This is a genomic window from Nocardia sp. NPDC127606 (assembly GCF_042671725.1).
GTDB lineage: Bacteria > Actinomycetota > Actinomycetes > Mycobacteriales > Mycobacteriaceae > Nocardia.
Genome location: NZ_JBHXWQ010000002.1, coordinates 854,244 through 911,467, shown reverse-complemented (window position 1 = coordinate 911,467; position 57,224 = coordinate 854,244). Strand labels below are relative to the sequence as shown.

General features: G+C 68.3%; 51 protein-coding genes and 1 riboswitch (2 of these 52 cut by a window edge). Of the genes, 19 read left to right on the top strand and 32 right to left on the bottom strand.

From position 1 onward, the window contains the following. Positions 1–1,038, bottom strand: partial view of a DHA2 family efflux MFS transporter permease subunit gene (locus ACFVJ5_RS14840; RefSeq protein ID WP_379220434.1) — the 5' portion only. 474 nt of this gene lie to the left of the window's left edge; the window shows 1,038 of its 1,512 coding nt (coding positions 1–1,038); the start codon lies at positions 1,036–1,038; its stop codon lies off the left edge, out of view. Positions 1,039–1,177: 139 nt separating this feature from the next. Between ACFVJ5_RS14840 and ACFVJ5_RS14835 the strand changes: the two genes are divergently transcribed. Then, on the top strand, positions 1,178–2,485 hold the full coding sequence (locus ACFVJ5_RS14835) for a D-alanyl-D-alanine carboxypeptidase family protein (protein ID WP_379220433.1): 1,308 nt from the start codon (positions 1,178–1,180) through the stop codon (positions 2,483–2,485). A 16-nt stretch (positions 2,486–2,501) separates the two neighbouring features. On the opposite strand, the gene yhjD is transcribed toward ACFVJ5_RS14835, so the two are convergent. From yhjD to ACFVJ5_RS14820, 3 genes are read right to left on the bottom strand one after another with little or no spacing between them, the layout of a single operon-like run. After that, on the bottom strand, positions 2,502–3,524 hold the full coding sequence (yhjD, locus tag ACFVJ5_RS14830) for an inner membrane protein YhjD (protein WP_379220432.1): 1,023 nt from the start codon (positions 3,522–3,524) through the stop codon (positions 2,502–2,504). Positions 3,525–3,565: 41 nt separating this feature from the next. Continuing rightward, the gene (trpS, locus tag ACFVJ5_RS14825; RefSeq protein ID WP_378635465.1) at positions 3,566–4,597 is read right to left on the bottom strand and encodes a tryptophan--tRNA ligase; all 1,032 of its coding nucleotides are present in this window, start codon (positions 4,595–4,597) and stop codon (positions 3,566–3,568) included. Between the two features lie 22 nt (positions 4,598–4,619). Continuing rightward, entirely contained in the window at positions 4,620–5,564 is a 945-nt protein-coding gene (locus tag ACFVJ5_RS14820; RefSeq protein WP_379220431.1) for an oxygenase MpaB family protein, read from the bottom strand. A gap of 103 nt (positions 5,565–5,667) precedes the next feature. Between ACFVJ5_RS14820 and ACFVJ5_RS14815 the strand changes: the two genes are divergently transcribed. Then, positions 5,668–6,300: a TetR/AcrR family transcriptional regulator gene (locus tag ACFVJ5_RS14815; protein ID WP_379220430.1), complete on the top strand. Its 633-nt coding sequence runs from the start codon at positions 5,668–5,670 to the stop codon at positions 6,298–6,300. Between the two features lie 7 nt (positions 6,301–6,307). Here ACFVJ5_RS14815 and ACFVJ5_RS14810 read toward each other — a convergent pair whose 3' ends face one another. The 5 genes from ACFVJ5_RS14810 to ACFVJ5_RS14790 form a co-directional block, all read right to left on the bottom strand. After that, entirely contained in the window at positions 6,308–6,682 is a 375-nt protein-coding gene (locus ACFVJ5_RS14810; protein WP_379220429.1) for a hypothetical protein, read from the bottom strand. 117 nt (positions 6,683–6,799) lie between these two features. After that, on the bottom strand, positions 6,800–8,662 hold the full coding sequence (locus tag ACFVJ5_RS14805) for a VWA domain-containing protein (protein ID WP_379220428.1): 1,863 nt from the start codon (positions 8,660–8,662) through the stop codon (positions 6,800–6,802). A gap of 99 nt (positions 8,663–8,761) precedes the next feature. Continuing rightward, complete coding sequence (locus ACFVJ5_RS14800) at positions 8,762–9,241, bottom strand: barstar family protein (protein WP_379220427.1); 480 nt, start codon at positions 9,239–9,241, stop codon at positions 8,762–8,764. After that, entirely contained in the window at positions 9,241–9,735 is a 495-nt protein-coding gene (locus tag ACFVJ5_RS14795) for a ribonuclease domain-containing protein (protein ID WP_379220426.1), read from the bottom strand. Before ACFVJ5_RS14795 ends, ACFVJ5_RS14800 begins: the two co-directional genes overlap by 1 nt. After that, positions 9,732–10,511: an exodeoxyribonuclease III gene (locus ACFVJ5_RS14790; RefSeq protein ID WP_379220425.1), complete on the bottom strand. Its 780-nt coding sequence runs from the start codon at positions 10,509–10,511 to the stop codon at positions 9,732–9,734. Before ACFVJ5_RS14790 ends, ACFVJ5_RS14795 begins: the two co-directional genes overlap by 4 nt. Before the next feature lie 67 nt (positions 10,512–10,578). Between ACFVJ5_RS14790 and ACFVJ5_RS14785 the strand changes: the two genes are divergently transcribed. After that, complete coding sequence (locus tag ACFVJ5_RS14785) at positions 10,579–11,433, top strand: alpha/beta fold hydrolase (protein ID WP_379220424.1); 855 nt, start codon at positions 10,579–10,581, stop codon at positions 11,431–11,433. 43 nt (positions 11,434–11,476) lie between these two features. Here ACFVJ5_RS14785 and ACFVJ5_RS14780 read toward each other — a convergent pair whose 3' ends face one another. Then, on the bottom strand, positions 11,477–12,706 hold the full coding sequence (locus ACFVJ5_RS14780) for an acyl-CoA dehydrogenase family protein (RefSeq protein ID WP_379220423.1): 1,230 nt from the start codon (positions 12,704–12,706) through the stop codon (positions 11,477–11,479). Positions 12,707–12,899: 193 nt separating this feature from the next. On the opposite strand from ACFVJ5_RS14780, the gene ACFVJ5_RS14775 reads away from it, so the two are divergent. Next, positions 12,900–14,522 carry a purine-cytosine permease family protein gene (locus tag ACFVJ5_RS14775; protein WP_379220422.1) on the top strand — a complete coding sequence of 541 codons (1,623 nt, stop codon included), beginning with the start codon at positions 12,900–12,902 and terminating at the stop codon, positions 14,520–14,522. Between the two features lie 166 nt (positions 14,523–14,688). Here the strand turns inward: ACFVJ5_RS14775 and ACFVJ5_RS14770 are convergent, their stop codons facing one another. The 5 genes from ACFVJ5_RS14770 to glpK (ACFVJ5_RS14750) all read right to left on the bottom strand — a co-directional run bounded on the left by ACFVJ5_RS14770 (position 14,689) and on the right by glpK (ACFVJ5_RS14750) (position 19,655). Then, on the bottom strand, positions 14,689–15,438 hold the full coding sequence (locus tag ACFVJ5_RS14770) for an SDR family oxidoreductase (RefSeq protein ID WP_379220421.1): 750 nt from the start codon (positions 15,436–15,438) through the stop codon (positions 14,689–14,691). 98 nt (positions 15,439–15,536) lie between these two features. Further along, positions 15,537–15,962, bottom strand: a complete 426-nt coding sequence (locus ACFVJ5_RS14765) for a type II toxin-antitoxin system VapC family toxin (protein ID WP_379220420.1) — start codon at positions 15,960–15,962, stop codon at positions 15,537–15,539. Continuing rightward, positions 15,959–16,273 (bottom strand): type II toxin-antitoxin system Phd/YefM family antitoxin, encoded by a 315-nt coding sequence (locus ACFVJ5_RS14760; protein ID WP_379220419.1) that lies wholly within the window; start codon positions 16,271–16,273, stop codon positions 15,959–15,961. The genes ACFVJ5_RS14765 and ACFVJ5_RS14760 overlap by 4 nt, the downstream gene beginning before the upstream one ends. 166 nt (positions 16,274–16,439) lie before the next feature. Further along, positions 16,440–18,119 carry a glycerol-3-phosphate dehydrogenase/oxidase gene (locus ACFVJ5_RS14755; RefSeq protein ID WP_379220418.1) on the bottom strand — a complete coding sequence of 560 codons (1,680 nt, stop codon included), beginning with the start codon at positions 18,117–18,119 and terminating at the stop codon, positions 16,440–16,442. A 33-nt stretch (positions 18,120–18,152) separates the two neighbouring features. Further along, positions 18,153–19,655, bottom strand: coding sequence for a glycerol kinase GlpK (gene glpK / locus ACFVJ5_RS14750; protein ID WP_379220651.1), 1,503 nt, complete (start codon positions 19,653–19,655; stop codon positions 18,153–18,155). A 133-nt stretch (positions 19,656–19,788) separates the two neighbouring features. On the opposite strand from glpK (ACFVJ5_RS14750), the gene ACFVJ5_RS14745 reads away from it, so the two are divergent. Together ACFVJ5_RS14745 and glpK (ACFVJ5_RS14740) are read left to right on the top strand one after the other, a co-directional pair. Next, positions 19,789–20,541: an IclR family transcriptional regulator gene (locus ACFVJ5_RS14745; protein ID WP_379220417.1), complete on the top strand. Its 753-nt coding sequence runs from the start codon at positions 19,789–19,791 to the stop codon at positions 20,539–20,541. A gap of 76 nt (positions 20,542–20,617) precedes the next feature. Then, a complete protein-coding gene (glpK, locus tag ACFVJ5_RS14740; protein WP_379220416.1) occupies positions 20,618–22,120 on the top strand; it encodes a glycerol kinase GlpK in 1,503 nt (500 codons plus the stop codon). 27 nt (positions 22,121–22,147) lie between these two features. Here glpK (ACFVJ5_RS14740) and ACFVJ5_RS14735 read toward each other — a convergent pair whose 3' ends face one another. The 3 genes from ACFVJ5_RS14735 to ACFVJ5_RS14725 all read right to left on the bottom strand — a co-directional run bounded on the left by ACFVJ5_RS14735 (position 22,148) and on the right by ACFVJ5_RS14725 (position 26,547). Then, positions 22,148–23,296, bottom strand: coding sequence for an MFS transporter (locus tag ACFVJ5_RS14735; RefSeq protein ID WP_379220649.1), 1,149 nt, complete (start codon positions 23,294–23,296; stop codon positions 22,148–22,150). A 230-nt stretch (positions 23,297–23,526) separates the two neighbouring features. Further along, positions 23,527–24,744, bottom strand: coding sequence for an NADP-dependent isocitrate dehydrogenase (locus ACFVJ5_RS14730; RefSeq protein WP_067447965.1), 1,218 nt, complete (start codon positions 24,742–24,744; stop codon positions 23,527–23,529). A 309-nt stretch (positions 24,745–25,053) separates the two neighbouring features. Beyond that, positions 25,054–26,547, bottom strand: coding sequence for an MFS transporter (locus tag ACFVJ5_RS14725; protein WP_379220415.1), 1,494 nt, complete (start codon positions 26,545–26,547; stop codon positions 25,054–25,056). Positions 26,548–26,681: 134 nt separating this feature from the next. On the opposite strand from ACFVJ5_RS14725, the gene ACFVJ5_RS14720 reads away from it, so the two are divergent. From ACFVJ5_RS14720 to ACFVJ5_RS14710, 3 genes are all read left to right on the top strand, one after another. Continuing rightward, the gene (locus tag ACFVJ5_RS14720; protein ID WP_379220414.1) at positions 26,682–27,404 is read left to right on the top strand and encodes a TetR family transcriptional regulator; all 723 of its coding nucleotides are present in this window, start codon (positions 26,682–26,684) and stop codon (positions 27,402–27,404) included. 64 nt (positions 27,405–27,468) lie between these two features. Then, positions 27,469–27,579, top strand: a riboswitch (SAM riboswitch). Positions 27,580–27,661: 82 nt separating this feature from the next. Further along, entirely contained in the window at positions 27,662–28,978 is a 1,317-nt protein-coding gene (locus ACFVJ5_RS14715) for a bifunctional o-acetylhomoserine/o-acetylserine sulfhydrylase (RefSeq protein WP_379220413.1), read from the top strand. After that, on the top strand, positions 28,975–30,120 hold the full coding sequence (locus ACFVJ5_RS14710) for a homoserine O-acetyltransferase (protein WP_379220412.1): 1,146 nt from the start codon (positions 28,975–28,977) through the stop codon (positions 30,118–30,120). Before ACFVJ5_RS14715 ends, ACFVJ5_RS14710 begins: the two co-directional genes overlap by 4 nt. Before the next feature lie 4 nt (positions 30,121–30,124). On the opposite strand, the gene ACFVJ5_RS14705 is transcribed toward ACFVJ5_RS14710, so the two are convergent. Continuing rightward, on the bottom strand, positions 30,125–30,760 hold the full coding sequence (locus ACFVJ5_RS14705; protein ID WP_379220411.1) for a TetR/AcrR family transcriptional regulator: 636 nt from the start codon (positions 30,758–30,760) through the stop codon (positions 30,125–30,127). A gap of 133 nt (positions 30,761–30,893) precedes the next feature. Here ACFVJ5_RS14705 and ACFVJ5_RS14700 point away from each other — a divergent pair, with 133 nt between their 5' ends. After that, complete coding sequence (locus ACFVJ5_RS14700) at positions 30,894–31,850, top strand: oxygenase MpaB family protein (RefSeq protein WP_379220410.1); 957 nt, start codon at positions 30,894–30,896, stop codon at positions 31,848–31,850. Positions 31,851–31,914: 64 nt separating this feature from the next. On the opposite strand, the gene ACFVJ5_RS14695 is transcribed toward ACFVJ5_RS14700, so the two are convergent. After that, the gene (locus ACFVJ5_RS14695) at positions 31,915–32,241 is read right to left on the bottom strand and encodes a DUF3017 domain-containing protein (protein WP_235569656.1); all 327 of its coding nucleotides are present in this window, start codon (positions 32,239–32,241) and stop codon (positions 31,915–31,917) included. Between the two features lie 46 nt (positions 32,242–32,287). Here ACFVJ5_RS14695 and ACFVJ5_RS14690 point away from each other — a divergent pair, with 46 nt between their 5' ends. Beyond that, the gene (locus tag ACFVJ5_RS14690) at positions 32,288–32,770 is read left to right on the top strand and encodes a tRNA (cytidine(34)-2'-O)-methyltransferase (protein WP_379220409.1); all 483 of its coding nucleotides are present in this window, start codon (positions 32,288–32,290) and stop codon (positions 32,768–32,770) included. 3 nt (positions 32,771–32,773) lie between these two features. Here the strand turns inward: ACFVJ5_RS14690 and ACFVJ5_RS14685 are convergent, their stop codons facing one another. Genes ACFVJ5_RS14685 through ACFVJ5_RS14665 form a run of 5 tightly spaced genes read right to left on the bottom strand, consistent with a single transcriptional unit; the run spans position 32,774 to position 39,083 of the window. Further along, positions 32,774–32,998, bottom strand: coding sequence for a DUF167 domain-containing protein (locus tag ACFVJ5_RS14685; RefSeq protein WP_379220408.1), 225 nt, complete (start codon positions 32,996–32,998; stop codon positions 32,774–32,776). After that, complete coding sequence (locus tag ACFVJ5_RS14680) at positions 32,958–33,968, bottom strand: DUF4349 domain-containing protein (protein WP_379220407.1); 1,011 nt, start codon at positions 33,966–33,968, stop codon at positions 32,958–32,960. Before ACFVJ5_RS14680 ends, ACFVJ5_RS14685 begins: the two co-directional genes overlap by 41 nt. 53 nt (positions 33,969–34,021) lie before the next feature. Next, complete coding sequence (locus ACFVJ5_RS14675; RefSeq protein ID WP_379220406.1) at positions 34,022–35,062, bottom strand: M48 family metalloprotease; 1,041 nt, start codon at positions 35,060–35,062, stop codon at positions 34,022–34,024. A 51-nt stretch (positions 35,063–35,113) separates the two neighbouring features. Continuing rightward, positions 35,114–38,569 carry an error-prone DNA polymerase gene (locus ACFVJ5_RS14670; protein ID WP_379220405.1) on the bottom strand — a complete coding sequence of 1,152 codons (3,456 nt, stop codon included), beginning with the start codon at positions 38,567–38,569 and terminating at the stop codon, positions 35,114–35,116. A gap of 58 nt (positions 38,570–38,627) precedes the next feature. Beyond that, positions 38,628–39,083 carry a hypothetical protein gene (locus ACFVJ5_RS14665; protein ID WP_378635369.1) on the bottom strand — a complete coding sequence of 152 codons (456 nt, stop codon included), beginning with the start codon at positions 39,081–39,083 and terminating at the stop codon, positions 38,628–38,630. Positions 39,084–39,215: 132 nt separating this feature from the next. Between ACFVJ5_RS14665 and ACFVJ5_RS14660 the strand changes: the two genes are divergently transcribed. Beyond that, a complete protein-coding gene (locus tag ACFVJ5_RS14660; RefSeq protein WP_379220404.1) occupies positions 39,216–40,172 on the top strand; it encodes an SDR family NAD(P)-dependent oxidoreductase in 957 nt (318 codons plus the stop codon). A gap of 72 nt (positions 40,173–40,244) precedes the next feature. On the opposite strand, the gene ACFVJ5_RS14655 is transcribed toward ACFVJ5_RS14660, so the two are convergent. From ACFVJ5_RS14655 to ACFVJ5_RS14640, 4 genes are all read right to left on the bottom strand, one after another. Next, the gene (locus ACFVJ5_RS14655; RefSeq protein ID WP_379220403.1) at positions 40,245–40,685 is read right to left on the bottom strand and encodes a GNAT family N-acetyltransferase; all 441 of its coding nucleotides are present in this window, start codon (positions 40,683–40,685) and stop codon (positions 40,245–40,247) included. A 109-nt stretch (positions 40,686–40,794) separates the two neighbouring features. Next, on the bottom strand, positions 40,795–41,721 hold the full coding sequence (locus tag ACFVJ5_RS14650) for a sucrase ferredoxin (protein WP_379220647.1): 927 nt from the start codon (positions 41,719–41,721) through the stop codon (positions 40,795–40,797). 95 nt (positions 41,722–41,816) lie between these two features. Beyond that, on the bottom strand, positions 41,817–43,388 hold the full coding sequence (locus tag ACFVJ5_RS14645) for a DNA polymerase Y family protein (RefSeq protein ID WP_379220402.1): 1,572 nt from the start codon (positions 43,386–43,388) through the stop codon (positions 41,817–41,819). A gap of 16 nt (positions 43,389–43,404) precedes the next feature. Further along, entirely contained in the window at positions 43,405–44,145 is a 741-nt protein-coding gene (locus ACFVJ5_RS14640) for a hypothetical protein (protein WP_379220401.1), read from the bottom strand. 199 nt (positions 44,146–44,344) lie between these two features. Here ACFVJ5_RS14640 and ACFVJ5_RS14635 point away from each other — a divergent pair, with 199 nt between their 5' ends. Then, positions 44,345–45,478, top strand: coding sequence for a serine/threonine-protein kinase (locus tag ACFVJ5_RS14635; RefSeq protein ID WP_379220400.1), 1,134 nt, complete (start codon positions 44,345–44,347; stop codon positions 45,476–45,478). Between the two features lie 20 nt (positions 45,479–45,498). On the opposite strand, the gene ACFVJ5_RS14630 is transcribed toward ACFVJ5_RS14635, so the two are convergent. Together ACFVJ5_RS14630 and ACFVJ5_RS14625 are read right to left on the bottom strand one after the other, a co-directional pair. After that, the gene (locus ACFVJ5_RS14630) at positions 45,499–46,155 is read right to left on the bottom strand and encodes a response regulator (protein WP_379220399.1); all 657 of its coding nucleotides are present in this window, start codon (positions 46,153–46,155) and stop codon (positions 45,499–45,501) included. 85 nt (positions 46,156–46,240) lie between these two features. Further along, the gene (locus ACFVJ5_RS14625; protein WP_379220645.1) at positions 46,241–47,578 is read right to left on the bottom strand and encodes a PspC domain-containing protein; all 1,338 of its coding nucleotides are present in this window, start codon (positions 47,576–47,578) and stop codon (positions 46,241–46,243) included. A 611-nt stretch (positions 47,579–48,189) separates the two neighbouring features. Between ACFVJ5_RS14625 and ACFVJ5_RS14620 the strand changes: the two genes are divergently transcribed. The 5 genes from ACFVJ5_RS14620 to ACFVJ5_RS14600 all read left to right on the top strand — a co-directional run bounded on the left by ACFVJ5_RS14620 (position 48,190) and on the right by ACFVJ5_RS14600 (position 54,936). Next, entirely contained in the window at positions 48,190–48,819 is a 630-nt protein-coding gene (locus ACFVJ5_RS14620; RefSeq protein ID WP_379220398.1) for an MspA family porin, read from the top strand. An 85-nt stretch (positions 48,820–48,904) separates the two neighbouring features. Continuing rightward, entirely contained in the window at positions 48,905–52,723 is a 3,819-nt protein-coding gene (locus tag ACFVJ5_RS14615) for a hypothetical protein (RefSeq protein WP_379220397.1), read from the top strand. Positions 52,724–52,788: 65 nt separating this feature from the next. Beyond that, positions 52,789–54,513 carry a PspC domain-containing protein gene (locus ACFVJ5_RS14610; protein ID WP_379220396.1) on the top strand — a complete coding sequence of 575 codons (1,725 nt, stop codon included), beginning with the start codon at positions 52,789–52,791 and terminating at the stop codon, positions 54,511–54,513. Further along, the gene (locus tag ACFVJ5_RS14605) at positions 54,506–54,718 is read left to right on the top strand and encodes a hypothetical protein (protein ID WP_101464339.1); all 213 of its coding nucleotides are present in this window, start codon (positions 54,506–54,508) and stop codon (positions 54,716–54,718) included. Before ACFVJ5_RS14610 ends, ACFVJ5_RS14605 begins: the two co-directional genes overlap by 8 nt. An 83-nt stretch (positions 54,719–54,801) precedes the next feature. Then, complete coding sequence (locus ACFVJ5_RS14600) at positions 54,802–54,936, top strand: hypothetical protein (protein ID WP_378635347.1); 135 nt, start codon at positions 54,802–54,804, stop codon at positions 54,934–54,936. A 1-nt stretch (position 54,937) separates the two neighbouring features. Here the strand turns inward: ACFVJ5_RS14600 and guaA are convergent, their stop codons facing one another. Beyond that, positions 54,938–56,512, bottom strand: coding sequence for a glutamine-hydrolyzing GMP synthase (guaA, locus tag ACFVJ5_RS14595; RefSeq protein ID WP_379220395.1), 1,575 nt, complete (start codon positions 56,510–56,512; stop codon positions 54,938–54,940). A 132-nt stretch (positions 56,513–56,644) separates the two neighbouring features. On the opposite strand from guaA, the gene ACFVJ5_RS14590 reads away from it, so the two are divergent. After that, positions 56,645–57,224, top strand: partial view of an alpha/beta fold hydrolase gene (locus tag ACFVJ5_RS14590; protein WP_379220394.1) — the 5' portion only. The gene runs 221 nt beyond the window's last position; the window shows 580 of its 801 coding nt (coding positions 1–580); the start codon lies at positions 56,645–56,647; its stop codon lies off the right edge, out of view.

Sequence of the window (57,224 nt, the reverse complement as noted above, 5' to 3'; positions counted from 1 at the left end):
GCCGAGTCCGAGGCCACCCGCGAGCACGAGCAGCCCGGCCGTGATCACCACCCGTACGCCGAGCCGGGGCAGCGCCACGTCGACCAGTCTGCTGCCGATCACGAGTCCACCGATCAACGGCAGCAGCCGCAGTCCGCTGCCGAGCGCGTCGACACCGAGCACGGCCTGGAAGTACTGCGGGACGGTGAAGAACATGCCGAACATGGCGAAGCTGACCAGGATCGAGATCGCGGTACCCCACCGGAAGCCGGGCGCGGCGAACAGTGCGAGGTCGATCAGCGGATGCTCGGTGCGGCGCTGCCACCACAGGAACAGGGCCAGCGTCGCCACTCCGGCCGCGACGACGAGCCAGCCGAGCAGGTCGCCCCAGCCGCGTTCGCCGATCCGGATGAACCCATAGGTCAGCCCGAGCATGCCTGCCGCCGAGAGCAGCGCGCCGAGCAGATCGACGCGAAAGATGCTGTCACTGCGCGATTCCGGTACCAGGGTGGCGACGGCCAGCGCGCCGATGACGACCAGCGGCACATTGATCAGGAACACCGATCCCCACCAGAAGTGCTGCAGCAGCCAGCCGCCGAGGATCGGGCCGAGCGGTAGTCCGATGGCGGTCGAGGTGACCCAGATCGTCAGCGCGCGTTGCCGTTCGGCGGGGTCGGTGAACAGCACCGGCAGCACCGACATCGACAGCGGCACCAGCGCGGCGGCGGCGACGCCGAGCACCACCCGCGCCACGATCAGCTGGCCGGCGGACGCGGCGAACGCGCAGCCCACCGAGGCCACGCCGAACAGCACCAGCGCGGCCAGCAGCACCTTCTTGCGTCCGTACCGGTCGCCGAGCGCGCCCGCGGGCAGCATCAGCGCGGCCAGAGCCAGCGTGTAGGCGCTGCTGAACCATTGCAGCGCAGCGGTATTCGCATCCAGGTCCACCGCGAGCGTCGGGATGGCGACCGTGAGCACGGTGACGTCGAGTCCGATGGTGAGCATCGCCACGGCAAGCGCGCCGAGCGCGAGCCAGCGGCGGGTATCTTCCGTCCGCATATCTCCTCCAAAATGATAGCTACTACTTTTTGATAGTAACTCCCATTTGCTAGTTCATGTCAATACCTTGTTCGCGTCCGGCCGGTCAGCTCCTGGACCGGCGAACGCGCCACGGCAGCGACTACTAGGCTGCGAGGCGATGAGGATTCGTGAAGTCGGCCTGCGCGCCGCATACCTTCTCGGCGCTGCCGTCACCGTCACCGCTCTCGCAGTCGCTCCCGCCTTCGCCGTCCCCGCCACCGACGGGCCACCGGTCGGCGGTTCGAGCACGACCACCACACCCCCGTTCACCACGCCGAACACCGACGACTGCCCCCAGAAGACGCAGCCGCCCGCGCCGATCGACACCTCGGAGGTGCCTGCGCCCGGCGAACCGACACCGACCCAGCTCCCCGTCCCCTCCCCCGCCGTCGGCGGTCAGCGGATGAGCGACTGCGGCGTGATCGTGCCCGACGGCGCGCCCCCGGTGCCCGCCGAGATCTCGGCGACCGCGTGGATGGTCTCCGACCTCGACACCGGTCGCGTGCTCGCCGCCAAGGATCCGCACGGCCGCTACCGCCCCGCCAGCACCATCAAGGTCGCCCTGGCCATCGTCGCGCTGCGCAGCCTGGATCTGGACAAGATCGTCGTCGGCACCCAGGCCGACGCCGATGTCGACGGCACCCGGGTCGGCATCGGACCCGGCGGCCGCTACACCAACCGCCAGCTCATGCAGGCCCTGATCATGTGCTCGGGCAACGACGCCGCGCACGCCATCGCCACCCAGCTCGGCGGCGACAAGGCGGCCGTGGCGAAGATGAACGAGGTGGCGAAGTCGTTGCGCGCGTTGGACACTCGCGCGGCGACGCCGTCCGGCCTCGACGGCCCCGGCATGAGCACCTCGGCCTACGACCTGTCGGTGCTGTTCCGCGAGGCGATGAACATCCCCCTGTTCGCCGAACTGATCCACACCGAGCAGGTGGACTTCCCCGGCTTCCCCGCCGACCCCAAGATCCCCGACGACAAGGACCACCCCGGCTTCCCGATCGCCAACGACAACCAGCTGCTCTACAACTACGCGGGCGCGATCGGCGGCAAGACCGGTTTCACCGACGACGCCCGTCAAACCTTCGTCGCCGCCGCCGAACGCGACGGCCACCGCCTGGTCGTCACCCTGCTCAAGGCCGACGTGCGCCCGATCCGACCCTGGGAGCAGGCCGCGCGGCTGCTGGACTACGGTTTCGCCCTCGACACCGACGCCAGGATCGGCAAGCTGCCCGAATCAGGCAGCGAGGCAGTACAACCCAGCGTTCCGCTGGCCTCACCCCCACCGCGCGCCGACGGTACCCAGGCCGACCCGGTCCGACCGGCACACCAGGGCGCCCGCATCGCCACCCTGATCGGCGGCCCGGTGCTGATCCTCGTGCTGCTGCTCTGGGCGCGCAGGGCTTTCCGGCGCAGGCGCTGACACCGAAAACCGGGCGCTACCGCCGTTTACCGGCCAGCATCAAGGCGAGCGCCGCCACAGCTCCCGCCCCGAAGTAAGCGGCGCCGGCGCCGGTCGACATCCCGTGCTCGACCACCCGAGGCCGGATGACCACCGCGTCCGGCGGCGCGACCGTGGCAGCACGCTCGTTGTCCGACGACGTCGCCGCCCACGCCGTCGCGAACAGCAGGATCCGATAGGACATGTAGCTGAACACCATCAGGCCGATGATCGACCCGAACGTCGCCCCCACCGGGCTGGACAGCACCGCCCGCAGATAGATCGCAGCGATGATCTTGAAGATCTCGAAGGCCACCGCCGCCAGCACCGCCGCCCGCGCCGCGCTGCGCAACGACACCGGCTCGCGCGGCAGCCGCGCGATCATCCACGCGAACACCGCCCACGACGCGAGCAATCCGAGCGCGATCGAAACCAGCCGCAACACCAGACCCGCCCCGGGTAGATGATCCGCCCCCAGCAGCTCGAGCACCCCCTTGCCCAACCCGCTCGCCGAGACCGCCGACAAACCGAGCGACACCACGAAGGCAAAGCCGAGACCGATCAACGCACCGATATCCGACAGTTTGGCCAGCCACCACGGCTTGTCGGGGCTGTGACTGGCCCACTGCTCGGTGAGCGCGGCCCGCAGGTTGGCGATCCAGCCGAGCCCGGTATAGAGCCCGACCAGCAAGCCGATGACGCCGACCGTGCCGCGGGAATTGATCGCCTGTTCGATGAGGTCGTTGATCTGGGTGCCGAAGGAGCTGGGAATCTTCTCGACGACCTTGTCCTGCAACTCGGTCAGCAGGTCGGGGTGTCCGGCCAGAACGAAACCGGCCACCGAGAACGCCACCATCAGCAGCGGAAACAGCGACAGCACAGTGAAATACGTGATGCCCGCCGCGAAGAAGTCACCGCGCTGGCTCTGGAACCGCCCACCGGCCCTGACCAGATGATCCAGCCAGGGCCTGCGCCCGATCTGCTTCTCGACGGCTGTCGAGATGTTGTCGATCAACTGCATGACACGCGCCCCTTCAGCGAAAACCTCAGGTGCGCAACGGGTCAGCGAGCGAGGAAGCCAACCCGGTCGTACACCTGAGCAAGTGTGTTGCCTGCGATCTCACGCGCCCGCTCGGCACCCGCGGCCAGAATCCGGTCCAGTTCTGCCTGATCGGACAGGTATTCCTGCACCTTCTTCTGCACGGGTGTCACGAATTCGACCAGCGCGTCGGCCACCTCGGCCTTGAGATCACCGTAGCCCTTACCCTCGAAATTCACCTCGAGGTCGACGATCGGGGTTTCGCGCAGCGAGCTCAGGATCACCAGCAGGTTGCTCACGCCCGCCTTGTTCTCCGGGTCGTAGCGGATCTCGCGTCCGGTGTCGGTGACCGCCGAACGCACCCGCTTGGCGGTGACCTTCGGGTCGTCGAGCAGGTTGATCAGCCCGGCGTCGCTGGAGGCCGACTTGCTCATCTTCGAGGTCGGGTCCTGCAGATCGAAGATCTTCGCGGTGCCCTTGACGATGTGCGGTTCCGGCACGACGAAGGTCTTCTTGTAGCGAGTGTTGAAGCGCTGGGCCAGGTTCCGCGTCAACTCGAGGTGCTGTCGCTGATCCTCGCCGACCGGCACCTGGTGCGGGCGGTAGAGCAGGATGTCGGCGGCCATCAGCACCGGGTAGGTGAACAGGCCGACGGTCGCGTTCTCGGCGCCCTGCTTGACCGACTTGTCCTTGAACTGGGTCATCCGGCCCGCTTCACCGAAACCGGTGATGCAGCTCAGCACCCACGACAGCTCGGCGTGCTCGGGCACCTGACTCTGCACGAACAGCGTGGACTTGGCGGGGTCGATGCCGAGTGCGAGCAGCTGGGCGGCGGCGGACTTGGTGCGCGCCCGCAGCGCCTTGGGATCCTGGCTGACGGTGATCGCGTGCATATCCGGAATGAAGTACAGCGCGTCGTACTCGTCCTGCATCGTCACCCAGTACTGCAGCGCACCCAGGTAGTTGCCGAGGTGGAAGGAGTCGCTGGTGGGCTGGATGCCCGACAGCACCCGCTGCTTACGTTCGGCCGTCTCGGCCGGGGCAGGACTGGACATGCCCCCGATCTTTCCATGGCGCTCAAGCGGAATTTCGCTGCACCCAGTTGCGTGGATCGACACCGGGCATGCTCGGGTGGCCCGTCTTGACCATGCGCTGTTCGCGACGGGCGAGTAGCTGATAGGACGGGGCGCTCGGCCCGGCGAGCGTGCCCGCCAGTACCCGGGGCGCCAGCGGCGGGGCGACATGGGCGGTGCGGATGCTGCGGCACAGCGCGCGGTGCGCCAGTTCGTCGGAGATCCCCCACTCGATGCCGTACATCTGCCGGATCCGCGGCGGAAGACTGCCCTGGACCAGCAGATACAGCGCGGTACCGACCTGTTCGGCCGGTGGGCGCAGCCGGTACGCCTTGCGGTGGCCCGCGAGATAGGAGCCGACCAGTTCGGCCTCGTCGGTGAGGAACAGTTCGGTCGAGTTCAGATAGCTGTCGAAGTAGCGGCGGAAGGCCGGGTAGTCGGCGGGTGCGGCCGCGCGCGGCATGCCGAACAGTTCGCCCCAGCGGACATAGTCCTGGTAGAGGTCTTCGCGCTCGGTGGCCGTGAGTTCGCGGACCAGGCGGTCGTACATCACCTCGGCCGAATCGAAGGTGAAGGCCATGGTCATGAACATCAGGTGCGGATCGTGGGCCGCGTAGGCGGTGCCGGCCGGATGGTGGGCGCCCGCGTCTTCGGGCAGGGCGCCGACCACCGCGTCGTGCTTGCGCCGGGTGAAGGCGAGCGCGCGATCGGCCTCGGCCTTGCTGCCGAGGAACACCGCTTCGAACAGGGCTCCGGTGATGGCCAGGCGGGTGTAGGGGGTTTCCCGATGCGCGGTGTGTTCGCTGGTGCCGACGAACAGCAGCGGATGCACCGCGCCGATCACCAGCGCTCGCACGCCGTAGGTCAGACCGACCGCACGCTTGCTCATCACCCGCCGGATCATCGAATCGTCGGCGAAATATCCGGGTTCGCCCTGCCGTGTGGCCATGTTGCGCCTCCTCGTCGAGTGCATCTGGCAATAGAATCCCCCAGAATTGATATTCTGGCAAGAGTCTCTACCAAAACACCGCGAGAGGACGGCAACACGCACAATGGACGCTGTGGCAGCACAACGGACATACGGTGGCGTTTCGGCGCAGGAGCGACAGTCCCAGCGGCGGACCGCGCTGTTGGACGCGGCGCTCGACCTGGTCGCCGCCGATGCCAAGCTCACCGTCGCCGGCCTCTGTGCGCGCGCGGGCCTGAACGAGCGCTACTACTACGAGAGTTTCGACAAGCGCGACGACGTCCTGGAAGCCCTGCTCGACCGCATCGCCGACGAACTCACCGCGGCGATCGCGACCGCACTGGCCACCGCGCCCGCCGACAGCCGCGTCCAGGCCCACGCCGCGATCGACGCGGGCATCTCGGTGCTCACCGACGACCCGCGCAAGGCCAGGGCCGCGCTGATCGCCGGGATGGCCACCCCGGAGCTTCGCGCCCGCACCGCCAGGACGGTCCGGGCGTTCGCCCGGCTGGTCGCCGCCGAGGGCACCGGCTTCTACGGCGGCGACGTCCCACAGAACCTGGTCGACTTCCGGGCGATCTACCTGGTCGGCGGCCTGACCCAGACCCTCACGACCTGGCTCGCGGGCGACCTCGATCTCACCCGCGAGGAACTGATCGACCAGATCACCGACGTTTTCGTCCTGCTCGGCGACGACCTCGCCGGTCGCTACCGCTGAACGATCCCTACAGCGGGAAGCACATGCCGGTGCACGGCGCCGACGACCCGTTGCCCAGCCAGCCGATCAGGCGCCAGATCTGGATGTCCACATTCTGAACCGATCCCGTGGCGGAGCCGCTGTCCGCGATCTGCGTCCCGTTCGCCGGTTGGGTGGGAAGGGGCACGCACACATCGAGCATGACGCCGTCGCATTCCGCGGCGGAACCGGTCGACAGTGCGCGCAGCAGGTTGCCGACCAGGTCGCTCGATCCCGGGGACGCCTCGGCGACCAGCCCGACATCGGAGCGCTGGGGTGCGAGATCGCTCTCGGCCGTTGCCATTCCGGCCGATGCCGCCGTGACAGCGGCGAAGATGCCCACGCTGGCCAGTACTCGCTTCATCAAGTTTCTCCTCACAGGCAGCCCCGGATGGCCGCACCGCGAAGACGTTAAACGGACTGATCAGGCGATGACAGCCGTCAATTACGGTGGCATCAGAACATCCGGCGGAGCACCGCGCTACCGACGAGTTCGTCTGCGCAGCAAGGTGATCCCGATGACGCCGCCGATGACGAGGGCGAATGCGACGACGGCGATGCCGGTGCCGAGCAGTGCCGTGGAGTTGTCGTCGTCGGCGGCCTGCGCGGTGTCGGGGAGGTTCTCGGCGGAGCTACCGGTGGCCCCCGGCGCGGCCCGATAGGTGGGGCCCGCCTCCGGTGTTCCGGTCACCACGACGTCCAGCTCGACGGGCACGGGACGAACGGCACCCGGATCATCCTGTGTCGGACTGACTTTCACCGCGATGTAGTACCACCCGGCGAGCGCGTTCTCCGACACTTCCCGGTCCGAGGATTCGCGGTTGCGATAGCGGACCTCGGGGATCGCCACGGCCTGCTTGTTCGAGGGCAGAATGTCGGGCGCACCGTTGTAGCTGGCGAATTCATCGGCGACCTCCTTGCGATACGGCGTGTACAGCGTGGTGGTGACGACCGAGACGTTGTCGAGGCCACGGCCCGGGGTCTCGAGGAACCGCACCCGATAGGCCAGTCCCTGACCCCAGTCGAGTTTCACCTTGTAGAAGACGAATTCGCCGCGCTGCATGGTGTCGCCGTAGACGCCGGAGCCGTCGAGGGCCGTTGCCACGTTGAACGAGCCGCCCCCGGTCACCGGTACGACCGGACCGCTCGGCGCGGTGAACGACACCGGTTCGGGTTCAGCCGGGCGGCCGCCGTCGGTGACGCCCGGTTCGACGGTGACATTCAGTTCCAGTGGCAGTGTCGCCGGTGCGTTGTCGGCGACACCCGACCATTCCACGCTGAAGTAGTACCGGCCGCCGCCCTTGCACTTGTCGGTGCGCGCGGTGCCGTCTTTCGCTTCGGTCGCGCCGGTCCATTGCGAGCTGACCGTGAGCGCGACGCCATCGGTGGATCGGACGGCGTTCTCCTGTTCGGAGGCGTTGCAGTCCTGGCCTTCCCCGCCGGCCACGCGCAAACGCAGGCTGTTGTTGGAGCTCACCGCGTCTTCACCACGGGGGAAGGAGACGGTCCCGCTGAAGTAGGCGGTCGCCCCCTCGGGGACGTCCACCGCGTAGTAGCGGGGCTTCTTGTGCCCGATGGTGTCGAGGTACTGCCCCGGCACTACCGCCGGTGCGTCCTGGTATCCGGCGGTGCCTTCGACGGGTGTGCCCGCCGAGGCGTAGTCGCGCAGTGCCGCGGTGCTCACCCGGGGCAACACCTGCTCGAGCGCCTTGCCGTCGGCGGCGTCGGTGTAGGTGCCGCCGGTGGTGTCGGCGATGCAGGTGAGCTGGGCGCGCGAGGCGTCGTCGACCCCGAAACCGATGGTGTGCACGACGATCGAAGCGCCGTCGGCACCGAGTTCGCGGGCCACTTCGCACGGGTCGGGCGGTGCGCAGGTGTCGAGGCCGTCGGACACCAGCACGATCGAGCGCGGGCCCTCGGTCGGCAGGGCGCCCGCGGCGGTGCGCAGTGCGGCGCCGATCGGGGTGAAACCGCTGGGGGTGATCTTGTCGACGGTTGTTGTCAGCGCGGGTTTGTCGATGGTGTCGGCCGGTACGAGCACCGAGACGTCACGGCAGCCCGCGGGCTTGTCCGCATCGGTGGATCCGGTGCCGGTGCCGTAGACCGACAGTCCGACCTTCGCCGTGGCGGGCGCGGTCGCAACGAAACCGCGCACCGCTGTCTTCGCCGCGTCCATCTTGGTGCCGCCGCCAGGATCGGCGGCCAGCATCGACCCGGAGGCGTCGAGCACCAGCATGGTCGGTGCGTACTGAGTCTGTGTCGGCGCGGCGAACGCGGGAACCGCGAGCGGCAGCAGGCCGATCACTCCCGCCGTCGCCAGACCGATCAACGTCGCGAAACGCACGGCAGAGCTCCGTCCCGATCCGCCGGATCTCGACGCACCAGGGATCGACCCTAGCCGGACAAACCTCGCATAAGGAACCTTACGGACGCGGGCCGGCTGTCAGTCCGTCAGCGCGATCGCGTCGAATTTCTCCGGTTCACCCTGCAAGACGACACGGAACGCGACATCGCGGCGCGCCCAATACGCGGCGCAGTCGCGCATGGCGGAGTCGAACCAGGCGCGTTCGGCGGGTTGCTCGCCGAGCAGGTCGTCAGCGGTGCGGATCACCGCGACGTAGCCCGGGGCGTCGCCGACGAAATCGTCGAGGTCACGCAGACATTCGTCGAAGGCGTCCTTGTTGGCGCCGAAGTAGTACGGGAACTGGAAGGCCGCCGCGAACTCGTCGAACAGCTCCGCCATGGTGCGCATCTTGGCGCCGCGCAGTTCGCGCACGCGGTAGTCGGCGGGGGCGTCGTAGCGGACGCCGCTGAACTGGTTGGCATCCACCGGCAGCGCACCGAGCACCGGCGGCGTGGTCGCGGCCGGTGCTTCGGCGGTGGGGCGAGCAAGGAACTGCGACAGCGTCATTCGCGGAGTCATCAGCGCATCCTGGTGAAGGTTTCGTAGTGGTCGCCGGTGTACCAGGCGGAGCCGTCGCTGCCGGTGACGATGCGTTCGGCGTCACGACCGCGGTTGGGCTGCTTGGGATTCACATCCCACTCCTGGTATTTCACCGCTTTGCCCGCCGAATCCTTGGGCGGCAGTTTGGTTCCGCGGTTCATGAACTGCTCGCCGCCCTTGGTGCCCTGCGCGTTGGCCGAACCGGGCCAGCGACCCGCGTCGATCTCCACGAGGGTGGCATAGGCGCGGTCGGGCACACCCGCGGTCTTGGTGACCGGCGAGGCCGAGGAATTCCCGGCGGGCGGACCAGGTTTCGGCGCGGTCGCGGTGCTGGTGATCCCGGCGACGGCACGCGTGGTCGACGTGACGGTGGTGCTGTCGGTACCGCGACCGCCGAACACAGTGAGGCCGATGGCCGCCAGGACGAGGACGAGTCCACCGAGCAGGCTGAGAGTCTTGCGTGAGAGTTTCATCGGTACTGGACAGTAACGGGCGCGTGGTCGGACCAACGCTGGTCGTAGGCGGGCGCCCGTTCGACGACGGCCTGCTTGGCGCGCCCGGTCAACTCACCGAGGGCGAGCTGGTAGTCGATCCGCCAGCCGGAGTCGTTGTCGAAGGCGCGGCCGCGGTAGGACCACCAGCTGTAAGGGCCCGCGACGTCGGGATGCAGGGCGCGCACCACGTCGACGTAGCCCGCCGCGAGCAGTTCGGCGATCCAGGCGCGTTCCTCGGGCAGGAAGCCCGCCGACTTCTGGTTGCCCTTCCAGTTCTTCAGATCGACCTCGGCGGGGGCGATGTTCCAGTCGCCGCTCACCACGAACTCGCCGGTGCGCGCCTTCAGGTACGCGCCGAGCTCGGCCATGAACCGGTACTTCTCGTCCTGCTTGGGGGTGTTCTCCTCGCCCGAGTGCACGTAGACGCTCGCCGCGGTGACGTCATCGAAATCGGCCTCGATATAGCGGCCCGACGCCGCGAACTCGGTGCTGCCGAACCCGACGCGCACGGCATCGGGTGCGCGCCGCGAAAGAATCCCCACGCCCGCGCGGCCCTTGGATTCGGGCTCGGCATGTGAGAGCACCCAACCCGCGTCGAGTGCGGGGGCCAACGCCGCCGCGGTCTGCGCGTCGGTCGCTCTGGTCTCCTGTAGGCAGACGATGTCGGCTTCGGTCGCCGCCAACCAGGCCAACATGCCCTTGGTCGAAGCGGCACGGACCCCGTTAACGTTCACAGTCGAGAGGATTATCGGCACCGTACGACCGTACAATGCAGGCAGGGATGCTCCCCCGGACACCGTCGTCCAGGAAGGGGTGATGACGATGACGTCACGCACCGCCAAGTCCACCGCCCGCCCCGCGCCCGTCGCGGCGCTGCACATCGGGTCCGGCGACCCGGTGTTGCTGTTGCACGGGTTCCTGCTCTCGCCACATTGCTGGGAGCAGGTCGCGCAGCGAATGTCGGCCCACTGCGAGGTGTACGCACCCGCGTTCGCCGGGCACTGGGGTGGCCCGAAGGTCGAGGGCTGGGCACTGGATGTGTACGCCCTGGCCGATCAGATCGAGGACCAGCTCGACGAGCTGGGCTGGCGAACGTGTCATATCGCGGGCAATTCACTCGGTGGCTGGGTGGGACTCGAGCTGGCGCGACGCGGCCGGGCTCGCACACTCACCACCATCGCCGCGGCGGGTGGCTGGGCATCGCCTTCGCTGAGCCAGGTCAGGATCGGCATCAAATTCGCGTCGATGATCCCCTTCATCGAAATCGGCAAGCGCCTCGGCGGTGTGGCGATCAACAACCCGCTCGTGCAGCAGGTGGCCGCATTGCTGGTCACCAAGCACACCGGCGCCGTCGCCCGCCGCGACCTCGCGACCACGCTCACCGCGGTCCTGCACTGCGACGCGATGATCCCGCTGATCCTCGGCAGCCTGCGCGCGCCGGGCATGGACGACCTGGGTGAGCTGAGCACCCCGGTGCGGATGCTGCTCGCCGAATACGACCGGATCATCCCCAACAGCGTGTACGCCACCCGCTACCTGCGCGAACTGCCCGAGTCGGCGGATCGGATCCTGGTGCACGGAGTGGGGCATGTGCCGATGCTGGAGGCGCCGGACCGGATCGCCACGCTGATCGCCGAGCACATCTACGCCAGCCGCGGACACCTGCGCGCCGTGTGATGAGGCCCCGGCCGCGACAACACTGTTCGCGGCCGGGGCCGATTCACTTCCCGAGCAGACCCTTGGCGATGTGGGTCACCTGGATCTCGTTGCTGCCCGCGTAGATCATCAGCGACTTCGCGTCACGGGCCAGCTGCTCGACGCGGTATTCGCTCATATAGCCGTTGCCGCCGAACAACTGCACCGCCTCCATCGCCACCTCGGTCGCGGCCTCGGAGCAGTACAGCTTCATCGCGGAGGCTTCGGCCAGGCTCGGCGGCTTGCCCGCGCGAGCACGCTCGAGCACGTTGAACACCATGTTCTGCACATTGATTCGCGCCACTTCCATCTTGGCCAGCTTGAGCTGGATCAGCTGGAAGCGACCGATCTCCTGCCCCCACAGCGTGCGGTTGCGCGCGTAATCGACACAGAGCCGGTGGCATTCGTCGATCACGCCCAGCGCCATGAACCCGACGCCGATCCGTTCGGCGGTGAAACTGGCTCTGGCGCTTTCTCTTCCGTCGCCGCCCTTGTGCTCTTCGGTCTCGCCGAGCAACCGATCCTTGCCGAGCCGGACATTGTCGAAGAACAACTCGCCGGTGGGTGAGGAGTGCAGGCCCATCTTCTTGAACGGCTTGCCCTGGGTGAGGCCTTCCATGCCCTTGTCGAGCACGAAGGTGAGCACCTTGCGGTCGCGTTTGTCGGTGCCGTCGCGCTCGTCGAGCTTGGCGTAGACGATCATCACGTCGGCGCACGGGCCGTTGGTGATGAAGGTCTTCTGGCCGTTGAGGATGTAGTCCTCGCCGTCGCGTTCGACGCGAGTCTTCATGCCGCCGAACGCATCCGAGCCGGAATCGGGTTCGGTGATCGCCCAGGACGCCACCTTGCGCAGGGTGACGATGTCGGCCAGCCAGCGCTGCTTCTGCGCGAGGGTGCCCCGCGACATGATGGTGGTGGCGCCGAGTCCGATGCTCACCCCGAGGGCGGACACCAAACCCATACACACACCGGATAATTCACTGATCAGCACCGCCATCATCGACTGCTGATCGCCGAACGGGCTGCCCGGCTTCTTGCCGCCCTCGCTCGGCCCGGCCGCTTCCTTGGCGAGCATTTTCGCGACGGCGTCCTCGCCCATCGCATCGATCCCGAACTGACCGAACAGCTTGCGCAGGATCGGGTACGGCAGCATCTCACCGCTGTCGAGGGCGTCGAGGTTCGGCCGGACCTCCTTGTCGATGAACGCCCGTACGGCATCGCGGATCATCAGATCGGTCTCGGACCATTCGAACACTGTCGTCTCCTGACGCTCGCTCCGCCCAAAAACATACACGCGTGCTTGTTTTTGCGGGGCCGTTTCGGTGACCCCGGTCACCATCGGGCCGCGTAACAGCGGCGTAACTAATCGGAAAATTCGCGTCTACATCCATGCAGGACCGTCTGTGAGTCGCCGGTTACGTGCGGCAGCGGATGAAGGAGAGAGGGAAATGGCCGGAGCAGATACTGCCGCCAAAGAAACACTCGAGGACTACACGCTGCGTTTCGCCCCACGGAGCTACCGCAAATGGAGCCCCGCGGTCGTCGGCATCTCCGCGCTCGGCGGCATCGCCTACCTCGCCGATTTCGCGATCGGCGCGAATATCGGCATCGCCCATGGCACCGGAAACGCCCTGATCGGCATCGGTATCTTCGCCGTGGTCGTGATGCTCACCGGATTTCCGCTCGCCTATTACGCGGCGCGCTACAACATCGATCTCGACCTGATCACGCGCGGAAGCGGATTCGGCTACTACGGCTCCGTGATCACCAATATCGTGTTCGCGTCGTTCACTTTTATCTTCTTCGCGCTCGAAGGTTCGATCATGGCGCAGGGCCTGTTATTAGGCCTCGGAATTCCGTTGTGGATCGGCTATCTCGCCTCCACGATCATCATCTTCCCGCTGGTCATCTACGGGATGAACACCCTGGCCAAACTCCAGGTGTGGACCACTCCCCTGTGGCTGCTGCTGATGGTGGCGCCGTTCGGGTTCCTGCTGGTGCGCCACCCCGATTCGGTGGGTTCGTTCTTCGCCTACGGCGGGGAGAACGGTGAGGGCGTGAGCGTTTCGGGCGCGCTGCTGGCCGCCGGCGTGTGCCTGTCGCTGATCGCCCAGATCGCCGAGCAGATCGACTACCTGCGCTTCATGCCGCCGCGCACGCCGGAGAACCGGGCCAAGTGGTGGGGCTGGATGCTGCTCGCCGGTCCCGGCTGGGTGCTGTTCGGTGCGGCCAAGCAGGTCGTCGGCCTGTTCCTCGCGGTGTACCTGATCGCGAATCTGCCCGCCGCGCAGGGCATCGCCAACCAGCCGGTGCACCAGTTCCTGGAGATCTACAAGGACATGGTGCCGGGGTGGCTGGCCATGACGCTGGCCGTGGTGCTGGTGGTCATCAGCCAGGTCAAGATCAACGTGACCAACGCCTACTCGGGCTCGCTGGCCTGGACCAACTCCTACACCCGCGTCACCAAGACCTACCCTGGCCGCCTGGTGTTCCTGGTGGTCAACCTCGGTGTCGCGCTGGTGCTGATGGAAGCGAACATGTTCGACTTCCTCAACAACATCCTCGGCTTCTACGCCAACTGCGGCATCGCCTGGATCGTCACCGTGGCCACCGATATCGCGGTGAACAAGTACCTGCTGAAGATCTCGCCGAAGGTGCCGGAGTTCCGGCGCGGCATGCTCTACGACTTCAACCCGGTGGGTCTGGTCGGTTTCGGGCTGTCGGCGGTGCTGTCGATCATGACCTTCTTCGGCCTGTTCGGTGAGCTACTGAAGCCGTACTCGCCGCTGGTCGCGGTGCTGGTCGCCTTCATCGCGACTCCGCTCACCGCGATCGCCACGAAGGGCAAGTACTACCTGCGACGCGCCGACGACGGCATCGAGGCGCCGATGTTCGACGAACACGGCAACCCCTCGGGCGACCTGCTCACCTGCCACGTCACCGGCATGGACTTCGAGCGCCCGGACATGATCGCCTCGGCGGTGCCGGGCCCCGAAGGCGAGATCCAGTACATCAGCTCGCTGGCGCTGTCCACGGACAAGGACGGCAAGCACCTACTGCCCAGGCAGTAATTTTGGAGCGCTGGCGCGCTCGAGTTCGCGGCCCCTTCGGTCCCGTCGATCAGGCACCGTTGCTTGCTCCTTCGTCGCCTACGCAAGGGCACCTGATCGACGGGACGGCCGCGAAACGCCGCTGCGCGGCGGCCCCTCCTCGAAGTCGGGGCGTGCGGGGCTGGTTTCAGATCAATCTTCGGACAACCGGTAGCGGCAGGACGCGCAGCGCGAAGCCCAGTGGCACCCATGGCCAGCCGGGCACATAGGCGTTGGCGCGGCGCTTCTCGATCGCGGCGACCATCGCGTGGACGCCGGTTTCGGTGTCCACCATGAACTTCGGCTGATGCTTGACGCGGTCGTTCATCTCCGAGCGGATGTAGCCGGGGTAGATCACCGAGACATCGACGCCCGGAATCGCCTCCGCGCGAACGCCTTCGGCCAACGCGGCGACGCCCGCTTTGGTCGCCGCGTAAGTGGTGAGTGTCTTGGGCATGCCGCGCAGACCGGAGATCGAGGAGATCATCACCAGGTGGCCGCGCCCCTGGGCGCGAAAGATCTTCAACGCCGCCTCGCTCTGCGCCAGGGCAGCAAGGAAATTCACCACCGCGGTCTCACGATTGGCCTTGTGGTGGCCGGTGCCGAGCGCTGCGCCCTTCCCGAGGCCCGCGTTGACGATCACGCGGTCGACGGTGCCGAATTCCTCGGCGAACTCGTCGAAAACGGTGAACACCGCCGTGTCATCGGTGACATCGAGCTGCTTCACCGAGACGACGCGTTCGGGGTGGTCGGCGAGGATCTGCGTACGCAGTTCGTCGAGACGCTCGGTCCGGCGAGCACACAGGCCCAGGTCGTACCCGAGTGCGGCGAACTGGCGCGCCATCTCGGCGCCGAGCCCGGAGCTGGCGCCGGTGATCAGGATGGTGCCCCGGCTCACGACAGCGCGTCCGCGACAGGTAGTCGGTAGTCGATCAGCGATTTCATGCCCTCACGCTAACCACCCGACGCGTGCCATGGAACCAATCGTGGGCAGATCTACTTATCGCTGTTCGGGTGCGTCACGGGTACCACTGTCAGCAGTTCGCTCAGACCCGCGAAGTCCTGGGGATTGACAGTGAACAACGGAAGCCGATTGGCGGAAGCGATCGACGCGATCATCAGGTCGATCCGGCGAGGTCGCGGGTTGCGGCCGCTTGCCAGCACCGCCGCTACGACGTGCCCGAATCGGCGTGCGGCCCTGGTATCGAAAGGGATCGGCTCGAACAACGCCTCGGCGTTCTGAACACGTTCGATTCGACGAGCCCGTTCACCCGGCGCTGCGGCGTAATGCGGACCAGCGGCGAGTTCTGCCATCGTCACCGCGCTGATCATGAGCTCGTCCGGCAACTCGGCCGGGTCGAGTTCATCGAGAAGGATCACCACATTCGTATCGACGATGCCTCTGGTCGTAGTGGCGGTCACTCGGGGCCGTCTTCGGCGAATTCACCGCGACGGTAGGCCCGGTCGTACGGGTCGTAGAGCGAGTCGTCGACCAAATCATCAACCTCCAGCCGCGTGCCGGGAGCCGACAAGCCGGCAAAAGCGGCGATCACCTCCGCGCGCGGCACTGCTGCTCGACGATGCGCGTTTCGATGTGGAACGAGGTCCGCGACAGGCGTCCCATCGACGGTGATCGTGTAGGACTGCCCGGAGCGAACCTCGCGCAGCACCCGGCTCGCGTCGTTACGAAGTTCGCGCTGCGGAATCTCGGGCAGCTCCGCGGGGACGGCCATGTTGCCAGGTTACGCCCTGAGCTACGGGGGCGCTACGGTATTCCTACGCTGCGTTGCGAGGTCCCACCGTGCCGGAATCCGCCCGAGCTCGTTCTCCGAACCGATGCGCAGGCAGCACCGCGGTTGCACCTCGCTCAGGCACATCCGCGGTGCCGTTCGGTGGAGGTCAGCGGGCCGCGAGCAGCCTGGCGGCGTTGGCGGCGGCGTCGTCGCCCGCTTCGTTGGCGGCCAGCTCCGCGTGGACCCGGTCGTAGTAGCGGTTGATCTCGGCGTTGGTGCTCTCCTCGTTCCAACCGAGCAGCGGTGCGATCAGTCGGGCGATTTCCGGCGCGGCGGCGAGGCCGCGATCGGGGACCTCGATCGAGATACGGGTGCGGCGGGTGAGGATGTCGTCGAGATGCAGGGCGCCCTCGTGGGTGACGGCGTAGACGATCTCGGCGGCGATGTAGTCCGAGGCACCCGGAATCGGGTGGCGCAGTGCGGGGTCGGCGGCGATGAGGCCGAAGATGTCGGTGCTCAGCGAGCCGTACCGGCCGAGCAGGTGTTCGACCACGTCGACGGGCAGTCGCTGTGACACCGACAGGTCGGTCACCTCGGCGAGCATGTCGAAGTAGCCCGCCGCGCCGACGATGGGCAACTGCGCGGTCGACGAGGCGGGGATATCCCCACCCAGGCGCGCGGCGGCGGCATCGACGACATCGGCGGCCATCACCCGGTAGGTCGTGTACTTGCCGCCCGCGATCACGAACAGGCCAGGCGCGGGCTCGGCGACGGCGTGTTCGCGCGAGAGCTTCGCGGTCTCCTTCGTGGCGCCGGTCATCAGCGGGCGAAGGCCCGCGTAGGTGCCGACGATGTCGGCCCTGGTCAGCGGCTCACGCAGCAGCGCGTTGACGTGGTCGAGGATGTATTGCACGTCGGCGGCGGTGGCCGTGGGGTGGTTCTTGTCCAGCGCCCATTCGGTGTCGGTGGTGCCGATGATCCAGTGTTCGGCCCACGGGATCACGAACAGGACCGACTTCTCGGTGCGCATGATCATGCCGGTGAGCAGGTTCAGCCGGTCGCGCGGCACGAGGATGTGCACGCCCTTCGACATCTGGACGTGGAACGGGAAGTCCACGCCGGTCATCTTGATCATGTCGTCGGTCCAGACGCCGGTCGCGCTGATCACGGTGCGGGCCCGAATGGTGTGTGTCAGACCGGTTTCCAGGTCTTCGACACGCGCACCGACGACCTTCTCCCCGTCGCGTTCCAGCCCGATCACCTTGGTGCGGGTCAGCACCGTGGCGCCGTTCTCGGCGGCGGTCCTGGCGATCATCATCGTGTGGCGGGCGTCGTCGACCTGGGCGTCGTAGTAGCGGATGGCGCCGGTCAGCGCGTCGTCACGCAGCGCGGGCGCGAGTTCCAGTGCGCCGGAACGGGTCAGGTGCTTGTGCATCGGGACGGTACGCGCGCCACCGAGCGTGTCGTAGAGGGCGATGCCGGCGCCGATGTAGGCGCGCTCCCACACCCGGTGCTGGAGCGGGAACAGGAACGGCACCGGGTGCACCAGATGTGGCGCGAGCGTATTCAGCAGCAGCCCACGCTCTTTGAGCGCCTCGCGCACCAACGCGAAGTCCATCTGCTCCAGGTAGCGCAGGCCGCCGTGGATGAGCTTGGACGAACGGCTCGAGGTGCCCGCCGCGAAATCGCGTGCCTCGACCAGGGTTACGGACAGGCCGCGCGAGGCGGCGTCGAGCGCGGCGCCGGCGCCGGTCACGCCACCACCGATGACCAGGACATCGACCTCGGCGGTGTCGAGCGTGCCGACAGCCTGCTCACGGTAGGTGGGGTCCAGTTGCACAGACACGATGATCTCCTTCTCGAAAGTATCGGGGGTGACTCAGATTTCGGCCCAGTCGAGGGTGCGTTCGACGGCTTTGAGCCAGCGGCGGTAGCCGTGTTCGCGTTGCTCCTCGGACCAGGTGGGGTACCAGCGGACGTCTTCGGACCAGTTGTCGAGCAGTTCGTCGGTGCCGCTCCAGAAGCCGACGGCCAGTCCGGCGGCGTAGGCGGCACCGAGCGCGGTGGTCTCGGCGACGACCGGGCGCGAGACCGGGACGCCGAGCAGGTCGGCCTGGATCTGCATGGCCAGCTGGTTCACGGTGACGCCGCCGTCCACCCGCAGCGTCGCCAGTCGCACACCGGCGTCGCGCTGCATGGCCTCGACCACGTCGCGGGTCTGGTAGGCGATGGATTCCAGGGTGGCCCTGGCCAAGTGGGCGTTGTTGCTGTAGCGCGACAGGCCGACGACCGCGCCCCGCGCATCGGGTCGCCAGTACGGCGCGAAAAGTCCGGAGAAGGCGGGCACGAAGTACACGCCGCCGGAATCGGCCACCTGTCCGGCGAGGTCTTCGATCTGCGCGGCGCCCGCGATGATGCCCATCTGGTCGCGTAACCACTGCACCGCCGACCCGGTGACGGCGATCGACCCCTCCAGCGCGTAGGCGGGCTTGTCGTCGCCGAACTGATACGCGACGGTGGTGATCAAGCCGTGGTTCGAGCGCACGATCTCCGTGCCGGTGTTGAGCATCAGGAAATTGCCGGTGCCATAGGTGTTCTTGGCCTCGCCGGGCTGGAAACACACCTGCCCGACGCCCGCGGCCTGCTGGTCGCCGAGCACGCCCGCGATGGGCACCGAGCCTTTGAACGGGCCGTCGGGCTTCGTCGTCCCGAACAGTCGCGGGTTCGCCGACGGCGCGATGGTGGGCAGCATGGCGCGCGGGATGCCGAAGATCGCGAGGAGTTCGTCGTCCCAGTCGAGGGTTTCGAGATCCATCAGCATGGTGCGCGAGGCATTGGTGGGGTCGGTGACGTGCACACCGCCGGTGAGATTCCAGATCAGCCAGCTGTCGAGGGTGCCGAACAGGGCGTCACCGCGCTCGGCATCGGCGCGCACGCCCGCGACGTTGTCCAGGATCCACTTCAGCTTGCCGCCGGAGAAGTACGGCGCGGGCGGCAGACCGGTCTTCTGGCGGATGAGCGCGCTGTGCCCGGCGGCATCGAGGTCGGCGATGATGCGGTCGGTGCGGGTGTCCTGCCAGACGATGGCGTTGCCGTAGGGGCGGCCGGTGCGGCGGTTCCACACCACGGTGGTCTCGCGCTGGTTGGTGACGCCGATGGCGGCGAGGTCGTCGGCCGTGAGGTCGGCCAGCGAGAGGGCGGTCTTGACGACGGTGCGGGTGCGTTCCCAGATCTCGTCCGGATTGTGTTCGACCCAGCCCGGGCGCGGCATGATCTGGGAGTGTTCGAGCTGATGGCGGGCCACCACGGTGCCTTTGTGGTCGAAGACCATGAATCGCGTCGACGTCGTGCCCTGGTCGATCGCGCCCACGTACCGGTTCATCTTCTCGCCCTTTCCGGACCTCACCTTTGAGTCCGTCGATCGGGCCCCCAGGCCCGAGACCCACGCTAGGAACGCGCGGGCGCGGGCACCACCAGCACCGTTCGACAATGCTGAACGGTGGTAGGTTCGGCCCATGCCTGGCCCGATCCAGTCGATCGAACGCGCCGCCGCCGTGCTGCGGCTGCTGGCGCGTGGACCGGGGCCACTGGGTGTCGGCGAGATCGCGACCGCGCTCGACCTGGCCAAACCCACCGCGCACGGCATCCTGCGGACGCTGCTCGGCGTCGGATTCGTCGGCCAGGACGCGCTCACCGGCAAGTACCTGCTCGGCCCCGCGATCGGCGAACTCGGAACCGATCGGCTCGATGTGAACGAGTTGCGCTCGCGGGCGATCCACCGGGCCGACGCGCTCGCCTCGCGTTCCGGGGAATCGGTCCGCATCGCCGTGGCGCGGGATACCGGAATCACGGTGATCCACCACGTCTTTCGGCCCGACAACAGCGAGCAGGCCCTGGCCGTCGGCGAAGTGCTGCCCGCCCACGCCACCGCGCTCGGCAAGGTACTGCTCGCTTACGACGCCGCAGCGCAAGCCGGTGCGCTCCCAGGGTTCACCCAGCGAACGATCACCGAACGCGACGGGCTCGACCGGGCGATCGCCGAGGTTCGCCGACGGGGCTGGGCGGACGAAGTCGAGGAGCACCGCTCCGGCGAAGCGGGGATCGCCGCGCCCATTCGGGCCAGAGGCGGGCTCGTCGTCGCGGCCATCGGCATCACCGGACCGACGGATCAGCTGTGCGACAACCGGTTACAGGTGCGCGCGGCCGCGATCGAGCAGGTTCGCGCCGCCGCTCTCGCCGTACACCGCGACCTGACGGCAGCGCGATGAGCTGGGCCGGTACACCTTTCGCGAGCGCCACGTCCACCGACCGACACTCCGCGGCCGACAACGAGAGCAGACGACGATGACCCCACGCTTCGTGCTCGCCATCGATCAGGGCACCACCTCGAGCCGGTGCATCGTCTTCGATCAGCACGCCCGGCTGGCCGGCATGGCGCAGCGGACCCATCGCCAGCACTATCCCAAGTCGGGGTGGGTGGAGCAGGACGCGCTCGAGATCTGGCGGACGGTGGAGCGGATCGTGCCCGCGGCGCTGCGCGATGCCGGGATCACTGTCGAGCAGGTGGCCGCGATCGGCATCGCCAATCAGCGCGAGACCACCGTGGTGTGGGATCGCCGCACCGGACTGCCGGTGCGGCTGGCCATCGTCTGGCAGGACGTGCGCACCGAAGAGCTGGTCGATCAGATGAAGGAATTGCCGGGAGCACAGCGCATTCCCGAGTTGAGCGGGCTGCCCTTGGCCACGTACTTCGCCGCACCACGCCTGCGCTGGCTACTCGACAATGTCGACGGCCTTCGCGAAAGGGCCGAACGCGGCGACGTTCTCTTCGGCACCATGGAATCCTGGCTCATCTGGAACCTGACCGGCGGCGCCGAGCACGTCACCGACGTGACCAACGCGGGCCGCACCCTGCTGATGAACCTCGCCACCCGTCAGTGGGACGCGGAACTGCTGCGGTTCTTCGACATTCCGCCCGCCATGCTCCCCCGCATCGAACCGTCGACCGGCGATTTCGGCACCGCCCGCACCGTGGTCCCCGGCGTGCGGATCGGGGCCGCCCTCGGCGACCAGCACGCGGCCCTGTTCGGCCAGACCTGCTTCGCCCCGGGCGAAACCGAATGCACCTACGGCACCGGCGGTTTCCTCATGATGAACACCGGCACCGAACTGATCCGCTCCCGGCACGGCCTGCTCACCACCATCGGCTACCAGGTCGGGCCCGAACCGGTCTACGCGCTCGAAGGGCCCATCGCGGTCACCGGTTCTCTCGTCCAGTGGCTGCGCGACATCGTCGGCCTGATCGCCACCGCACCCGAGATCGAAACTCTCGCGGGCACAGTCGACGACAACGGCGGCTGCTACCTGGTCCCCGCCTTCTCCGGCCTCTACGCCCCGCACTGGCGCAGCGATGCCCGAGGCCTGCTCATCGGCCTGACCTCCTACGTGACCAAAGGCCATCTGGCCCGCGCCGTCCTGGAGGCCACCGCCTGGCAGACCCGCGACGTGGTCGAAGCCATGAACGCCGACGCGGGTCTCCAGGCGAAGTCCCTGCGAGTAGCAGGCGGTATGGCCTCCAACAACCTGCTCATGCAGATCATCGCCGACGTCCTCGACACACCGGTCATGCGACCCCTCGTCACCGAAACCGTTTCCCTCGGCGCCGCCTACGCGGCAGGCCTGGCCGTCGGCTACTGGCCCGATCTCCAAGGCCTACGCCGCAATTGGAAGGTCGCCGCCCAGTGGACCCCCTCGCCCGACCGTGGAATCCGCGAAGAGGAATACGAACGCTGGCAACGCGCCGTCCAGCTCAGCGTCGGCTGGGCCAGGCCCGCCGCGACCGGCTAGATCCCCTCGACGTGCGAGCTCGCGCGGTTACGGCGCGTCGTGCACGGAACGGCGCTGCAGGAAGACGGTCAGGGTGAACAGCAGGACACCGGCGACCGCGAGGAGCGCGCCGACCATGGCGGGGGCGGTGTAGCCCAGGCCCGCGGCGATGACGAGGCCGCCGAGCCAGGCGCCCGCGGCGTTGGCGATGTTCAAGGCGGCGTGGTTGAGGGCGGCGGCGAGGGTTTGGGCGTCGGCGGCCACATCCATGAGGCGGGTTTGCAGGCCGGGGGCCAGGGCCGCGCCGGAGGCGCCGACGAGGAAGGCGCCGATCGCGGCGGTGATGGGGTTGTGCGCCGCCAGGACGAATCCGGCCAGGATCACGACCATCGCGATCATGGCGACGAAGATCGAGCGGTCGACGCCACGGTCGGCGAGGATGCCGCCGCCGATATTGCCCACGATCATGCCGAGACCGAACAGCGCCAGCACGATCGGCACCGCGCCGATGGGCATGCCGGCGACATCGGTCATGGTGGTGGCGATGTAGGTGTACACGGCGAACATGCCGCCGAAGCCGATCGCACCGACTGCCAGGGTGAGCAGCACCTGCGGGCGTCGCAGCGCACCGAGTTCGGTCATCGGGTTGGTGATCTTCATGCTGGTCAGGGCGGGGACATAGCGCCACAGGGCGGCCACCGTCGCCACGCCGATCACGGCGACGACCACATACGCGTCACGCCAGCCCAGGTGCTGACCGAGCCAGGTCGCGCCGGGCACCCCGATCACATTCGCCACGCTGAGCCCGAGCATCACCGCGGCCACGGCCTTGGCCCGCTGTCCGACGGGCGCGAGGGTCGCGGCGGCCAGCGAGGCGACGCCGAAGTACGCGCCGTGCGGCAGACCGGACACGAAGCGGGCGAGCACGAGCGTGCCGAAGGTCGGCGCGAGCACGGTCCCGATATTGCCGATGGTGAACGCGACCATCAACACGATCAACAGTTTCTTGCGCGCCACCCGCGCGCACAACGCCGCGATCAGCGGCGCACCGACAACAACACCCAACGCGTACGCCGACACCGCGTGCCCGGCCGACGGCTCGGAGATATCGAAGGCCCGCGCGATATCGGGCAGCAACCCCATGGTCACGAACTCGGTGGTGCCGATCCCGAATCCACCCAGCGCCAACGCGAGCATCGCCGGGACATGCCAGCTGGTGCGTGGCGCGTCGAGGCGATCGGGGGCTGCAATGGAAGAAGTCACGCTTCCATGCAACGGGCACAGGTACCCGTTCGCTACCCGAGCAGAGCGTGAGTTAGCCCACCGTGGGAACAACCGCCCGGTACAGACGCAGAAAGCGCCCGCACCGGATTCGGTGCGGGCGCCTTCACAGCCGTGCGGGTTCGCGGTCGCGAACCGGGGCTACATCACTTCAGAGCACGAGCCAGGTTGACGTCCAGCGCGCCGAGGAATTCCTCGGTGCTCAGGTAACCCTGGTCGCCGCCGACGAGCGCGGCGAGGTCCTTCGTCATCTGACCGCCCTCGACGGTCTTGATGACCACGTCCTCGAGCGCCTGCGCGAAGCCGATCACCTCAGGGGTGTTGTCCAGCTTGCCGCGGTGTTCGAGGCCACGGGTCCAGGCGAAGATCGACGCGATCGGGTTGGTCGAGGTCGGCTTGCCCTGCTGGTGCTGGCGGTAGTGCCGGGTGACCGTGCCGTGCGCGGCCTCGGCCTCACAGGTCTTGCCGTCCGGGGTGAGCAGCACCGAGGTCATCAGGCCGAGCGAGCCGAAGCCCTGGGCCACGGTGTCGGACTGCACGTCGCCGTCGTAGTTCTTGCAGGCCCAGACGTAGCCGCCCTCCCATTTCATGGAGGAGGCGACCATGTCGTCGATCAGGCGGTGCTCGTAGGTGAGGCCCGCCGCGTCGAACTCGGCCTTGAACTCGGCGTCGAAGACTTCCTGGAAGGTGTCCTTGAACATGCCGTCGTAGGCCTTGAGAATGGTGTTCTTCGTGGAGAGGTACACCGGGTAGTTCTGCTGCAGGCCGTAGTTGAACGAGGCCCGCGCGAAGTCCTCGATGGACTTCTTGAAGTTGTACATACCCATGACGACGCCGCCGTCTTCGGGCATCTTCACGACCTCGTGGATGATCGGCTCGCTGCCGTCTTCCGGGGTGAAGGTCAGCGTGACGGTGCCCGCCTCGTAGACCTTGAAGTCGGTGGCGCGGTACTGGTCGCCGAAGGCGTGACGGCCGATGATGATCGGCTTGGTCCAGCCGGGCACCAGCCGGGGCACGTTGGAGATGATGATCGGCGCGCGGAAGATGGTGCCACCCAGAATGTTTCGGATGGTGCCGTTGGGCGAGCGCCACATCTTCTTGAGGCCGAACTCTTTCACCCGCGCTTCGTCAGGGGTGATGGTGGCGCATTTCACGCCGACGCCGTACTTCTTGATGGCATTGGCCGCGTCGACGGTGACCTGGTCGTCTGTCTTGTCGCGGTACTCGATGCCGAGGTCGTAGTACTCGAGATTCACGTCGAGATAGGGATGGATCAGCTTGTCCTTGATGAACTGCCAGATGATCCGGGTCATCTCGTCGCCGTCGAGTTCTACAACGGTGCCTTCAACCTTGATCTTGGACATGGATCTTCGTGTCCTCCTCGGTGGGTGCCCTTATTGCACGGCTAGGCGAACACGCTTGTGAGCGGACCCCAGCAGTTCCAACAGACAACGTATATGCCCCGCGTTGTCTGCGGGACGTGTGGTGCAAACAAGACGAGCGTACTGCTGTCCCCCACCTCACCGCGATGGGAGGGCCCGCTGTGCGGGACTCCTCGAAGCTACTCCGCCCCGACCGCACGTCGGCACGCGATCGGGCCTTGACCGGCTACTGAGTAGTAACACGGCGGGGCCCGCGCACCGAGAACGGTGGCGCGGGCCCGGTCGAGCAGGTCAGACCGCGATCGGTACGGCGGCCGCGTGCTCGTCGCCTTCGATCAGGTTCTCCGGCTTGTCGCGGATCATCACCGCGATCACCACGGCGGCGGCGAGGAAGAAGCCGGCGCCGATATAGAACGCGACGTCATAGCTGTAGATCGAGGCGCGTTCGATCAGGTGGTCGACAGTCGGGTTGTCGGTGACGTAGTTCTCGGCGGCCTGGACCGACAGCGTGGTCAGCAGGGCGGTGCCGACGGCGCCGCCGACCTGCTGGGCGGCATTGAGCAGGGCGCTGGCGACGCCGGAGTCCTCGGCGTCGACCTGATGCAGCGCGACGGCCTGCATCCCGACGAACAGTGGGCCCATCCCGAGCGCCATCAACAGCTGCGCGGGCAGCACGCTCAGCGCGTACCCGTCGCCGTAGCTCAGTTGCGCCAGCCACAGCAGTCCGACGACGCCGAGCAGCGCGCCGACCACCATGAGCGGACGCGGCCCGAACTTGGGCATCAACGAACTGGTGATGCCCGCCGCGATCCCGATGCCCACCGGGAACGGCAGGAACGCGATGCCTGCCTTCAGCGGCGAATAGCCCAGGGTGTTCTGGTAGTAGAAGCTCAGGAACAAGAACATGGCGAACATCGCGATCGGGATCAGCAGCGCGGCCAGCAGGGCGCCGCCTCGATTGATCTCACCCGGAATGCGCAAGGGCAGCAGTGGATTCGCCGAGCGCGCCTCGATGAAGACGAACGCGATGAGCAAGGCGAAGCCCGCCCCGAGCAGGCCGAGGGTGCTGCCCGCCAGCCACCCGTGTTCGGCGGCGCGACTGAATCCGTAGACGATCGACACCAAGCCGAATGTCACGGTGACGGCGCCGGGCAGGTCGTAGCCGCCGGTCCTCGGCACCGGGATATCGCGCGCGATCACCGCCACCGCACCGGCTACCGCGATGAGCGCGATCGGCGTGTTCATCAACAGGGTCCACCGCCACGACGCGAACTCGGTGAGCGCACCACCGACGATCAGCCCGAACGCGATGCCACCCGCGGTGATACCGGCGAACACCGCGAACGCGCGGGCCCGCTCCTGCACGTCGGTGAAGATCACCGACAGCAGTGACAGGGCCGCGGGGGCGAGCAGCGCGGCGAACGCACCCTGCAGACCTCGGCCGATGAACAACTGCGGGCCGGTCTGCGCGAGGCCCGCCAGCGCCGACGCGGCGGCGAAGCCCACCAGGCCGACCAGGAAGATCCGGCGTCGGCCCAGATAGTCGGCCATCCGTCCGCCGAGCAGCAGTAGCCCGCCGAAGATGAGCGTGTACGCGGTGAGCGCCCACTGTTTGTCGCCGTCGCTGATCCCCAGGTCACGCTGGGCATAGGGCAGGGCGATCGTGATCACGGTGGCATCGAGCACCACCATCAGCTGAGCGGCGGAGAGCACGACCAGCGCCCACCACCGCATCGAACTCTGTTGGGAATCAACATGTTTCGTTTCTAGCTCGGTGCTGGTCACCAGGACTCCTCGTCACTCGATCAGTGTGGACCAATCCTGGCACCTCAAGACAATTGGCGTCAAGAGAAAAATGTCTGGCTGCGCCAATTGGCCTAGTTGGACAGATAAAGCGGCCGACACGGTAAGCTGATGGAATGCTGGACTCGACCACTCCGATCAGCGCCGACCGGACGACCGAACCGGCTGCCGACGCGCCGCTGGGCCTGCGCGAGCGCAAGAAGCTCCAGACCAAAGCCGCGATCGTGGCGGTCGGACTCGACCTGTGCGACAGCCAAGGGTTCGACGCGACGACGGTCGAGCAGATCGCCGCGGGCGCCGATGTGTCCCCACGCACCGTCAACCGGTACTTCGCACTCAAGGAAGACATCGTGCTGGCCCCGATCGACGACTTCGGGGTCTCCGTCGCCGTCGCGCTGCGCTCCCAACCGAACACCGGCAACGAACTCCAGGCACTGTGTGGCGCCTACCTGACGGTGGTCCAGGCCGAGGCGGACGCGGACGGTATCCGGTTCATCCGCCAGTTCCTGCAGATGCAGCGAATCATGCGCACCAGCCAGTCGGTCAACGCGCGGGCGCTGGAATACGCGGAGAAGAAGAACGTCGCGGTGTGCACCGAGCTCGCGCAGCGGATGGGCACGTCGCCGGACGACTTCACGGTGAAGCTGGTGGCCGGGATCTGGCAGATGCTGTGCCACATCTCCGTCGCCGACACCGAACAAGCCTTGCTGAGCGGGTCACCGACGGTAGCTGTCCGGGTCACTCGCGACGCCGTGCTGCGCGCCTACCACGGCTTGCGACAGGTCTGTGGCGCACCGGTAGACGACACGCCAGGCTTCGGCACACCGTCCGACGAGTGATCTTCGGCGGGAAATGCGGGGGAAGTTTCCGCGCGCGGCAGATGTCCGGTTAACATGACGGCAAGGTCATGAGTACCAGCGCCAAGCCCCGGCTCGCTGGTCGGCAACCCTCCAGCTGCGGTGGGGTGCTCCGGGTGATGACCGGGCTCTCGAAAGTCGAGAGCAAGCGCGCACTGCAGGAGGCCCCCATGTGTTGTTGCCAGTCGATCCGACCCAGTTGACGAGATCCCCCGGCTGACACCCATTTGGAGCACGACATGACTGACTCTTCCCTGCCCGAGAACTGGTCCTTCGAGACCAAGCAGATCCACGCGGGCCAGGCACCCGACGCCGCCACCGGCGCGCGGGCATTGCCGATCTACCAGACCACCTCGTACGCCTTCCGCGACACCGATCACGCCGCCGCGCTGTTCGGTCTCGCCGAGCCGGGCAACATCTACACCCGGATCATGAACCCCACCCAGGACGCGGTGGAGCAGCGTGTGGCCGCGCTCGAGGGCGGCGTCGCGGCGCTGCTGCTGGCCTCGGGCCAGGCCGCGGAGACCTACGCGATCCTGAACCTGGCGAGCGCGGGCGACCACATCGTGTCCAGCCCGCACCTCTACGGCGGCACCTACAACCTGTTCCACTACTCGCTGCCCAAGCTGGGGATCACGGTCTCGTTCGTCGAGGACCCCGATGACCTGGAGCAGTGGCAGGCCGCGATCCAGCCGAACACCAAGGCGTTCTACGGCGAGACCATCGCCAACCCGAGCAGCGCGGTCTTCGACATTCCCGGCATCGCCGGTGTCGCGCACGCGAACGGCCTTCCGCTGATCGTCGACAACACCGTCGCCACCCCCTACCTGATCCAGCCGCTGGCCCACGGCGCCGACATCGTCGTGCATTCGGCGACGAAGTACCTGGGTGGGCACGGTGCGGCCGTGGCGGGCGTGATCGTCGACGGCGGCACCTTCGACTGGACCGTGCGCGACGCCGACGGCAACGTGCGCTTCCCCGGTTTCACCGAGCCCGATCCGAGCTACCACGGCGCGGTGTTCGCCGATCTGGGCGCGCCCGCGTTCGCGCTCAAGGCGCGGGTGCAGTTGCTGCGCGATCTGGGTGCGGCGGTCTCGCCGTTCAACGCGTTCCTCATCGCGCAGGGCATCGAGACCTTGAGCCTGCGGGTCGAGCGGCATGTCAGCAATGCCGAGGCGGTCGCGAAGTTCGTCGCCGAGCAGCCGGGCGTCGACGCGGTGTTCTACGCGGGCCTCGAGTCCTCGCCGTGGCACGCGCGGGCCAAGGAGCTGGCGCCCAAGGGCGCGGGCGCGATCGTGGCCTTCGAGCTGGCAGGCGGCGTCGACGCGGGCAAGAAGTTCGTGGACGCGCTCAGCCTGCACAGCCATGTAGCTAACATCGGTGATGTGCGTTCACTCGTGATTCACCCGGCGTCGACCACGCACTCGCAGTTGACGCCCGAAGAGCAGCTGGCGGCCGGCGTCACTCCCGGCCTGGTCAGGCTCGCGGTGGGCATCGAGGGAATCGACGACATTCTGGCCGATCTGCGGGCCGGGTTCGCGGCGGCGACGACGTGACTGTGAGCACCGAATCGCCGATCGCCCGACCAGGAACCGGGGTGGCCCTGCTGCCACCGCCGGACGGGCGCGTCGGCCTGGTCGCCATCGGGGATGTGGCGCTGGAGAACGGCGCCGTCGTCCCCGATGTGCGGCTGGCGGTGCAACGCTGGGGCGAGCTCTCGCCCACCCTGGACAATGTGGTGCTCGTCGAACACGCGCTCACCGGCGACTCCCATGTCGTCGGTGGGCCCGACGGGGCGCCCGGCTGGTGGGAGGGCATGGTCGGGCCCGGCGCGCCGATCGACACCGACGAGTGGTGTGTGATCGCGACCAACGTGCTGGGCGGCTGCAAGGGCAGCACCGGCCCGTCCTCGCTCGCCTCCGACGGAAAGCCTTGGGGCGCACGGTTTCCCGAGCTGAACATCCGCGACCAGGTGAAGGCCGAAGCGCAGTTGTTCGAGGTGCTCGGGATCGAGCGGCTCGGCGCTGTCGTCGGCGGCTCGATGGGCGGCATGCGGGTGCTCGAGTGGATCATCGGCCTGCCCGAGCGGGTCAGCGCCGCGCTCGTGCTGGCCGTGGGCGCCCGCGCCACCGCCGATCAGATCGGTACCCAGACCACCCAGATGGCCGTCATCGCGGCCGATCCCGACTGGCAGGGCGGCGACTATCACGGCACCGGTCGCGCGCCGATGACCGGCATGGGACTGGCCCGGCGCATCGCGCACCTGACCTACCGCACCGAGGGCGAACTCGACCACCGGTTCGCCAACAAGGCCCAGGGCGACGAAGACCCGTGGACCGGTGGGCGCTACGCGGTGCAGAGCTATCTCGAGCACCAGGCCGACAAGCTGGTCCAGCGGTTCGATCCGGCCACCTACGTGCTGCTCAGCGAGGCCATGAACCGCCACGATGTGGGTCGCGGACGCGGCGGTATCGCTGCCGCGCTGGCCTCGACATCGGTGCCGTGCGTGGTCGGCGGAGTCGACTCGGATCGCCTGTACCCCTTGCACACCCAGGCCGAGCTGGCCGAAGGACTGCCGGGCTGCGCGGGTCTCGAGATCGTGCATTCACGCGACGGGCACGACGGGTTCCTCACCGAGGCGGCCGCCGTGTCGAAGCTGCTCACCGAGACGATGCGCTTGGCGCGGGAGAACCGCTGAGCCGTCAGGGCCCGGTCAGCAGGGTGACGATCGAGCGAACGTAGGCCTGAAGTCGTTCGCGCGGATACTCTTCCGGCTCGCTGACGGCCAGCCTGCCGAGCATTTCGGCGACGGTCAGGGTCGAGTTCGCGAGCAGTTCGGCATCCATCCCCGACCAGCGCGGTGACAGCGAAATGCCGATGCGGACAAGAGATTCCGCGCGCGCCAGGATATCGGCCCGCGACGTGCGAAGAGCCGCGCGGTATTCGCCGGGGGCGCTCGCAGGCGTGGCGAGGATCAGCCGCCAGCGCGTCGGATTCGCCAGTGCCACACCGACGAACGCTTCCACGGTCGACGAAGCGACGGCGACCGGATCGGCGCCGAGCAGGTCGTCGGGCAGCGTATCCGCGATCTGTTCCAGTCCGCGTTCACTTTCGCGTTCCAGCAGCGCTTCGACCAGCTCGGCGCGGGTCTTGAACACGGTGTAGAGCACCGGTTTTCCGACCCCGGCCTCCTGCGCGACGGCCTCCATGCTCAACTCGTGCAGTTCCACCCGGCCCAGCACGGCGAACGCGGCGTCGAGCAGTTGCGCACGGCGCTCCTGCGGCGGCAGCCGCGGGGCATAGCGGCGCCGCGGTCGTCGATCCTGCGTCGCGGTCACGCGCCCACCTGCCTTTCTCCCTGTGGACGATACCCCGCGGCCGACTTGTCGACGCAAATCCTACGCAACCGTTGTATTCATCACACGCCATTGCTACGGTGGTGTTGTATTCACTTGCAAAGGAGCACGTGCAATGGCCTTCGACCCCACCTCCCTGCGCCGCGACGACTACGGCTTCTTCGGACCCGGCTCCCCCAGCTGGAAGGTCTGGGCGTCGCCGACCGCCTTGATCGGATTCCAGCGCGCGGTCGCCCTGGAACACTTCGATCCGTTCCTCACCGCCGCCGTCGCCGATTCGCAGGGGATCTACAGCAACCCGCGCACGCGGCTCGACCACACCCTGCTGTACTTCGTGCTCGTCGCGGTCGGCGACGGCCGCACCGCCGTCCAGGCCGCCGAGCACCTGATGAAAGTGCACGCGCCGATGACGGGCATCGAACCGATCAGCGGCAAGCGCTACAGCGCCAACAGCCCGGAAACCCAGCTGTGGATCCACATCACCGGCTGGCACTCGGTGCTCAAGGCCTATGAGATGTATGGACCCGGCCCGCTGAGCCCCGAGGAGGAGCGGCGCTTCTGGGCCGAATGCGCGATCGCCGCCGAACTGCAGACCTGCAAGCCCGCGGACGTCCCGCGCTCGCGCGAGGAGGTGCGTGCCTACTACGAGCGAGTCCGGCCGCAACTGTGCGTCACCGAGCGCGCCATCGAAGGCATGCACTACCTGATGTGGACGCCGCCGAGCAAGGGCTGGGGCTACGCGATCGGGAGCAGGCTGCTCTCGCTGGCCAGCATCCCGACGCTGCCGATGTGGATGCGCAAGCTCGGCCGGTACCGGGTGCCCCGCGTGGTCGATCTCGCGGTGCGGATTCCCGCGAAGGTGATCGCCTGGGTCGCCGCCCGGCGCGACAACTGGGTGATCGTCAAGGCCGCCCCGTTCATCGCGCCGATGACCGGGCAGGTCTTCGCCGCACACGCCGCCGCGCCGGTGCCGGTCGACCCGGTGACGATCACGCCGGACCGGGCGCGCGCCCTGTACGGCAGCCAGGGGCATCGCAGCCTCTGGGAGCCGAAAGTCCCCGAAACCGCCTGAACGACACCACATCCGCGGGTGTCGAGGCCGGCCACGTCAACGACGCCGTGGTCGGCCTTTCGCGTCAGCTGACGCCGAGGGTGTTGATCGTGGCGGCCAGGAAGACGATGGCGCTGCCGAGCGCGGTGAGCGCCGCCACGTCGAACGGGCGGCTGCGCACGGCGAGCAACCCCACCTGCACGGTCGGCAGGCACAGCCGGAACGCGGCGGCCACCAGGGCGGCGCTGCCGAAGATCAGCGCGCCGCGGCGCCACCGATCCCAGGCGACGAAGCCGACCGCGATCACGATCAGCGCGGTCACCACGGTCATCGGCAGATGACTGCGCAGGTACTGCTCCCCCGCGCTCAACCGCGCGACCCGGTGCTTGCCGGTCGTCTCCGCCTCGTTCACGAGCCCGATTGTTCCAGATACCGCCTGCGCGCGGACGGGGTGGCGCATGACAGAGTGGTCCGCTGTGCTGCACCTGATCTTTCACGAGCCCGTGATTCCGCCCAATACCGGCAACGCGATCCGGTTGGCCGCGGGGACCGGCTGCGCGCTACACCTGATCGAACCGCTCGGCTTCGACCTCTCGGAGTCCAAGCTGCGCCGGGCCGGACTGGACTACCACGACCTCGCGGTGGTGACCGTGCATCCCGACCTGGCAATGGCGTTCGCGGCGATCCGGCCCGGCCGCGTGTTCGCCTTCACCACCCAGGCCACCACCCGTTTCACCGATATCGCCTATCGCGACAACGACGCGCTGCTGTTCGGTACCGAGCCCACCGGTCTGCCCGCGGAAGTACTGGCCGATCCGCAGATCACCGAGCAGGTGCGCATTCCGATGCTGCCGGGTCGACGGTCGATGAATCTGTCGAACGCGGCGGCGGTGTCGGTGTACGAGGCCTGGCGGCAGCTCGGATTTCCGGGCGCGGTCTGACTCTCAGTCGATGTCGAACCGCTTGAACCGTGAGGTGGCGCCGGCGGTCAGCCGGACGGCGGACTTGGCGACGCCGAAATGATCGGCGAGTAGTTCGATTGCGGCCTTGTTGGCCTTGCCCTCGACGGCCGGAGCGCGGACGTAGAGGGTGAGGGTGCCGTCTTCGGCGGTTTCGACGAGTGGGCCTTTACGGCTGTTCGGTTTGATCGTCGCCCGCACCGTGGACACCGGGGGTCTCCTTCCCGGACGCTGCCGATGCGGATGCGCCGGATGCGGTGACCTCGGATGCGGTGGCCGCCGGTGCGGTGGGCCCGGCAGCGGAGGGCACATGCGCTCCGGTGCGACGGCGCCTGCGCAGCAATCGCAGTGCGGCATACAGCAATCCGCCGATCACGGCGAGGAAGCCCAGCCACGGCACGGCCTTGCCGACGAAGACGATCGCGTCCTGCAACCAGTCGATCAGCGAGTGCCAGCCCGAGACGATGCCGTCCCAGAAGTTGTCCGGGTCGCCGGGTGCGTTCTTGTCGTCGGCGGTGAGGGTGATGGTGAGCGTCGACAGCGCGACCTGATCGTCGAGGCTGCGTTTCTGCGCGGTGAGACTGTCGAGCTCGCCCTGCCTGCTCGACAGCGCCTCCTCCGCGGCGATCAGGTCGGCGGTGTTGGTGGCGCTCGTGATCAGCGCTTTGAGCCGGTCGACGGAGGCCTGCAGGGCGCGGATGCGGGCGTCGAGATCCTGCCACTGCATGGTGACATCGTCGCGATTGGTGCTGACCCGGGTCACCGTGCCGACCCCACCGAGCCCGGTGATGAAGGCATCGGTCTTGTCGGCGGGCACCCGCACACTGAGCACCGCCCGAGCGGCACGCTCGTCGGTACCGGGCTGTTCGGTGCGGCTGTCGATCCGGCCGTCGACGGCGCGGACCTGCTCGGTGACGGTCGCGGCGGCGGCGATCGGATCCCCCGAGGTGACATCCACCGATCCGGTGATCACCTCTTTCCGGTTCGACTGATCCGTCGGCGCCGGACTGTCCTGCTGCGGGGCGCCCTCGCGGAACCCGGGCGCCACCGCGGGAGCGGGCCCGCCCATGACGGTGGGCGAGGACGCCTTACCGGCATGGTCCTCGCTCTCGTCATCGCCGCACCCGACCAGGAACACGAGTCCGAGCAACGCGATCATCACCACGGCAAGCTTGCGCATGATCGCAGCGTAGTGCGTGGGAGAGCCGGAGCGGGCGCGCTCGCGCGACCTGGTCATGACGGCTGATCGTCGGCCGTTGCCCTGTGCCGTTGAGGTTCGAGCGCTTCGACCGCGCGGCGGCGGCTGTCGGGCGGCGGGTGGGTATGAATCAAGCGAGCCAGCAGTCGCTGCTCGGCCGGGATAGCGTCCCAGTCCGCCTGCAGTCGTCGTAGTACACCGCGAAGATCCTGGCCGTAGCCGAGTTCCACCGCTACTCGGTCGGCACCGTACTCCTGCCACTGGGACAGCCTGGCTCGCGCGAAGGGCTGCGCGACGAGGACCACCACCACGACCAGGGCGGTCGGCAGCCCGAGAAACCGGGTCGACACGGCGAGAATCGCCCAACCCGAGCCGAGGACGGCTGCGGTCGGCACGATGACGACCACCAGCACGCCGAGGAGGATGACCGGCCGAGGCCCCCGAAACAGTCGGTGGGCGATCCACCGAGGCCCGATTTGCAGCGACCACGCGACCTTGGACACCACGCCCACAGCGAGCCCGAGGAGCAGGTCGGCGGGACCTCGATACCACTTGATCAGCCACCGTAACCACATTCGTCCCAGCAACTGATGGCCCAACTCGTGCGCGAGTACCGCCTGCAGTTCTCCTCGCGTGAACACGTCGACGGCATGCCGGGTCACGACGACGTGCCGGCCCAGAGTCGCGTATCCGTACACCTCTCCGTTCACCGTTGCGACGTCGTTAACCCATGGCGTATAGCGAGACCCGTCGATCCGGGCAACGGCGGCGACCGCCGCCCACGCGGCGACCACTTCCGCGTGCTCGGGCGACGCGGACCGGCTGGCCTGCGCTGCCGCACCGGAGATCAGGACACCGACGAGCAGAACGCACGCGCCCGATACCGGCCACACCAGCGCGGCGACGACCACGAGCCAGTCCCCGACCAGCGCCGACAATCTCCAGATGAGCCATCCGCTGAGCACGATCGACGGCAGCGAGACAACCAGATCCCCGATCAGCACGAAGAACTTGGTCCGTCGTGCGACCAGCACCGGTCCCGCGGATTCCGATTCCTGCCGAGCCTGCGCGTTCATGCTGTACCCCCAATTCCCAAGATACCCAACGGATACCGGGTGACCGCGAGATCAGCGGAAGTCGCGGGATCGGGCGACGATCCGCAGGTCGAGATGTTCGAGGTGGTCGGCGACGACGCTGGCTGCGCCCTCCGCGTTTTGGATGCGGCCACGGATGAGCAGGGCGGTGGCGTTCTGGGCGAGGCGGCGGTAGCGGGTCCACAGGCCGACCGAGCAGACGACGTTGACCATGCCGGTCTCGTCTTCGAGGTTGAGAAAGGTGACGCCCGCGGCGGTGGCGGGGCGCTGACGGTGGGTGACGGCGCCCGCCACCAGGATTCGCGCGCCGTCCTCGACGAGCAGGAGATCGCAGGCGGGGACGACACCGAGCGAATTCAGATGGGCGCGAAGGAATTCGGTGGGATAGGAGTCGGGCGAGATACCAGTGGCCCAGACGTCGGCGGCGGCGAGTTCGAGTGCGCTCATGCCGGGCAGAGCGGGCGCCGCGACGGCGGGGCCGGTGCCGGGCAGGAGATTCGCGCGTTCCTGGGCCGCCGCTCCCGCCGCCCACAGCGCCGCCCGCCGAGAGCTTGTCACCGAGTGCTCGGTCGGGGTGTCGACCAAGGTGCTCAACGCGCCCGCGGTGGCGAGGGATTCGGTTTGGGGGATGGTCAGTTCGATGCGACCGGTGAGGTCGAGCATCGAGGTGAAGGGGCCGTGTTCGGCACGGGTGGCGACGATGCGCTCGGCGAGGTCGGTGCCGATGTGCCGCACGCCCGACAGGCCGAGCCGGATCTCGGTGCCCGCGTTCTCGAGGGTGGGCTCGGCACGGCTGGCATTGATGTCGGGGCCGTGTACGCGCACCCCGTGCCGGCGGGCGTCGGCGACCAGCGACTGCGGCGAGTAGAAACCCATCGGCTGCGCACGCAACAGCCCGGCGCAGAACGCCGCCGGATGGTGCAGCTTGAACCACGACGAATAGAACACGATCGAGGCGAAACTCTGGGAATGGCTTTCGGGGAAACCGAAATTGGCGAAGGCGTAGAGCTTCTCGTAGATGCGGTCGGCGACCTCGTCGGTGATGCCGTGCAGCTCACGCATGCCCTGGTAGAGCCTGGCCTTCAACATGGCCATCTTCTCGGGCGACCGCTTCGACCCCATCGCCCGCCGCAACTGGTCCGCCTCGGCCGCGCTGAAACCGGCGACATCGACCGCCATCTGCATCAGCTGTTCCTGGAACAGGGGGATGCCGAGCGTGCGGGTGAGCGAGCGCTCCAGCGAGGGATGGTCGAACACCACCGGTTCCTTGCCATTGCGCCTGCGGATATACGGGTGCACCGAGCCACCCTGAATCGGCCCCGGCCGGATCAGCGCCACCTCGACGACCAGATCGTAGAAATTGCGTGGCTTGAGCCGGGGCAGCGTCGCCATCTGCGCGCGCGACTCCACCTGGAACACCCCGATCGAGTCCGCGCGTTGGAGCATCTCGTAGACGCCCGCTTCGGTGAGATCGAGCGCGTGCAGCTCCACCGTCTCGCCCTTGTGCTCGCGCACCAGGTCGATCATGTAGTGCAGCGCCGAGAGCATGCCCAGCCCGAGTAGGTCGAACTTCACCAAACCGACCGCGGCGCAATCGTCTTTGTCCCACTGCAGCACGCTGCGCCCGGCCATCCGCGCCCACTCCACCGGGCATACGTCGGCGATCGGGCGATCACAGATCACCATGCCGCCGGAGTGGATCCCCAAATGCCGTGGCAGACCATCGAGTTCGCCCGCGAGTTCGAGCACCGCGTCCGGAATATCGGTGTCCGTCTCGGCAGCGACCCCGGACCAGCGGCTCACCTGCTTACTCCACGCGTCCTGCTGCCCCGGCGAAAAGCCGAGTGCCCGTGCGGCATCGCGCACCGAGGACTTGCCTCGGTAGGTGATCACGTTCGCCACCTGCGCGGCGTAGTCACGGCCGTACTTGGCGTAGACGTGCTGGATGGCCTCCTCGCGGCGGTCGGATTCGATATCGACATCGATGTCGGGCGGCCCGTCCCGCTCGGGTGAGAGGAACCGTTCGAAGAGGAGTTGATTGCCGACGGGGTCGACATTGGTGATGCCGATGGCGTAACAGACCGCGGAGTTGGCGGCCGAACCCCGGCCCTGGCACAGGATGTCGCTCTCCTTGCAGAACTGGACGATGTCGTGCACCACCAGGAAATAGCCGGGAAAGTCCAGGTTCGAGATCACCGCCAGCTCGTGGTCGATCTGCCCGTACGCCTTGGGGTTTCGCTCCCTCGGCCCGTAGCGTCGCGCCGCGCCCGCGTAGGCGAGGTGGCGCAGCCAGGAGTTCTCGTCGTGGCCGGGCGGCACCTCGAACGGGGGCAGATTCGGCGCGATCAACCCCAGGTCGAACGCGCATTCGCGAGCCAGCACCGCCGCGTTCGCCACCGCGTGCGGGTGGTCGGCGAACAGATGCGCCATCTCCACACCCGAACGCAGGTGCGCGCCGCCGGTGGGCGCGAGCCAGCCCGCCATCTCGTCGAGACTGCTCCTGGCGCGGATCGCGGCCAGTGCCATCGCCCGGCGACGCTGCGCCGGCGAGGCGAAATGCGCTCCGGTGGTGGCGAGTACGGGAACATCGAGCCGGTCGGCCAGCGCGATCAGCAGGGCGTTGCGCTCGTCATCGGTGGCGATGCCGTGATGGGTGAGCTCCACGCTCACCCGATCGGCGCCGAATCGTTCGATCAGATCCCGCAGGGCCGCTTCGGCTTTCGGTAGCCGGATATCGCCACCGCGCAGATCGTGTTCGAGCGCGGTGCGCAGGTGGCCTTTTCGGCAGCCGGTGAGGATATGCCAGTGCCCGCCCGCCGCCGCGGCGAGCGTGTCGAGGTCATAGCGCAGCACGCCCTTCTCCCCCGCGGCCATGTGCGCTGTCGCCATCTCCCGGGAGAGCCGCCGGTACCCCTCCTGCCCCCTGGCGAGAACCAGCAGATGCGGACCGAGCGGATCGGGAGATCCGGTGCGCGGCACCGAGTCCGGCGCGTTCACGTGCCCGTGTTCGACCGCATCCGCGACGGGAGTTCGCAACCCGCCCCGAGGGACAGAACGGCGCCGGACCGCATCCCCTCGGCCCGGCGCCGCCTCCGCATCGGTTCCCAGTGACAGTTCGGCACCGAAAACCGTTGGCATTCCCCATTCCCTGGCCGCCTCGGCGAACCGGACGGTCCCATAGAACCCGTTGTGGTCGGTGAGCGCGAGCGCTTCCAGACCGAGCCGCACCGCCTCCTCCACCAGCTCCTCCGGCTGACTCGCCCCGTCGAGGAAGCTGTAGGCGGAGTGGGCGTGTAACTCCGCGTAGGGCACCGTCGGGCCGGTCGGCCGGTCGAGCTCGGCGGCGTGGTACTCGCCGCGTTTGCGTGACCAGGCCGGACTGTCGCCGCCGTCGCCCGGGTGCATGTCTTCCGCCGGCCTGCCACTCGGCTTGCCCGAGAGCACCCGCTCCAGTTCCGACCAGGTCGGCGGACCGTTGCTCCAGCCCATGCACCCACTCCTCTCACGACCCCCGCATCACCGCACCCCTTTCCTGGTGGAGGACAACTCAATTCGCGGGCAAGCGCTCCATCGAGCGCGATTCCAGCGCCGCCTCCACATGGCTCAGACCGGTGCGGATCACCGCGCCGTAGGCATCGTTGGCGAGCACGTCCAGGTGCCCGCGCGCGATGGCCAATTGCATCCGCGCCATCTCGAAGTCACCGACGCGGCGATGACTGTCGGCCAGGTTCAGATACAGCGAGGGCAGGAACCCGCGCAGCCCCTCATCGAGCGGGATACCCGGCCCGAACACCGCGGCCAGCGCCCGCTGGTCCCACAGCAACGCACCCTCCGGCAACTCCTGCACATCCGCCAGGTGATGCGCCACCACGCAGCGATGCAACGGGTCGCCGCCTTCCCCTATCTCACTCCACAGCCTGGTCAGCGCCGCGCGCGCCGCATCAGGGTCGCCACCGCCGAGCCGCACCGCGGCATAGATGTCCGCCATCCGATCGTCCGCCATGTGCATCAGTATCGCACATACGTTCGAATATTGGCGAGCGGCATTCGAACATATTTTCGAGTTTCTCGAGGATCCTGGCCCTCGAACTTACTTTGGAGTAAGTTCGAGGGAACGAGCTGCAAAGGAGCAGTGATGTCTCAGGTTTCTCCAGGTGAACGGGGCCGCAAGCGGCGCGATCTCACCGACAGGCATGTCGTGATCACCGGTGCGTCGTCCGGGATCGGACGGGCCGCCGCACTCTCGGTCGCCGACAAGGGCGGTGTCGTGTTCCTGCTCGCGCGCCGCGCCGACGAACTGGCCGCGGTGGTCGCCGAGATCGTCGACGCGGGCGGGCAGGCCTACGGCTACCCGTGCGATGTCACCGACTCCGAATCCGTGGACTCGGCCGTCAAGGCGATCCTCGACCAGCACGGCCACGTCGACATGCTGGTCAACAACGCGGGCCGGTCCATACGCCGCGCCATCCACCGCTCCACCGATCGCCTGCACGACTTCGAACGCACCATGGCGGTCAACTACTTCGGTGCGCTGCGGATGACGTTGGCACTCCTGCCGCAGATGCGCGAACGCGGCTTCGGCCACATCGTCAACATCTCCAGCGCCGGCGTGCAGGTGGCCACCCCCCGCTTCGCCGCCTACCTCGCCAGCAAGGCGGCCCTGGACAAGTTCACCGAGGTCGCCTCGGTCGAAACTCTCGCCGACGGAGTCACTTTCACCACCATCCACATGCCGTTGGTGCGCACCCCGATGATCGCCCCCAGCGGCGACCAGGGGCCGTCCGAATCCCCCGAGTGGGCTGCGGGCACGATCGTGCGCGCCCTCACCGAACGTCCCAAACGTATCGATGTCCCCCTCGGTACCCTCGCCGAATACGGCGGCATCATCACCCCCAAACTCCGCGACCGCATCCTGCACCGCTACTACCGCGCGCTGCCGGATTCCCCTGCGGCCAAGGGTGAATCGGCCGAAGACACCCCGGCCCCCGCCCCGGTCCCCCGGGCAGATCCGAAAACCCCTTCCGCCGCCCGAAAAGCCACCGGCACCGCCCTGCGCCGCGCGGCCCGCTGGGTACCCGGCACACACTGGTGACCCGCGCGTAGTCACTCAGTTCGCCTCGTGCCCCCATGGATTCGGGGCACGGCTCCCGGGTCCGCCCGCGATTCACCGCAGGTCGAGGGTGAAGTGGTGGGCGGTGATGGCCAGATGACGGCGCATGTAGAGACGATGGGCGGCGGCTCGGGTAGGGCCGACGCCGGAGTCCAGGTGGATCCCCGTGCAGCGCAGACGCCGAGCCTCGGCGGTGAGCCGGTCGAGCAGACGATCGGCGTGGCCTCGACCGCGTGCCGCGGGAAGGGTGGAGACATCGTCGATGTAGAGGTGGTGGCCCCAGGCGGTGGAGTGGGATTCACGGAACCCTGCCACCGATAGCGCCGCGGGGGAACCCGTTTCGAAGACCCCGATGAGACGGTAGCCCGCGGGGCGGAGTTCGTTGTCGATGAACTCGGTCAGGCGCGATGACGTCTCCCACTGTGGGCGAAGCTCCAGTAGCGCCGGGCCTGCCAGCTCGGTTTCGTCCTTGCCGATTTCCCGGATGTCGATCATGGAGTCGACGTTAGGCCCGCCGGGTGACGTGTGGGAGGGCCACCGCGCCGTAGTTCCAGTAGTCCACCGTGGAGCTTGCCGGGAAGCCGAGTCGTCCGCAGTCGATGAGTCAGCGATCCGTGGGTTGTTCGGACTGAGCGAAGGACAGCGCGGGGAGTTGTTCTACCGCAGCGGGTTCCAAGTAGGTGGCCGGTTTGGGGGCAGCGCCGCAGCTGGCTTGGCGCGGGGCGGCGGGGACGGTGCGGGCGGTGACGCGCCAGCGGCGGCCGTCGCGGTGGGTGACGATGGCGGCGCCCGCCACGGTCGGGTCGTGGGTGGGGACCGGGTCGGGCTGGACGGTGAGGGCGGTGGCATCAGCCGGGACCTGCTCGCGCACAGCCACTTCGGCGAGCTGGGAGATCGGGGGGTAGCAGCTGCGGCCGCGGAGACCGGTCAGGGAGACCTCGTCGACGTCGGCCGCTTCGAGCATCGCCTTGGCGGCAGTGGCGTCGACACGGCCGTAGGTGAGGCCGGAGGGAAGCAGGACGACCGCGGGGGCGAAACGGTGACCACCGGTGTGCGAGGCCTCCCAGACCCGGCCCGGGTAGTCCGCGGCAAGGGCGGCGGCGATCGGGCGGCCCAACAGGGCACAGCACTGGTCGCGTTTGCCGTGGGCGCAGACCAGGACCACCGGATCATCCACCCGCGCACCGATTCCCGGCGCGGGTCCGTCGACGAGATGCAGGTCGATGTCGAAGAGCTGACGCAAGTCGGTGATCTCGAACCGCTCACACCAGGAGCCCTCCGGCCGCGAACTGACCAGCAGCACAGTGCGGGTACCGGTGAACTCGTTGCGGCCGGGGCGGCGGATCAGCGTCGGCCGGACCTGCGCCGCTGACGTACGCGCCGCCAGTTCGGCGGTGATCTCCGGACCGAGCACTTCATCACCGATCACATCACCGCCCCACGCACCGGGATGCTCGATACACAACCATCCGGTGAAGTGCCCCGCGGTACCGAGCAGCGGAAGGTCGGCCGCGGCCGCCGTACACAACATGCCCTCGAATGGGTTCACAGCGCTCCTCCCGCGACCGCGCCTTCCCGGGGCTGTCCCGGACAAGCGTCGTTTCACTCTAGAACCGGGGCGGCGGGCTACTCGTAGACACCCTCGGCATGCCATCGCGTCGCGTCGTAGACGAGGAGGACGGCGCGGATCTCGGTGGGGTCGGCATCGAGCTGGACCTGGACGCGCACGGCCAGGGAGGTGGGTTCGGCGGTGGACCACCAGCGTTCGGTGATCGGCCAAGGGCCCGCCCAGCCCAGCAGCGCCCACTGTTTGCTGCCCCAGCGCAGACGGGTGGGGACGGCGGTGAACAGGCCACGATCGGTGACCAGGACGGGGGCGCCGTCGGCGGCGGTCAGGTGCACGACCGGGCGGTGTAGCAGCAGCAGGGTGGGAGCGGGTTCGGGGAGGCGCCCCGGCCAGGGCTGGGTGGGGTCGGCGGCGGGGGTCAGCTCGTCACCGAGGGCGATCATGGTGATGCGTTCGGCGGGCCCGCGCCCGCCGCTGAGCACACCGATGCGGACCGCTTCGCCACCGAGCAGCCCCTGCACGCGCACCAGGGCGCGGCGGGCGCGCTCGGTTTCCTCGCCCTCACCACCCCACAGACCGAGTTGCAGCGCACCGGCGGCGACCACCTCGACCGGTTCCAGCGTGAGCGCGACGATCGGGCCGGTGGGGCGGGCGCGGTGGGTGAGCCAGCCGTCGAGTTGCCAGCGGACGCGGTCGGCGGTGTCGGCGGGGGTGAGCGGGCGGGCACAGCGCCAGATCCTGGTGAGCTCCTCGCCCGTCTCGGTGCGCGCGGTCACGGCGAGCCGGGTGCACGCCACACCCGCCGCCGACAGCACCGTGTGCAGCCGGGTGGACAGCTGCCTGCCCGCGAAGGCGGCCGCGTCGACCCGGTCGATGGGTGGGTCGCAGGCCAGCTCGACGGTCAGTTCCGGAGCGGGGCGGCGCGCCGACGGCGGCCGTTCCGGCAGGGCGCGGGCGGTGCGATGGGCGAGCACGGCGTCGGCGCCGAACCGGGAGGCCACTTCGGCGGGAGACAGACGCGCGAAGTCACCGATGCGGCGTAATCCCAAGCGGCGCAGCAGGTCGACCAGCTCCGCGCGCTGCGGTGCGGCCAGGCTCGGCTCCATCGCGAGCTCCGAGACCGGGAGCCCAGCGAGGTACTTCGCGCCCTCCCCCGGCGCCACGATCGCCCCGCGCTTTGCCGCGATCACCGCCGTCGACATGGCATCGGCGATCCCGATCTGCGCCTCGGCTCCCGCCACGGCGACCGCGTCGATCAACCGCACCACCGCGGCCTCCTCGGAGCCGAAATATCGTGCGGCACCGCGTGCCCCGAGCACGATGAGACCGGGCCGCAACACCTCGACGCCCGGCACCGTCTCGTCGACAGCGCCGACCACCGGCTCGAACAATCGCGCGTCCCGATCCGGATCATCCTGCACGACGACAAGCCCGGGACAACATCCCTGCGCATCCCGTCGCCGCATGCCCCGCCGCACACCCTCGGCCCGCGCGATCGCCGAACACGCCACCACCGAACTCCCCCGCAACACCGCGATCGGTCGCTCCGCCGACACCCCCTCCACCGCGGCCGCCGCCACCGCGGGCCAGTCCAGGCACCACACCGCCAGCACCCGATCAACACGCGTCACGACGACAGGTCGGCGGTCATGAGACGGCCTCGTGTAGCGCGGTGACTTCCGTTGCACCGCTGACGGTTTCGCGTGGCAGCCATTCGGTGCGGCCGACCTGGGCGCACAGGTCCATGCGGCCGTGGCGGGTCTGGCCCGCCTTGGCGCTGACGCGCACGTCGAGGCAGACCGAGCGCAGACGCCCGCGACCGGAGCCGAGGCCGCGGTAACCGGTGACGCGGGAGTCCAGGCGCAGAGTCGGGTTGGCCCATTCGCCCGCGACCACCAGGGTGGCGCCACGATTGCGGGCGCGGGCGGCGAGGACGCGGCAGCGCGACGGGGGAACAGCAAGGCCACCGAGTCCGAGGACTACCAGGTCGAGGCCGTCGAGCAGGACCGCAGCCACTTCGGCGGGGTCGGGGCCGGGGTCGGTGATCACCGCCAACCGGGACAGCTCGGCACCCATCTCGGCAGCGGCCAGCAAACCGAGCCGAGGCAGGCCGACCACTGCCGCGTGACCACCGTTTCCGGTGACCGCGGCGAGCAGTCCGGTCAGCAGGGAGTGCGCGCCGCTGTAGGCGACCACCGCGCCCTTGGGAAGTCCACCGTCGGGCAGCAGGTCGGCCAGCGGCGGCGGAACCGGCAACATATCGCGGCGTAATTGCTGCTCACGTGGTATGCGCCCGGTCGCGGACTCACCACGTCCCGGCACTGCGGCCATGCGCCTGCGCAGCTCGTCGAGCATGCCCCGATCGGGCGACAACGCTTCCGAACCCATCAACACCACCTACTTCCACGATGGACCCGCGAGCGGAAAACCGCCCCGCGCCGAAACGGCAGCACCGTTACAGCTATCGATCGTATTCGAATATACGTTCGATAGCGACCAGCGTGACACCCACCCCCACCCCGTGTCCACCGCGCAGCACCCCGGAGATCCCGGCCAGTCAGCGCCATATTCGGCTACCCTCGCACCCGTGACCGAACGTGCTCGCCCCCATATCGGCCCCGACTACCTGGTCGCGGGTCGCTACCGCCTGCAGTCCAAGCTGGGCGGGGGTGGCATGGGTGCGGTCTGGCTCGCGACCGATCGGTTGCTGAACCGGGAAGTCGCGATCAAGCAGGTGCTGTCCACCGCCGGACTGAGCGCGGCCGAGGCCGAGCGGATCCGCAGCGCCATCGTGCACGAGGGCCGGGTGGCCGCCAAGCTGTCGCACATCCACGCCGTCGCCGTGCACGACGTGGTGATCGAGGCGGGCGAGCCGTGGCTCGTCATGGAGTACTTACCCTCGCGCAGCGTGGCCAAGGCGCTCGCGCTGGTCGACACGCTGCCCGCGGTCGAGGTCGCCCAGATCGGCGCGCAGGTGGCCGACGCGCTCGCCGCCGCACATGCCGCGGGCATCGTGCACCGCGATATCAAGCCGGGCAACATCCTCGTCGCCGACCGCGGCAACAGTGTGGGCCTGGCCAAACTCAGCGACTTCGGCATCTCGCGCGGCGCAGGCGACACCCAGGGTGACGAACCCGACGGTGTGATCACCGGCACCCCCGCCTACCTCCCGCCCGAGGTCGCGCGCGGCGCCCGGCCCACCGAGGCCAGCGACGTGTTCTCCCTCGGCGCCACCCTCTACACCGCACTCGAAGGCCAGCCGCCGTTCGGTTTCGACTCCGACGAGCACGACGTCGTCGCCGCGGCCGCGATGGGCCGGATCATCCCGCCCACCCGCAGCGGCATCCTCACCCAGCCGCTGCTGCACATGCTCGAGCCCGCACCTCAGCGCCGTCCCACGATGGCCGAGGCCCGCGACGAAATCCTCACCGCCGCCTTCGGGCCCGGCACCGGCGCCTACATCCTCGGTGTGCCGCTGCGCACCGAAGACGGCACCATCCCGGCCTGGTCCACCCGTAACTCCGCCAGCGGCCTGCGTAGCCCCAATTCCTCCCCCCTCCCGCGCCCGCACCGCGCGCCGTCGGGCGCCACCGCCGCCGCACCCCAGCAGCGCACCGGCAGCTTCGTCGACAACCTCCCCAACGGCGCACCCCTCGCCATCGGCGCGGGCGTGCTGATCGGCCTGATCATCCTGATCGCGATCATCATCGCCGTGATGTAGAGCCGCGGCTCTACCGAGCCTCACTCGATGCGGCGCCGATGCGCCCATCGAGTCAGCGCGTTCCGGTTCGACTGTTGTGTCTTACGAAGCACATTCGACGCGTGCGTCTCCACGGTCTTCACCGAGATGAACAAGGATTCGGCGATCTCCCGATAGGTGTAACCACGCGCCAGCAAGCGCAGCACCTCCAGCTCGCGCGGGGTGAGTGAATCCAATTCGGGATCGAGCGGCGGCTCGGGGACCGGTGAGCGCCCGGTGAACGAGTCGAGCACGAACCCGGCCAACCGCGGACTGAACACCGCGTCGCCACCCGCGACCCGGCGGATACCGTCGGCCAGCTCGGCGCCGGAAATCGTCTTGGTGACGTACCCGCGCGCCCCCGCCCGGATCACCGCGATCACATCCTCGGCCGCGTCGGACACGCTCAACGCCAAACACACCGGCCCCGTGGCGATCCCGCTCAGCACCGCCACCCCACCGCCGTCGGGCATGTGCACGTCGAGCAGCACCACGTCCGGCTTCGCGGCATCGATCCCGGCGATCGCCTCGGCCACCGCCCCGGCCTCACCGACGACCTCCATATCGGTCTCCCGGCTCAGCTCGGCCCGCACCCCCGACCGGAAAACCGCGTGATCGTCGACCAGGAACACCCGCACACTCACTACAAGACTCCTCATTCGAACCGCTCGATCGACCTGCTGTCATCGGTACCACACCGCGGCGCCCGGCCATCGAGATCGGCCCGGGTCGGTGCGATCGCGCTCAGTGATCGGCCGGATGGTCCCGCGTCGACGCGTGATCATCCCGGCCGGCGGTGGACGGCGCGTCGTCGCTCTCGACCTCATCCGGCTCGGAGGTCCCGGAATCGGTGCGCGGCATGACAATCCGTACCTCGGTGCCACGCCCGAGGGTCGAGTCGATCACGGCGGTACCGCCGCGGCGCTCGATTCTGGCACAGATCGACTTGGCCACCCCGCGCCGATCGGCAGGCACCGCCGACACGTCGAAACCGGCGCCACGGTCGCGCACGAAGATGCTCACCTGGTGGGGTTCGGTTTCGGCGAACAGGTCGATCTCGGGGACCTCGGCGTGCTTGGCGGCGTTGACCAGCGCCTCACGGGTGGCGCCGAGCAGAGCGGTGAAATGTTCCTTGGGCAGGCCCGCGCCGGTGTCGCCGGGGTCCATCGCCACATCGCCGACGGTGACCGGGGTGACCTTCACACCGTGCTGGTCCTCCACCTCGCCCGCGATGGTGCGCAGCGCGGTGGCCAGGCTCGACTGGGCGGGCGCGGTGTCGTCGAAGAGCCACTTGCGCAGTTCGCGCTCCTGACTGCGGGCCAGGCGAAGCACCTCTTGCGGATCTTCGGCCTGGCGCTGGATCAGCGCGAGCGTCTGCAGTACCGAATCGTGCAGGTGCGAGGCGATCTCCTCGCGTTCCTCGTTGCGGATGCGGGCGCCGCGCTCGGCATTGAGCGCGCGAACCATGCGCAGCCACAGCGGCACCGTGAGCAGACCCGCGCCGACCAGGGTGACCGCCACCGCGATCAGCGCCGACCCGAGCGAACTGAGATCGATCCTGGCCAGCACCACCACACCGAGCCCGACCACGATCAGCGTCGCCCCGGCCACGATGCGCGACCAGGTGACCACCGAGGGTCGCGCGGGCAGCCCGAACAGGGCCCGTGGCCCCGGCGCGGCGACATCGTATTCGCGCCACACCAGCGCGGCGCCGACCGCGACCACCACGATCGGCGCGATCACCTTCGCCGCGGTCCCCTGGAACAGCCACCCCACCGTTACCGCGAGTCCGAGCCCGAGCAGGGCGAGCCCGATCGCCTGCCTGCGCTCGTCACCGGTCGGCTTCGCCGCGTCCGCACCACCGGGAGTGAAGATCCACAGCAGCCCGTACGCCACCAGTCCCGCACCGACCAGCGCGGACAGCAACACGAACGCCAGCCGCACCTTGATCACGTCGACACCGAGATGGTCGGCCAGACCACCCGCTACTCCACCCACCACCCGCCCACCGCTGCGGCGGACCAGGCGCGGGGTCTCGGGTAGCGGCGCACCCACCGGTTCGGGGCCGGGGACGGGCAGCATGGGCCGATAGCCGCGCGGCACGCCATAACCCTGCGGATACTGGGCGTAACCCGGCGCGGCCCGATACTGCGGCGGCGGCGCGTAGTGCTGCGGCGTCCCATAGACCACCGGCTCACCCCCGAACGCGCGCTCCACGAAACCACGCGGCCGTTGCCAACCGAACCGCGGATTCGCCGCGGCCCCCGGCCCGTCGGATCGCCCTGGGTGGGTGGCGTTGTTCCCGGCGGCGGCGCCGGGCCCGGACGGGGTCGCAGACCCCTGGGCGGCAGTGCGGGCGGGAACAGACGGATCCATGCTCTCGATACTGGCACGCGCGACGCGGTGCCGACATCAGGAAAGTCCCTGATCTCGTCCCCGATGTCGCAGATCCGACGCCGACCTGCGCGGCGAGCTGTCCGGTCCGGACAGAAATCACGTTCTACCTGGGTGTATGTCCGATCCGGTGACGGACCGCGACGACCGCGCCGGACCGCCGGACCGGAAACCCCGCCCCAGGGTCTTCAGCAGGCCTTTCAAGCCGATCCGCGGTCACTCCGAACGCCCGACCACAAAGGCTCTTCCTACGTTGATGGCAGGCCGGAACTGCGGCCGCCGCTTCAGGGGAGGAACAAGTGAACATCATCACCACCGTGCTGGGCGCCGCCACGATCGGACTGAGCACCCTCGGGATGACGCCGATCGCGTCGGCGACGCCGATGGCACCGCACGAAACGACCTATCACGGACCCGCCGGCTTCGAACTCACCCTCGGCCATGCCGAGGAGTCCTACCGGCTGGTGCCCCCGCTCAACGCGATGCCGACCAATCGCGAGGTGTTCCTCGACAACACCGCCTACGTCACCGCACCGCTCGACGCGACCGGCAAGATCACCTCCGGCTATCTCGTCGCCTGCGCGGTGGACCTGACCCTGTCGGTCGGGCTCGACGGCGGCATCTCGGTCGGTGCGGGGGCCACTATCGGGTTCGGCTCGTCCGGTCCGGATGTGTCCGCCGATCTCGGCCCGTCGATCTCGGCCGGTCTCGATCTGAGCCTGTCGCTGGCGCCGGGCGAGATCAAGAAGATCGAGGTGGGATCCATGTCGCTCGGTTCGGGCACCACCTATCTGGTGAACCGTGACTTCCATCTGATGGTGGGCAACTGCGGTGGACCGCTCAACATCTACTCGTGGGCGACGGTCACCGCGAGCACCGGACAGGTGAGCGCGACGAACTCGATCTTCGGCGACACCATGTTCCTGTGATCCGAACCGGGGCCCGGCGAGTCGCCGGGCCCCGGCCTATCCGAATACCATGACCCTCGGTCGTTTTCATCGAACGGGGGGTTCATTGACCAACAGTGATGCGCAGAGTTCTTCGCCGCGTGCGCTTTTCGCCCAGCGATTCGCCGAACTCTATGCCGCGGCCGGCAATCCGACCTTGCGCCGGGTCGCCGCGGCCACCGAGCGTCGCATGCGCGGCACCCAGGCGGGCACGCCGTCGGCGCAGCGGATCAGCGACTGGAAGGCCGGGCGCAATGTGCCCGCTCGCTTCGAATCGCTGCTGCCGGTGGTCCTCACGCTCGTCGAGCTGACCGAGAAGGCTCAACGCGACCTGCCGCGCACACTGGCCGATCCGCACGAATGGCGACGGCTGTGGCAGGAGTCGGTCACCTGGACGGCAGCCGCGGGCGACGGCGAAACCTGCCCCTACCCCGGCCTGCGCGCCTATCTACCCGAGGAGCACAGCTTGTTCTTCGGACGTGAGCAGGCCACCACCGAATTCGTCGATCTGGTGCGCGCCACCACCGGCATCGTCGTCCTGATCGGCGCGTCGGGGGCGGGCAAATCCTCGCTGCTCGCGGCAGGTCTGCGTCCCACGATCGACCTACCCGCCGCGACCATGACACCGGGAACGACGCCGACCGCCGGACTCGCGGCGACGCTGACCGACGACCTACGGGTCCTGATCGTCGACCAGTTCGAGGAACTGTTCACCCTGTGCCAGGACGAAGCCGAACGCACGGCCTTCCTGTCCGCGCTCGCCGACCTACCCGATTCCGTGACGGTCGTCCTGGCGCTGCGTGCCGACTTCTACGAACAATGCCTGCACCATCCGATATTGCGGAACAGCTTGCAGCGCAACAACTACCTCCTCGGCGCGATGTCCATGGACGAGGTCTCGCACGCGATCACCGGACCAGCGGCCGCCGCCGGACTCACCCTCGAACCAGGCCTGGAAGAGCTGGTACTCACCGAACTGCGCGGGCTCGGCGGACACCTCAGCGCCGACGGCTACGATCCCGGCGCGCTGCCACTGCTGTCCCACGTGATGGCCGCGACCTGGCAGCAGCGCGACGGTCGCAAACTCACCGTCGCCGGCTACCGCAAGGCGGGCGGTGTCGCGGGCTCGGTCGCCGAGACCGCCGAACTCGCCTGGAGCGAACTGACGCCGGGGCAGCGGACTGCCGCTCAGGAGTTGCTCGGCTCGCTCGTCACCGTCGGACAGGACGGGCGTGACACCAGGCGCACGGTCGACCGTGCCGAATTGCTCGGCCGCAGCGATGATCCCGACGCCTCAGCGGAAGCGCTCGAAGTCCTCGCGGCCAGCAGGCTGATCGCCCTCGACGCGGACTCGGTGCAGTTCTCCCACGAGATCGTGCTGACCGCGTGGCCTCGGCTGCGCGGCTGGATCGACACCGACCGGGTCGGGCACCTCGTTCGCCAACGGCTCGAGCACGATGCTTCCGAATGGGCGGCGGCGGGCCATGATTCAGCGCTGCTGTATCGAGGCACCCGGCTCGACAATGCGAGCGAGCACACCGGCCGGGCACCGATAAGTCCGCGCGTGCGGACCTTCCTCCAAGCCTCTCGGCGGTCGGCACGCAACAGTGGGCGCCGGCGGATCGTAGCGGTCATGGTTGTGTTCGCACTGCTCGCCACCGGGGTCATCGCCGTCGACCGCAGCAGGCTCGCCGATCAGCGCGCGCTGGATCGCGACTACGCCGAATTGGTGGCCGCTGCCCACCGGACCAGAAGCAGCGACCCGTCGATATCAGCGCAATTCCTGTTGGCCGCGTATCGAATCCGGCCCGATGATGCGACGCGCACCCAGCTGTTGAACAGCCAGGACTCACCGCTGGCCGTCACCGTGGCCGCCCACGAGCACGGTGTCTCCACGCTGGCTTATCGCGCGGCCGACGCACTACTGGTTTCGATCGACTACGCGGGCGATACCGCCTTCTGGGATCTGCGCGATCCCGCGCGACCACGCCGACTCACCACCTCGCTCGGCACGAGGACCGACCATCTCGAATTCATCCCCGGGAGCACCGACGCGGTCACCCTCGGCAATTCCGGTACCCAGCTGTGGGATCTCGCTCGCCCCGAGGCTCCCCGCCTGATCCACACCTTCGACACCCTTCGAAGCGACACGCTCGCCGTCGATCCGAGCGGAACGCGACTCGCCGAAATCGACGCCTCGACGCTCACCCTCTGGGACATCCGCGATCGGTCACGACCCATGCGCACCTTCACCCGTCAACTCTCCGGTGACAACCATTCCGTCGAATTCGGCCCCGGCGGCACGCTACTCGCCGTCGGGTCCGCCACCTTCGACGCCGGCGTCCCCGATACCGTGCAGTTGTGGGACACCGCCGCCGCGCGTCCCTTCGGGCCACCGATCGCCACGACCGGCAACGACCTCCTCCGAGAAGTCGCCCTCAGCCCGGACGGCACCCGCCTGGCCATCGGCACGCACGGCGTGAAGGACACCAGCAGCGCACCGTCGAGTCAGTTCGAACTCTGGGACATCGCCGATCCGCGCCACCCCCGTACCTTCGGTGCTTCGACTCGCGTCGACAACGACGTGCTGGCCTCGATCACTTTCCACCAGGACGGAAACCTCCTCGCCACGGGCTCCGACGAGGCCGCGCGGCTGTGGAACATCACCGACCCGGCCCAACCCGTGCAAGCGGGCCCCGCCCTGTCGGTGACCCCGGCCGCCTGCCCACAGGCCCGGGTCTCCCTGTGCAGCGGCGGACCGACGTCGATGTTCTTCCTCCCCGGCGAACCGGTACTCATCAGTGCGGGGCACGACGGCCTGCTGCGTACCTGGATACTGCCTCGATCGACGATCGACGTGATTCCCAGGATGCCGTCGGGTCCGGTGTTCGATCGAACCGGAGATCGGATGGCCATGGTGACCCGGACCGGCGACGTGGCGGTCTGGGACACCACCGATCCGCGTCGTCCGACCCGGCTGACCACGATCCCGAACGCACTGGCGCTGTCGAACCCCGTCCTGAGCCCGGACGGACGCACGCTGAGCCTGCACGAATCGGGCGGCAAGCGGCGGATCGTCTTCGACCTCGACGATCCACGTCATCCACAACCACTGCCCAGCTGGCCGATCGGCGAGGCCGAGAGCTCGACTGTCAACGGCAACCGGATGCTGCTGACCTTCACCGACTCGGTCCAGATGTGGGACGTCACCGACCGCATCACGCCGAAGCCCCTCGGGTCGCCGATCACCGCGAGTTTCGGAAAGCTCGTCGGTGACGCCTTCAGCCTCGACGGCAGCCTGGTCGAAGTGATGCTCGTCGACCACCGCAGCGACTGGCAGCATTACACCCGCCAGATCTGGAATCTGGACGACCCGGCGCACCCACATCTGATCGCCGAAACCGACGTGGAACTCAACACCGTCCTCCAGACATCCCAATTCCTGCCCGACAACCGAACCCTCGCCGTCACCAAAGACGGTCGCTTCGGTCTGTGGGACACCGACGCACCCGAGACCTTCACCCCGCTCGTCGACGCGGTCCACACAGAAATCGGGCCGATCAGCTGGATATCCACGTCGGCGGATGGCGCCGAGCTCGCCGTATCGAGCGACGACGGCACGACCGGCCTGTGGAATCTCGACGACCCCCACGCACCGCGCAAGTACCTCGGCCCGCTCGGTCCCGCCGACGGTCGTGACCGACAGGTGGCCATGCACCCACGTGGCGAACAGCTCATGATCGTCACCGACAACGGCCAGCTCGGCGTCTGGGACCTCGACGCCGAGAGCGTCGCCGCCCGGATCTGCGCGTCGACCGGCCGACTCACCCAAGCCGTCTGGCGCGGGCAGGTCGCGAATGTCGCCTACCGCTCCCCCTGCCCCTGAACCCGGGAAATTATCAGGGTTACCCCCGATGTGCGGAAGGGGTGGCTCGGCACACCATGGATGGCATGAGCAGAACGAGCTTCGCCGACCAGGTTCACCAGATGTGGCAGACGCGGCCCGTCCGGCTGCCTCGGCAGGGGCCGATCGCCGGCGTGGCGGCGGGGTTCGGGTTGCGGTACGGGGTGGATCCGGTGCTCGTGCGGGTGGCCTTCGTGGTGTCGACGATCTTCGGTGGCGCCGGGATCGTGCTGTACCTGCTGGCCTGGCTGGTGCTGGGGTCGGCGGGCAACGAGGTGTCGGCGGCGCAGGCCTTGTCGGCCCACGATCGGGGGTCGCATTCGCAGACCAAGACGATCGTGTTGATCGTCGCGCTGGCTATCGCCGTGTCGACCATGGGGCCGATCGGGCTGGGAATGGGCGGGTCCGGGGTGGTCAGCATGGGGCTGATGCTCGCGGGCTGGTGGATGCTGTATCTGCGTCATCCCGAGCTGCCCGCGGGGTTCGACGCCTACCGCGCTCCGCTCGGCACGACGGGCTACCCGGGTGCGGGCTATCCGACCGGGGTCCCGGTGCGCGGCTACCCGTACAACCCGGAGGTACCGCCGACGGGGATGTACACGCCCTACACCAAACTCCCCGACGCCTACGTTCCCGATCCGGCACTCGCCCGCGAGGAAACCCGCATGGCCACAGCCGAATCCACGCCGCTTCTGCGGGTCGACGCGACCGATACGGTCGTTCTGCGCAAGGACATCGACGAAACGGGCGGCGCCGCTGTGGATGCCGTCGAAACCACTCGGATCGCGGTCACACCGGTGGCCCCCGTCGAACCCGGACACGAAGATCCGGACAACCGCGAAGTCGCCTCGGACGCATCCGCTCCGGACGCCGTTTCGGATACGAGCGAGCAAGCGGCGGATACGGCTCCCGTCGATCTCGACAAGCGGGCGGACAGCTCGAAAACCGAGGTCACCGAGTCGGCCGAGGACGACAAGAGCACGCAGCCCGCCGCGGAACCGCAGGCTGACGAAGTCGGCGCCACTGCGGTTCTGCGCAAAGACGTCCCCGGAACCATCTCTCCCGCACCGGAACCCCCGCGGATCAACGCGCAGGTGCCCAACGGCTGGGACCCGCTCGCCGTCGCCCCACTCGCCTGGGAACTTCCGGAAGCGGCACCCCGCTACGCACCTGTCGCGCCACCGGCACCGAAACGTCCACGCTCCCGGCTGACCCCGGTCACCATCGGCCTGGCGATCCTGGCCGCGGCGCTGGCAGGCGCCGCAGCGGCATCGGGCGTCGAATGGATGACCCCCGCGCGCATCGCGGCCTTCGCCTTGGCCGTGGTCGGACTCGGCCTCGTCGTCGGCGCGTTCCTGCGGCGCGGGTACGGGCTGCTGATACTCACCGCCCCGCTGGCCGGGTTCGTGGTGCTGGCCTCCCTGATCGGACCGATCGACTTCAACGAAACCGCCGTCGGCGAACGCGTCTGGGCGCCGACCTCGGTGACCGAGTTGCAGCCCCGCTACGCCCTCGACATCGGTTCGGGCACGCTGGATCTGCGCGGTCTCAACCTCACCGAGTCACGCAGCGTCGAAGTCGCGGTGAACATCGGTGACGCGAAAGTACAACTGCCCGAAGGGATGACGGTGAACATGACGTGTGACATCCGAGTGACCGACTCCAACTCGACCTGCAAGGACGGACTGAGCGGACCGAACACTCCCGGCGCACCGGTCCTCGACCTGCACGTCAAGATGCACCTGGGTGACGCGGTGGTGACCCGTGGCTGATCCGACCGGCACCGAGCCCGCCCGCCGACCCGCGTTCACCCTGCTGACCACCGGCCTGATCGCACTGGCCGTGAGCGTCTGGGCACTGCTGGGCGCACCCACCCCCGACGACGGCGGGATCCTGCCCATCGGCTGGGGCGTGGTGATCGCGGCCATCGTCATCGGCCTGCTGCTCACGCTGGCCCCCAGCCGTAAACACCACTGACCGAGGACAACCCAGGAAACAGCAATGGCCCGTCATCACGACGGGCCATTGCTGTTGACGGGACCAGGTGAAAGACAAGGGCAATGGACGAATCCGAGAAGAGACCGGAAACCCCACTGGCGAAGGTCCTGCCACCGGTCACCCACCGACCGCACACCGGCGGCTTCCTCCTGGGCAGGCTCCTGCTCACCCAGGCGGCACCGCCGCGGCCCGCTTAGGTCACTCCCACTCGATGGTGCCCGGCGGCTTGCTCGTCACATCGAGGACCACGCGGTTCACCTCGGCCACCTCGTTGGTGATGCGCGTCGAGATCCGTTCCAGCACCTCGTAGGGCAGCCGGGTCCAGTCCGCGGTCATCGCGTCCTCGCTCGACACCGGACGCAGCACGATCGGGTGACCGTAGGTGCGGCCGTCACCCTGCACACCGACCGAACGCACGTCGGCCAGCAGCACGACCGGGCACTGCCAGATCTGCTTGTCGAGGTCGGCCGCGGTGAGCTCCTCGCGGGCGATGGCGTCGGCCTGGCGGAGCAGGTCGAGCCGGTCGGCGGTCACCTCGCCGACGATGCGAATCGCGAGGCCGGGGCCGGGGAACGGCTGGCGCGCAACGATTTCCTCGGGCAGCCCGAGTTCGCGGCCGACCGCGCGGACCTCGTCCTTGAACAGCAGGCGCAGCGGCTCGACCAGATCGAACTCGAGGTCGTCGGGCAGGCCACCGACATTGTGGTGGCTCTTGATGTTCGCGGTGCCGGTGCCGCCGCCGGATTCGACGACGTCCGGGTACAGGGTGCCCTGGACCAGGAACTCGACCTTCGGTGCGGCGCCCGCGGCAGCGCCCTCCTCGAGCACGATGCCCGCGACCGCGTCCTCGAAGGAGCGGATGAACTCGCGGCCGATGATCTTGCGCTTCTCCTCGGGATCGGAGACGCCCTTCAGTTCGCCGAGGAACTTGTCCACCGCGTCGACGGTCACCAGCTTGGCGCCGGTCGCGGCGACGAAATCCTGCTGGACCTGCTCGCGTTCACCGGCTCGCAGCAGACCGTGGTCGACGAACACACAGGTGAGCCGGTCGCCGATCGCGCGCTGCACCAGCGCGGCCGCCACGGCGGAGTCGACACCACCGGACAGACCGCAGATGGCGTGCCCGTCACCGATCTGCTCGCGCACGCTCTCGATCAGAGACTCGGCGATATTGGCCGGGGTCCACTGCGCGGGGATGCCCGCGAGCTCGTGCAGGAAGCGGCTGAGCACCTGCTGGCCGTGCGGGGAGTGCAGCACCTCGGGGTGGTACTGCACGCCGGCCAGACGCCGCGCACGGTCCTCGAACGCGGCCACGGGGGCGCCCGCGGTGGTACCGGTGACCTCGAAGCCCTCGGGGGCGTCGGTCACCGCGTCACCGTGCGACATCCACACCGGCTGGATGGTCGGCAGGCCGCCGTGCAGCACACCGCCGTCGATGTTCAGCTCGGTGCGGCCGTATTCGCGGGTGCCGGTTTCCGACACGGTGCCGCCGAGCGCCTGAGCCATGGCCTGGAAGCCGTAGCAGATGCCGAACACGGGCACGCCGAGATCGAACAGCCGCGCGTCGAGTTGCGGTGCGCCCTCGGCATACACGCTCGACGGACCACCGGACAGGATCACGGCCAACGGCTGCTTGTCGGCGATCTCTTCCACGGTCATCGTGTGGGGAATCACCTCGGAGAACACCCGTGACTCACGCACCCGTCGGGCGATCAGCTGGGCGTACTGCGCGCCGAAGTCGACGACGAGGACCGGTCTCTGAGTATCTGCCACCGCCACAGTTTAGTGACGGGGTGCGACGAGCAAGCAGCGGGCATCGCCGGAGGCCGGACTCGCCGTAGTGACTGTGCACGACGCGCCCCCATTCTTGGGCGTGGCGCGGCGGCTCTGGCTATCCTCGTGCTCGTGCCATTCGCCCGCGCGATCGATGCCGACATCTACTACGAGGACAGCGGTGGCACCGGTCCGGCGGTGTTGCTCGCCCATGAATTCTTCATGGATCGCACGATGTTCGCCTCGCAACAGGCCGCGCTCGCACCCGAATTCCGGATCGTCGCCTGGGACGCGCGCGGTCACGGTCGCACCAAAGACCAGCGGTTGCCCTTCACCTACTGGACCGCGGCCCGGGACGCGCTGACAGTGCTCGACTCGATCGGCGTCGAACGCGCGATCGTCGGCGGGACGGCGCAAGGGGGCTTCACAGCATTGCGGACCGCGTTGGTCGCGCCCGAACGGGTCGCCGCGCTGATCTTGATCAGCACCGAGGCGCACGGGCCGACCCTGGACCAGTCGACCGCCACCCAGCGATTCCTCGACGAGTGGCACGACCGCAGCTCCCGCGAGGAAGCCGCGGGCCGACTGGCCGACTGGCTCATCGGCGACGACACCTGGTACCGCGACATCTGGACCCGCCGCTGGGTCGGCGACGCCCACAGCGGGCTCGACGCCGCCGTCGGCTGCCTGCTCGGGCGCGATTCGGTACTCG

Coding starts and splice junctions, on each gene's coding strand:
- ACFVJ5_RS14650 (WP_379220647.1), bottom strand. CDS start 41,721: ATGTTGTGTACGGCGGCCGCGGCCGACCTTCCGCTGCTCGGTACCGCG.
- ACFVJ5_RS14640 (WP_379220401.1), bottom strand. CDS start 44,145: ATGGGTTCGGAAGCGTTGTCGCCCGATCGGGGCATGCTCGACGAGCTG.
- ACFVJ5_RS14735 (WP_379220649.1), bottom strand. CDS start 23,296: ATGCTCGCGTTGGCGCTGGGTGGATTCGGGATCGGCACCACCGAGTTC.
- ACFVJ5_RS14785 (WP_379220424.1), top strand. CDS start 10,579: ATGACGTCACGCACCGCCAAGTCCACCGCCCGCCCCGCGCCCGTCGCG.
- ACFVJ5_RS14795 (WP_379220426.1), bottom strand. CDS start 9,735: ATGAAACTCTCACGCAAGACTCTCAGCCTGCTCGGTGGACTCGTCCTC.
- ACFVJ5_RS14775 (WP_379220422.1), top strand. CDS start 12,900: ATGGCCGGAGCAGATACTGCCGCCAAAGAAACACTCGAGGACTACACG.
- ACFVJ5_RS14630 (WP_379220399.1), bottom strand. CDS start 46,155: ATGAGGAGTCTTGTAGTGAGTGTGCGGGTGTTCCTGGTCGACGATCAC.
- ACFVJ5_RS14660 (WP_379220404.1), top strand. CDS start 39,216: ATGTCTCAGGTTTCTCCAGGTGAACGGGGCCGCAAGCGGCGCGATCTC.
- ACFVJ5_RS14600 (WP_378635347.1), top strand. CDS start 54,802: ATGGACGAATCCGAGAAGAGACCGGAAACCCCACTGGCGAAGGTCCTG.
- ACFVJ5_RS14820 (WP_379220431.1), bottom strand. CDS start 5,564: ATGGCCACACGGCAGGGCGAACCCGGATATTTCGCCGACGATTCGATG.
- ACFVJ5_RS14720 (WP_379220414.1), top strand. CDS start 26,682: ATGCTGGACTCGACCACTCCGATCAGCGCCGACCGGACGACCGAACCG.
- ACFVJ5_RS14625 (WP_379220645.1), bottom strand. CDS start 47,578: ATGCTGCCCGTCCCCGGCCCCGAACCGGTGGGTGCGCCGCTACCCGAG.
- ACFVJ5_RS14745 (WP_379220417.1), top strand. CDS start 19,789: ATGCCTGGCCCGATCCAGTCGATCGAACGCGCCGCCGCCGTGCTGCGG.
- ACFVJ5_RS14670 (WP_379220405.1), bottom strand. CDS start 38,569: ATGGGCTGGAGCAACGGTCCGCCGACCTGGTCGGAACTGGAGCGGGTG.
- ACFVJ5_RS14715 (WP_379220413.1), top strand. CDS start 27,662: ATGACTGACTCTTCCCTGCCCGAGAACTGGTCCTTCGAGACCAAGCAG.
- ACFVJ5_RS14800 (WP_379220427.1), bottom strand. CDS start 9,241: ATGACTCCGCGAATGACGCTGTCGCAGTTCCTTGCTCGCCCCACCGCC.
- ACFVJ5_RS14680 (WP_379220407.1), bottom strand. CDS start 33,968: ATGCGCAAGCTTGCCGTGGTGATGATCGCGTTGCTCGGACTCGTGTTC.
- glpK (WP_379220416.1), top strand. CDS start 20,618: ATGACCCCACGCTTCGTGCTCGCCATCGATCAGGGCACCACCTCGAGC.
- glpK (WP_379220651.1), bottom strand. CDS start 19,655: ATGAACCGGTACGTGGGCGCGATCGACCAGGGCACGACGTCGACGCGA.
- ACFVJ5_RS14675 (WP_379220406.1), bottom strand. CDS start 35,062: ATGAACGCGCAGGCTCGGCAGGAATCGGAATCCGCGGGACCGGTGCTG.
- ACFVJ5_RS14610 (WP_379220396.1), top strand. CDS start 52,789: ATGAGCAGAACGAGCTTCGCCGACCAGGTTCACCAGATGTGGCAGACG.
- yhjD (WP_379220432.1), bottom strand. CDS start 3,524: ATGCAGTTGATCGACAACATCTCGACAGCCGTCGAGAAGCAGATCGGG.
- ACFVJ5_RS14690 (WP_379220409.1), top strand. CDS start 32,288: ATGACAGAGTGGTCCGCTGTGCTGCACCTGATCTTTCACGAGCCCGTG.
- ACFVJ5_RS14665 (WP_378635369.1), bottom strand. CDS start 39,083: ATGGCGGACGATCGGATGGCGGACATCTATGCCGCGGTGCGGCTCGGC.
- ACFVJ5_RS14815 (WP_379220430.1), top strand. CDS start 5,668: ATGGACGCTGTGGCAGCACAACGGACATACGGTGGCGTTTCGGCGCAG.
- ACFVJ5_RS14700 (WP_379220410.1), top strand. CDS start 30,894: ATGGCCTTCGACCCCACCTCCCTGCGCCGCGACGACTACGGCTTCTTC.
- ACFVJ5_RS14835 (WP_379220433.1), top strand. CDS start 1,178: ATGAGGATTCGTGAAGTCGGCCTGCGCGCCGCATACCTTCTCGGCGCT.
- ACFVJ5_RS14760 (WP_379220419.1), bottom strand. CDS start 16,273: ATGGCCGTCCCCGCGGAGCTGCCCGAGATTCCGCAGCGCGAACTTCGT.
- ACFVJ5_RS14730 (WP_067447965.1), bottom strand. CDS start 24,744: ATGTCCAAGATCAAGGTTGAAGGCACCGTTGTAGAACTCGACGGCGAC.
- ACFVJ5_RS14810 (WP_379220429.1), bottom strand. CDS start 6,682: ATGAAGCGAGTACTGGCCAGCGTGGGCATCTTCGCCGCTGTCACGGCG.
- trpS (WP_378635465.1), bottom strand. CDS start 4,597: ATGTCCAGTCCTGCCCCGGCCGAGACGGCCGAACGTAAGCAGCGGGTG.
- ACFVJ5_RS14655 (WP_379220403.1), bottom strand. CDS start 40,685: ATGATCGACATCCGGGAAATCGGCAAGGACGAAACCGAGCTGGCAGGC.